At 59.3% G+C, this 55,609-nt stretch carries 59 protein-coding genes, 2 tRNA genes and 2 pseudogenes (2 of these 63 running past the window's edge); 21 read left to right on the top strand and 42 right to left on the bottom strand.

All coding sequences use genetic code 11. From position 1 onward, the window contains the following. The 4 genes from pheS to infC form a co-directional block, all read right to left on the bottom strand. On the bottom strand, positions 1-594 hold the 5' portion of the coding sequence (gene pheS, locus Q2T52_RS01115) for a phenylalanine--tRNA ligase subunit alpha (RefSeq protein WP_302074840.1). The gene continues 492 nt to the left of window position 1, outside the view; the window shows 594 of its 1,086 coding nt (coding positions 1-594); it begins with the start codon at positions 592-594; the stop codon falls past the left edge of the window. Positions 595-726: 132 nt separating this feature from the next. Beyond that, positions 727-1,131 carry a 50S ribosomal protein L20 gene (rplT, locus tag Q2T52_RS01110; protein WP_302074839.1) on the bottom strand — a complete coding sequence of 135 codons (405 nt, stop codon included), beginning with the start codon at positions 1,129-1,131 and terminating at the stop codon, positions 727-729. Between the two features lie 39 nt (positions 1,132-1,170). Continuing rightward, positions 1,171-1,374, bottom strand: a complete 204-nt coding sequence (rpmI, locus tag Q2T52_RS01105; RefSeq protein WP_139675803.1) for a 50S ribosomal protein L35 — start codon at positions 1,372-1,374, stop codon at positions 1,171-1,173. A gap of 191 nt (positions 1,375-1,565) precedes the next feature. Next, positions 1,566-2,102 (bottom strand): translation initiation factor IF-3, encoded by a 537-nt coding sequence (infC, locus tag Q2T52_RS01100; protein WP_302075991.1) that lies wholly within the window; start codon positions 2,100-2,102, stop codon positions 1,566-1,568. A gap of 180 nt (positions 2,103-2,282) precedes the next feature. Here infC and Q2T52_RS01095 point away from each other — a divergent pair, with 180 nt between their 5' ends. Beyond that, positions 2,283-3,083, top strand: coding sequence for an alpha/beta hydrolase (locus Q2T52_RS01095; protein WP_302074838.1), 801 nt, complete (start codon positions 2,283-2,285; stop codon positions 3,081-3,083). 242 nt (positions 3,084-3,325) lie between these two features. Further along, entirely contained in the window at positions 3,326-3,841 is a 516-nt protein-coding gene (locus tag Q2T52_RS01090; RefSeq protein ID WP_436799496.1) for a transglutaminase-like cysteine peptidase, read from the top strand. A gap of 177 nt (positions 3,842-4,018) precedes the next feature. On the opposite strand, the gene mbfA is transcribed toward Q2T52_RS01090, so the two are convergent. Further along, positions 4,019-5,002 (bottom strand): iron exporter MbfA, encoded by a 984-nt coding sequence (gene mbfA, locus Q2T52_RS01085; protein ID WP_302074836.1) that lies wholly within the window; start codon positions 5,000-5,002, stop codon positions 4,019-4,021. A 214-nt stretch (positions 5,003-5,216) separates the two neighbouring features. Here mbfA and Q2T52_RS01080 point away from each other — a divergent pair, with 214 nt between their 5' ends. Then, positions 5,217-6,323 (top strand): TRAP transporter substrate-binding protein, encoded by a 1,107-nt coding sequence (locus tag Q2T52_RS01080; protein ID WP_302074835.1) that lies wholly within the window; start codon positions 5,217-5,219, stop codon positions 6,321-6,323. 152 nt (positions 6,324-6,475) lie between these two features. Continuing rightward, a complete protein-coding gene (locus Q2T52_RS01075) occupies positions 6,476-6,829 on the top strand; it encodes a hypothetical protein (RefSeq protein ID WP_302074834.1) in 354 nt (117 codons plus the stop codon). A gap of 6 nt (positions 6,830-6,835) precedes the next feature. Here the strand turns inward: Q2T52_RS01075 and Q2T52_RS01070 are convergent, their stop codons facing one another. After that, entirely contained in the window at positions 6,836-7,147 is a 312-nt protein-coding gene (locus Q2T52_RS01070) for a hypothetical protein (protein WP_302074833.1), read from the bottom strand. Positions 7,148-7,284: 137 nt separating this feature from the next. Then, positions 7,285-7,458: a hypothetical protein gene (locus tag Q2T52_RS01065; protein ID WP_302074832.1), complete on the bottom strand. Its 174-nt coding sequence runs from the start codon at positions 7,456-7,458 to the stop codon at positions 7,285-7,287. Positions 7,459-7,631: 173 nt separating this feature from the next. Between Q2T52_RS01065 and Q2T52_RS01060 the strand changes: the two genes are divergently transcribed. Continuing rightward, a complete protein-coding gene (locus Q2T52_RS01060) occupies positions 7,632-8,696 on the top strand; it encodes an alpha/beta hydrolase family protein (protein WP_302074831.1) in 1,065 nt (354 codons plus the stop codon). 2 nt (positions 8,697-8,698) lie between these two features. On the opposite strand, the gene Q2T52_RS01055 is transcribed toward Q2T52_RS01060, so the two are convergent. Next, entirely contained in the window at positions 8,699-9,226 is a 528-nt protein-coding gene (locus tag Q2T52_RS01055) for a GNAT family N-acetyltransferase (protein ID WP_302074830.1), read from the bottom strand. Positions 9,227-9,237: 11 nt separating this feature from the next. Continuing rightward, positions 9,238-9,813: a helix-turn-helix domain-containing protein gene (locus Q2T52_RS01050; RefSeq protein WP_302074829.1), complete on the bottom strand. Its 576-nt coding sequence runs from the start codon at positions 9,811-9,813 to the stop codon at positions 9,238-9,240. A 191-nt stretch (positions 9,814-10,004) separates the two neighbouring features. On the opposite strand from Q2T52_RS01050, the gene lepA reads away from it, so the two are divergent. Further along, positions 10,005-11,825, top strand: coding sequence for a translation elongation factor 4 (gene lepA, locus Q2T52_RS01045; protein ID WP_302074828.1), 1,821 nt, complete (start codon positions 10,005-10,007; stop codon positions 11,823-11,825). A gap of 76 nt (positions 11,826-11,901) precedes the next feature. After that, positions 11,902-12,132 (top strand): annotated as a pseudogene (locus Q2T52_RS01040) (type II toxin-antitoxin system CcdA family antitoxin). Positions 12,133-12,242: 110 nt separating this feature from the next. On the opposite strand, the gene Q2T52_RS01035 reads toward Q2T52_RS01040, so the two are convergent. The 3 genes from Q2T52_RS01035 to Q2T52_RS01025 all read right to left on the bottom strand — a co-directional run bounded on the left by Q2T52_RS01035 (position 12,243) and on the right by Q2T52_RS01025 (position 13,827). Beyond that, the gene (locus Q2T52_RS01035; protein WP_302074827.1) at positions 12,243-12,953 is read right to left on the bottom strand and encodes a PRC-barrel domain-containing protein; all 711 of its coding nucleotides are present in this window, start codon (positions 12,951-12,953) and stop codon (positions 12,243-12,245) included. Between the two features lie 84 nt (positions 12,954-13,037). Beyond that, positions 13,038-13,226 carry a YegP family protein gene (locus Q2T52_RS01030; RefSeq protein ID WP_302074826.1) on the bottom strand — a complete coding sequence of 63 codons (189 nt, stop codon included), beginning with the start codon at positions 13,224-13,226 and terminating at the stop codon, positions 13,038-13,040. Positions 13,227-13,320: 94 nt separating this feature from the next. Then, positions 13,321-13,827, bottom strand: a complete 507-nt coding sequence (locus tag Q2T52_RS01025; protein WP_302074825.1) for a hypothetical protein — start codon at positions 13,825-13,827, stop codon at positions 13,321-13,323. A gap of 220 nt (positions 13,828-14,047) precedes the next feature. Here Q2T52_RS01025 and Q2T52_RS01020 point away from each other — a divergent pair. From Q2T52_RS01020 to Q2T52_RS01005, 4 genes and pseudogenes are all read left to right on the top strand, one after another. Continuing rightward, a pseudogene (locus Q2T52_RS01020) lies at positions 14,048-14,524 on the top strand (NAD(P)-dependent oxidoreductase); the annotation flags it as partial. Between the two features lie 6 nt (positions 14,525-14,530). Continuing rightward, positions 14,531-14,941, top strand: coding sequence for an NAD-binding protein (locus Q2T52_RS01015; protein WP_302075990.1), 411 nt, complete (start codon positions 14,531-14,533; stop codon positions 14,939-14,941). Then, positions 14,938-15,249 carry an Rdx family protein gene (locus Q2T52_RS01010; protein WP_302074824.1) on the top strand — a complete coding sequence of 104 codons (312 nt, stop codon included), beginning with the start codon at positions 14,938-14,940 and terminating at the stop codon, positions 15,247-15,249. The genes Q2T52_RS01015 and Q2T52_RS01010 overlap by 4 nt, the downstream gene beginning before the upstream one ends. A 104-nt stretch (positions 15,250-15,353) precedes the next feature. Beyond that, positions 15,354-15,440: transfer RNA gene (locus tag Q2T52_RS01005), tRNA-Leu, on the top strand. A 189-nt stretch (positions 15,441-15,629) separates the two neighbouring features. On the opposite strand, the gene fdhA is transcribed toward Q2T52_RS01005, so the two are convergent. The 5 genes from fdhA to Q2T52_RS00980 all read right to left on the bottom strand — a co-directional run bounded on the left by fdhA (position 15,630) and on the right by Q2T52_RS00980 (position 20,243). Continuing rightward, positions 15,630-16,820 (bottom strand): formaldehyde dehydrogenase, glutathione-independent, encoded by a 1,191-nt coding sequence (fdhA, locus tag Q2T52_RS01000; RefSeq protein ID WP_302074823.1) that lies wholly within the window; start codon positions 16,818-16,820, stop codon positions 15,630-15,632. Between the two features lie 320 nt (positions 16,821-17,140). Then, positions 17,141-17,491 (bottom strand): hypothetical protein, encoded by a 351-nt coding sequence (locus Q2T52_RS00995; RefSeq protein WP_302074822.1) that lies wholly within the window; start codon positions 17,489-17,491, stop codon positions 17,141-17,143. A 92-nt stretch (positions 17,492-17,583) separates the two neighbouring features. Beyond that, positions 17,584-18,432: a C40 family peptidase gene (locus Q2T52_RS00990; RefSeq protein WP_302074821.1), complete on the bottom strand. Its 849-nt coding sequence runs from the start codon at positions 18,430-18,432 to the stop codon at positions 17,584-17,586. Position 18,433: 1 nt separating this feature from the next. Next, the gene (locus tag Q2T52_RS00985; protein ID WP_302074820.1) at positions 18,434-18,790 is read right to left on the bottom strand and encodes a MarR family winged helix-turn-helix transcriptional regulator; all 357 of its coding nucleotides are present in this window, start codon (positions 18,788-18,790) and stop codon (positions 18,434-18,436) included. A 64-nt stretch (positions 18,791-18,854) separates the two neighbouring features. Continuing rightward, positions 18,855-20,243, bottom strand: a complete 1,389-nt coding sequence (locus Q2T52_RS00980; RefSeq protein WP_302074819.1) for a leucyl aminopeptidase family protein — start codon at positions 20,241-20,243, stop codon at positions 18,855-18,857. Between the two features lie 134 nt (positions 20,244-20,377). Between Q2T52_RS00980 and Q2T52_RS00975 the strand changes: the two genes are divergently transcribed. Then, positions 20,378-21,220, top strand: a complete 843-nt coding sequence (locus Q2T52_RS00975; RefSeq protein WP_436799469.1) for a tetratricopeptide repeat protein — start codon at positions 20,378-20,380, stop codon at positions 21,218-21,220. 43 nt (positions 21,221-21,263) lie between these two features. On the opposite strand, the gene Q2T52_RS00970 is transcribed toward Q2T52_RS00975, so the two are convergent. The 9 genes from Q2T52_RS00970 to Q2T52_RS00930 all read right to left on the bottom strand — a co-directional run bounded on the left by Q2T52_RS00970 (position 21,264) and on the right by Q2T52_RS00930 (position 30,109). After that, complete coding sequence (locus Q2T52_RS00970; protein WP_302074818.1) at positions 21,264-22,244, bottom strand: type II secretion system F family protein; 981 nt, start codon at positions 22,242-22,244, stop codon at positions 21,264-21,266. Positions 22,245-22,252: 8 nt separating this feature from the next. Next, the gene (locus Q2T52_RS00965) at positions 22,253-23,227 is read right to left on the bottom strand and encodes a type II secretion system F family protein (protein ID WP_302075988.1); all 975 of its coding nucleotides are present in this window, start codon (positions 23,225-23,227) and stop codon (positions 22,253-22,255) included. 47 nt (positions 23,228-23,274) lie between these two features. Further along, on the bottom strand, positions 23,275-24,771 hold the full coding sequence (locus tag Q2T52_RS00960; protein ID WP_302074817.1) for a TadA family conjugal transfer-associated ATPase: 1,497 nt from the start codon (positions 24,769-24,771) through the stop codon (positions 23,275-23,277). Positions 24,772-24,802: 31 nt separating this feature from the next. Continuing rightward, on the bottom strand, positions 24,803-26,092 hold the full coding sequence (locus Q2T52_RS00955; RefSeq protein WP_302074816.1) for a CpaE/TadZ family protein: 1,290 nt from the start codon (positions 26,090-26,092) through the stop codon (positions 24,803-24,805). A 15-nt stretch (positions 26,093-26,107) separates the two neighbouring features. After that, positions 26,108-26,758: a CpaD family pilus assembly protein gene (locus tag Q2T52_RS00950; RefSeq protein WP_302074815.1), complete on the bottom strand. Its 651-nt coding sequence runs from the start codon at positions 26,756-26,758 to the stop codon at positions 26,108-26,110. 11 nt (positions 26,759-26,769) lie between these two features. Continuing rightward, positions 26,770-28,359, bottom strand: coding sequence for a type II and III secretion system protein family protein (locus tag Q2T52_RS00945; protein WP_302074814.1), 1,590 nt, complete (start codon positions 28,357-28,359; stop codon positions 26,770-26,772). Positions 28,360-28,362: 3 nt separating this feature from the next. After that, entirely contained in the window at positions 28,363-29,193 is an 831-nt protein-coding gene (gene cpaB / locus Q2T52_RS00940; RefSeq protein ID WP_302074813.1) for a Flp pilus assembly protein CpaB, read from the bottom strand. A 155-nt stretch (positions 29,194-29,348) separates the two neighbouring features. Continuing rightward, a complete protein-coding gene (locus Q2T52_RS00935; RefSeq protein ID WP_302074812.1) occupies positions 29,349-29,855 on the bottom strand; it encodes an A24 family peptidase in 507 nt (168 codons plus the stop codon). Positions 29,856-29,932: 77 nt separating this feature from the next. Next, positions 29,933-30,109: a Flp family type IVb pilin gene (locus Q2T52_RS00930; protein ID WP_302074811.1), complete on the bottom strand. Its 177-nt coding sequence runs from the start codon at positions 30,107-30,109 to the stop codon at positions 29,933-29,935. 392 nt (positions 30,110-30,501) lie between these two features. On the opposite strand from Q2T52_RS00930, the gene Q2T52_RS00925 reads away from it, so the two are divergent. From Q2T52_RS00925 to Q2T52_RS00895, 7 genes are all read left to right on the top strand, one after another. Further along, positions 30,502-30,924 (top strand): pilus assembly protein N-terminal domain-containing protein, encoded by a 423-nt coding sequence (locus Q2T52_RS00925; protein ID WP_302074810.1) that lies wholly within the window; start codon positions 30,502-30,504, stop codon positions 30,922-30,924. 112 nt (positions 30,925-31,036) lie between these two features. After that, entirely contained in the window at positions 31,037-31,669 is a 633-nt protein-coding gene (locus Q2T52_RS00920) for a TadE/TadG family type IV pilus assembly protein (protein WP_302074809.1), read from the top strand. Further along, positions 31,666-32,271, top strand: coding sequence for a TadE/TadG family type IV pilus assembly protein (locus tag Q2T52_RS00915; protein ID WP_302074808.1), 606 nt, complete (start codon positions 31,666-31,668; stop codon positions 32,269-32,271). Before Q2T52_RS00920 ends, Q2T52_RS00915 begins: the two co-directional genes overlap by 4 nt. 85 nt (positions 32,272-32,356) lie before the next feature. Beyond that, positions 32,357-33,577, top strand: coding sequence for a phosphopentomutase (locus tag Q2T52_RS00910; RefSeq protein WP_302074807.1), 1,221 nt, complete (start codon positions 32,357-32,359; stop codon positions 33,575-33,577). Continuing rightward, a complete protein-coding gene (locus tag Q2T52_RS00905; RefSeq protein WP_302074806.1) occupies positions 33,574-34,572 on the top strand; it encodes an adenosine deaminase in 999 nt (332 codons plus the stop codon). Before Q2T52_RS00910 ends, Q2T52_RS00905 begins: the two co-directional genes overlap by 4 nt. Before the next feature lie 99 nt (positions 34,573-34,671). Beyond that, positions 34,672-35,301, top strand: coding sequence for a uracil phosphoribosyltransferase (upp, locus tag Q2T52_RS00900; RefSeq protein ID WP_302074805.1), 630 nt, complete (start codon positions 34,672-34,674; stop codon positions 35,299-35,301). A 110-nt stretch (positions 35,302-35,411) separates the two neighbouring features. After that, the gene (locus Q2T52_RS00895) at positions 35,412-35,939 is read left to right on the top strand and encodes a TIGR02281 family clan AA aspartic protease (RefSeq protein WP_302074804.1); all 528 of its coding nucleotides are present in this window, start codon (positions 35,412-35,414) and stop codon (positions 35,937-35,939) included. A gap of 270 nt (positions 35,940-36,209) precedes the next feature. Here Q2T52_RS00895 and deoA read toward each other — a convergent pair whose 3' ends face one another. The 10 genes from deoA to Q2T52_RS00845 all read right to left on the bottom strand — a co-directional run bounded on the left by deoA (position 36,210) and on the right by Q2T52_RS00845 (position 45,547). Continuing rightward, on the bottom strand, positions 36,210-37,520 hold the full coding sequence (gene deoA, locus Q2T52_RS00890; protein ID WP_302074803.1) for a thymidine phosphorylase: 1,311 nt from the start codon (positions 37,518-37,520) through the stop codon (positions 36,210-36,212). Between the two features lie 6 nt (positions 37,521-37,526). Then, a complete protein-coding gene (gene deoC / locus Q2T52_RS00885; RefSeq protein ID WP_302074802.1) occupies positions 37,527-38,297 on the bottom strand; it encodes a deoxyribose-phosphate aldolase in 771 nt (256 codons plus the stop codon). Positions 38,298-38,418: 121 nt separating this feature from the next. Next, a complete protein-coding gene (locus Q2T52_RS00880; RefSeq protein ID WP_302074801.1) occupies positions 38,419-39,222 on the bottom strand; it encodes a purine-nucleoside phosphorylase in 804 nt (267 codons plus the stop codon). Next, positions 39,219-39,611, bottom strand: coding sequence for a cytidine deaminase (locus Q2T52_RS00875; RefSeq protein WP_302074800.1), 393 nt, complete (start codon positions 39,609-39,611; stop codon positions 39,219-39,221). Before Q2T52_RS00875 ends, Q2T52_RS00880 begins: the two co-directional genes overlap by 4 nt. Positions 39,612-39,614: 3 nt before the next feature. Beyond that, on the bottom strand, positions 39,615-40,586 hold the full coding sequence (locus tag Q2T52_RS00870; RefSeq protein ID WP_302074799.1) for an ABC transporter permease: 972 nt from the start codon (positions 40,584-40,586) through the stop codon (positions 39,615-39,617). A gap of 13 nt (positions 40,587-40,599) precedes the next feature. After that, positions 40,600-41,703 carry an ABC transporter permease gene (locus Q2T52_RS00865; RefSeq protein WP_302074798.1) on the bottom strand — a complete coding sequence of 368 codons (1,104 nt, stop codon included), beginning with the start codon at positions 41,701-41,703 and terminating at the stop codon, positions 40,600-40,602. Between the two features lie 13 nt (positions 41,704-41,716). Then, complete coding sequence (locus tag Q2T52_RS00860; RefSeq protein WP_302074797.1) at positions 41,717-43,228, bottom strand: ABC transporter ATP-binding protein; 1,512 nt, start codon at positions 43,226-43,228, stop codon at positions 41,717-41,719. Positions 43,229-43,309: 81 nt separating this feature from the next. After that, complete coding sequence (locus Q2T52_RS00855) at positions 43,310-44,302, bottom strand: BMP family lipoprotein (RefSeq protein ID WP_302074796.1); 993 nt, start codon at positions 44,300-44,302, stop codon at positions 43,310-43,312. A 242-nt stretch (positions 44,303-44,544) separates the two neighbouring features. Further along, entirely contained in the window at positions 44,545-45,198 is a 654-nt protein-coding gene (gene msrA / locus Q2T52_RS00850) for a peptide-methionine (S)-S-oxide reductase MsrA (RefSeq protein WP_302074795.1), read from the bottom strand. Positions 45,199-45,232: 34 nt separating this feature from the next. Continuing rightward, positions 45,233-45,547: a hypothetical protein gene (locus Q2T52_RS00845; protein ID WP_302074794.1), complete on the bottom strand. Its 315-nt coding sequence runs from the start codon at positions 45,545-45,547 to the stop codon at positions 45,233-45,235. Between the two features lie 210 nt (positions 45,548-45,757). Here Q2T52_RS00845 and Q2T52_RS00840 point away from each other — a divergent pair. Beyond that, a tRNA-Ser gene (locus Q2T52_RS00840) sits at positions 45,758-45,847 on the top strand. Between the two features lie 81 nt (positions 45,848-45,928). Here Q2T52_RS00840 and Q2T52_RS00835 read toward each other — a convergent pair. After that, positions 45,929-47,089, bottom strand: a complete 1,161-nt coding sequence (locus Q2T52_RS00835) for an iron-containing alcohol dehydrogenase (protein ID WP_302074793.1) — start codon at positions 47,087-47,089, stop codon at positions 45,929-45,931. Between the two features lie 69 nt (positions 47,090-47,158). Next, positions 47,159-48,631, bottom strand: coding sequence for an NAD-dependent succinate-semialdehyde dehydrogenase (locus tag Q2T52_RS00830; protein ID WP_302074792.1), 1,473 nt, complete (start codon positions 48,629-48,631; stop codon positions 47,159-47,161). Positions 48,632-49,311: 680 nt separating this feature from the next. On the opposite strand from Q2T52_RS00830, the gene Q2T52_RS00825 reads away from it, so the two are divergent. Further along, positions 49,312-52,839: a beta strand repeat-containing protein gene (locus tag Q2T52_RS00825; RefSeq protein WP_302074791.1), complete on the top strand. Its 3,528-nt coding sequence runs from the start codon at positions 49,312-49,314 to the stop codon at positions 52,837-52,839. 29 nt (positions 52,840-52,868) lie between these two features. Here Q2T52_RS00825 and Q2T52_RS00820 read toward each other — a convergent pair whose 3' ends face one another. From Q2T52_RS00820 to Q2T52_RS00805, 4 genes are all read right to left on the bottom strand, one after another. Continuing rightward, positions 52,869-53,588, bottom strand: a complete 720-nt coding sequence (locus Q2T52_RS00820) for a phosphatase PAP2 family protein (protein WP_302074790.1) — start codon at positions 53,586-53,588, stop codon at positions 52,869-52,871. A gap of 121 nt (positions 53,589-53,709) precedes the next feature. Then, a complete protein-coding gene (locus tag Q2T52_RS00815) occupies positions 53,710-54,717 on the bottom strand; it encodes a DUF3618 domain-containing protein (protein WP_302074789.1) in 1,008 nt (335 codons plus the stop codon). Further along, a complete protein-coding gene (locus Q2T52_RS00810) occupies positions 54,717-55,133 on the bottom strand; it encodes a phage holin family protein (RefSeq protein ID WP_302074788.1) in 417 nt (138 codons plus the stop codon). Before Q2T52_RS00810 ends, Q2T52_RS00815 begins: the two co-directional genes overlap by 1 nt. Continuing rightward, on the bottom strand, positions 55,114-55,609 hold the 3' portion of the coding sequence (locus tag Q2T52_RS00805; protein WP_302074787.1) for a nutrient deprivation-induced protein. It continues 149 nt past the right edge of the window; 496 of the gene's 645 nt are visible here — the last part of the coding sequence; its start codon lies off the right edge, out of view; its stop codon occupies positions 55,114-55,116. The genes Q2T52_RS00810 and Q2T52_RS00805 overlap by 20 nt, the downstream gene beginning before the upstream one ends.

The following is a 55,609-nucleotide window of genomic DNA, read 5'->3' as shown; positions in this document are numbered from 1 at the left end:
GCCGGGAATGATGATGCGGATCGGCGGCTTCTGGGCTTCCATGGTTCGTACCTGCACCGGCGAGGTATGCGTGCGCAGAACCTTGCGCTCGCCCTTTTCATCCGGCTGGAAGAAGAAGGTGTCGTGCATTTCGCGGGCCGGATGGCCCTCGGGGAAGTTCAGAGCGGTGAAGTTGTAGTAATCGGTCTCGATATCCGGACCTTCGGCAATCGAAAAACCCATGTCTGCGAAGATCGCGGTGATTTCATCAACGATCTGGCTGATCGGATGGATGCGGCCCCGCTCGGCAGGCGAGGAGCGGACGGGCAGCGTCACGTCCAACGTTTCAGCGGCAAGGCGGGCATTGATGGCCGCATCGCGCAGCACCGTCTTGCGGGTGGTGAGCGCCTCGGTCACATCATTCTTCAGCGCGTTGATGGCAGCACCGCGGGTCTGGCGCTCTTCCGGGCTCATCGCGCCCAGCGTCTTCAGGAGTTCCGAGACGGAGCCCTTCTTGCCCATGGCGGCCACACGAACCGCCTCCAGTGCGGCCTCATCGCCAGCCGCTTCGATATCGGCGAGAAGTGCGCCCTTCAAACTGTCGAGATCGGACATCGTTGTCTTTCCTGCCCCTGATGTATTTTCGAGCTATGCAGCCCGCCCGTGACGCTGCCATGAAAAAACCCGCGCCGGCCCTGCCAGCGCGGGTTTCCCAACAATAATTCAATAAGCTTGGGAAGCGCTGGCTTAGTTAACCGCGCTTTCAAACTCGTTGGCCGTACCGGCTTCCTTGAGGTATTCGAGAGCCTTCTTGGAGGCTTCGACCAGCGCGCCGAAGGCAGCCGGCTCATGGATCGCCATGTCGGACAGGATCTTGCGGTCAACTTCGATGCCAGCCTTGTTCAGGCCGTCGATGAAGCGGCCGTAGGTCAGGCCGAATTCGCGCACAGCAGCGTTGATACGCTGAATCCACAAAGCGCGGAAGTTGCGCTTCTTGACGCGGCGGTCGCGCGTCGCCATCTGGCGCGAACGATCAACCGCAGCCTTAGCTGCGCGGATGGTATTCTTGCGGCGGCCGTAGAAGCCCTTGGCTGCCTTGAGGGTCTTGGTGTGCTTGGCGCGGGAAGTTACGCCCCGTTTTACGCGTGCCATGTCATGATCTCCTTAACTGTTCCAGAAAGCGAATAGGTCTTAGAGACCGTTCGGCAGGTAGTTCTTGATGACCTTCTTGCCGTCGGGTTCGGCGAGGATCATCGTGCCGCGTGCATCGCGGATGAACTTGTTGGAACGCTTGATCATGCCGTGGCGCTTGCCAGCAGCTGCTGCAACGACCTTGCCGGTCGCCGTGATCTTGAACCGCTTCTTGGCGGAGGACTTCGTCTTCATCTTGGGCATTTTGCTACTCCATAGACTTTGTATCGAAGCGGGCTGACGAAAACCTGCTTCAAGCATTAAGAACGGCCTCGGCATGCCCTGCCGGACCGTTCGGACGCGCGCTTATACATATGGGTGATAAAAAGCGCAATGGGGGAAACACATTTGCCCGCATCATCGGCCACAGTGCCAACCTGCGGGCTGTACCGGCCTCACTTGGGGGCCAGTACCATCATCATCTGGCGGCCTTCCAGCTTCGGCTCGGCCTCCACCTTGGCAATCGCTGCCGTATCTTCCTTCACCTGGATGAGCAGCTTCATGCCCAGCTCCTGGTGCGCCATTTCGCGGCCGCGGAAACGCAGCGTCACGCGAACCTTGTCGCCATCTTCAAAGAAGCGATTGATCGCCTTCATCTTCACCTCATAGTCATGGGTGTCGATGTTCGGGCGCATCTTGATTTCTTTGATTTCGACAATCTTCTGCTTGCGGCGCGCTTCGGCAGCCTTCTTCTGGTTGGCGAATTTCAACTTTCCAAGATCAAGGATCTTGCAGACCGGCGGATCATTGTTAGGCGAAATCTCGACCAGATCGAGTCCCGCCTCTTCCGCCATCTTCAGCGCCTGATCTGTCGGCACGATGCCGAGGTTTTCTCCCTCTGCGTTGATCAGCTGAACGCGAGGGATGCGGATTTCCCGGTTTGAGCGCGGCCCGTCCTTGACTGGAGCGTCGGCTTTGAAAGGTCTGCGAATGGTCGTATTCTCCTCGAACTATTTCGAATTGCGCATGCGATCACACTAAAGTCCGCGCGCAGCGGGCAATGTCGACAATGACGCGGCGAAGTCAATAGCATAATCTCTTTGGAAAATCACCAGCTGTCGGGCGCTCACGAATCTGTTTTATAGCGATTTCGAGACGACTGGAGACGTTTTATGACAATGCCCGCAACAGAAGCCGCCTATTCGACCCTGACGGTCGGCACCGGAACGGATGCGAGAGAGATCGCCGTCCTGTATCGCGCAGCCCAGTCCGGCACGTCCGGTCCCATGCTGGTCTGGCTCGGCGGCTATCGTTCGGACATGGCGGGCACCAAGGCGATCGATCTGGATGGCTATGCGGCGACACGAGGACTTGCCTGCCTGCGGCTCGACTATTCCGGCCACGGGCGCTCCGGCGGGGCATTTGCCGACGGCACAATTTCGCGATGGCTGGAGGAGTCGCTCGCTGTCATCGCGGCCCACCCGGCGCAAGAGGTCATCCTCATCGGCTCTTCGATGGGTGGGTGGATCAGCCTGCGCGCCGTACAGGAGTTGAAGAAAACAGGCGCACCCAAGGTGCGCGGCCTGGTGCTGATCGCCCCCGCCCCGGATTTCACGATCGACCTCATCGAGCCGGCCCTGACGGAGACGGAAAAGCAATCACTGACGGAGAGAGGCTACTTCGAGGAGCCATCCGCCTACAGTCCGGAACCCAACATCTTCACGAAGGCTTTGCTGGATGATGGTCGCAAGAACCAGGTCTTGACCGGCATCATCGAGACCGGCTGCCCGGTTCACATCCTGCAAGGCATGCGCGATGACGACGTCCCCTATCGCCACGCCTTGAAGCTGACGGAATTCCTGCCCGCGGATGATGTGGTGCTGACGCTGATCCGGGACGGCGACCACCGCCTGTCGCGCCCACAGGACCTGGAGCGGATGCGCGCAGCGCTGGATGAGATGACCAAAGGCTGAAGGCGCGAAGGGTTTATGACGCGTATCTAAAATGTGTCAGTTTTAACCATAAACGCCATCAGTCGCCGTTAATACTCTGTTCATAATTGACACCCCACCCCAGACGATCTTAACGTTTCGTTAGGATTTTAAGGGACGGGTCCATGATGAATGCCCTGAAGGCGCGGCGTGTAGCCGTACTGCTCGCTGTTGTGCTTGGCTCTGCCTCGGCTGCCATTCCGGCGCCACGGCCGACGGCGAACATGGTGACAGGCAATGTGACCTCCCAGCCAATCGGGCATTACGAGTTCTGCCAGCGCCATGCGGATGAATGCAATATTCGCTTCGGTTCGACCACCCCGGCGAAGGTGACCTCCTACGGATGGGATATGATCCATCAGGTCAATTCCTCTGTGAACCATCGCATCACGCCCAAGACCGACATGGAAGTCTACGGCCAGGAAGAATATTGGGAATATCCCGTGGATGCTGGCGACTGCGAGGATTACGCGCTGCAGAAGCGTAAAGAACTCGCCCAAAAGGGCTTTTCGCTGTCCGATCTTCTCATCACGGTCGTACGCAAGCCGGATGGCGAAGGTCATGCGGTATTGACGGTGCGGACCACCGATGGCGACTTCGTGCTCGACAACCTGACCGACGACGTGAAGATCTGGTTCGACACGCCCTACACTTTCCTCAAGCGTCAGGCTTCATTCAATACGGGCCGCTGGGTCACCATCGAGGATGGTCGCGAAGTTCTCGTCGGCGCTCTACGCTGAGCCCGCACAAAAGTCACATACACAAAGGCCGGCAATGCCGGCCTTTGTTGTCTTAGGGCAATGCTCCCCAACTACATCGTTGTCGCACCGTATACCGGCCCTTCGCGTTAGGCTCAGGGCGTTCGTCGCTGCAATCGATTCACTGGATCGATTGCTCGGCCTTCGGCCAAGCGCTCCTCACCCATTCCCAATCAGGATACCGGCCGCCAGCACCAGCGAACCACCAAAGACGACCTGGAAAACGGCGCGCAGGAATGGCGTTTCCATATACTTGTTCTGGATAAAAGCGATCGCCCAGAGTTCAAAGAACACGACGAGCGCTGCGACGATGGTCGCCGTCCAGAAATGTGGAATGAGATAGGGCAGCGCATGGCCAAGACCGCCGATCGCCGTCATGATGCCGCAGGCAAGGCCGCGCTTTAGGGGTGAGCCGCGCCCGGAGATCTTGCCATCATCATGCGAGGCTTCGGTAAAGCCCATGGAAATGCCGGCACCGACTGACGCCGAAAGTCCGACCAGGAAGGTCGACCACGTGTTCTGCGTGGCGAAGGCGGCGGCAAAGATCGGCGCCAACGTAGAGACCGAGCCATCCATCAGTCCCGCCAGCCCCGGCTGAACATAGGTCAGGATGAACTGCCGCCGTTCGGTTGCCTCTTCTTCTGTCTTCACGGCGTCAGGCGTGTACTTTTCGCCCAGCATATGAGCGATGTCGCTATGCCCTTGCTCAGCCAGCGCCAGATCACCCAGCAATTGGCGGGTGGAAGCATCCGTTACCCGCTTTGCCGCTTCCGTGTAGAAGCGATAGGCCTGATCCTCCATCTGTTCCGCCTGGGCACGGATTGTTTCCAGCGACAGGTTCGAAATCAGCCAATCCGGCTTGCGCTGATAAAAACCCCGCACATGTTCCCGCCGGATCAAGGGGATGTCATCACCAAATCGCTGCTGAAACTGCGCAATCAGCATGTTGCGGTGGGTTTGCTCCACCTCGGCCATTTCGCGAAACACCTTGGCCGATTCCGGCGCGTGCTCGGAAAGCGTCTTGGCATAGGCCTGATAGATGCGCGCATCCTCCTCCTCGGAGGATATCGCGAGCGCAAGAATTTCAGCTTCGCTGAGCGAATCGAAGGGACGACGACCACTGGTCCTGAAGAGCTCGAACATAACCACCAACCTTTTTAGAATTATTCTAATCTAGTCAGCCGTCCGCGAAAAGCAAGTAAAAGCTGCATGACACTTTCCCGAGGCCGTCGGATTCGACAAATTTGCATTTGCTCATGCAAGGGCCGCAATCAATGGAAATGCATCCTTGCGAGGCCCGTAACAAAATGATTTACGGATGAAGGAAAGGCGTAAGCCTTTGTGAGGAGGGGATATCATGAACCGCAGAGACTTCTTCCGCCAGACCGGCACGGTCGGTCTTGGCGCAGCCGCCACGGCCACGCTTGCAGCACCGGCGATCGCTCAGGAAAATCCGCAGATCAATTGGCGGATGACATCGTCATTCCCGAAGAGCCTGGACATCATCTACAACGCTGCCACCGAAATCGCCCAGAGCGTCTCTGAAGCGACCGGCGGTAAGTTCCAGATCCAGGTTTTTGCCGCAGGCGAAGTTGTGCCGCCACTGCAGGCTGCTGATGCGGTGTCCGCCGGAACCGTGGAGATGGCCCATACCTGCTCCTATTATTATGTGGGCAAGGACCCAACCTTTGCGCTTGGTACCGCCATTCCGTTCGGGCTCAATGCGCGCCTCACCAATTCCTGGTTCTCGGTCGGCGGCGGCAATGAACTCATGAACGAGTTCCTGGCCGGCTATAATCTCTACGCGCTTCCGGCCGGCAATACGGGTGCGCAGATGGGCGGTTGGTTCCGTAAGGAAATCAAGACCATCGACGACCTCAAAGGCTTGAAGATGCGCATTGCCGGTCTTGCCGGCCAGGTCATGACCAAGGTTGGCGTGACACCCCAGCAGATTGCCGGTGGCGACGTTTATGCGGCGCTGGAAAAAGGCACGATCGACGCGACCGAATTCGTCGGCCCCTATGACGACTACAAGCTCGGCTTCTATAAGGTCGCGAAATACTACTACTACCCGGCCTGGTGGGAAGGCGGCCCGACCGTTCATGCCTTCTTCAACCTGGAGAAGTTCAAGAGCCTGCCGAAGACCTATCAGCGGATTCTGACGGATGCCTGTGCCCATGCCAATGCCAACATGCTGGCCAAGTATGATGCGCAGAATGCCAAGGCTCTGCGCCAGTTGGTGGCGGAAGGAACGGTTCTGCGGCCATTCAGCCAGGATATCCTCGACGTCTGCTACAAGGCAGCGCAGGAGACGTATGCAGAAATCAACGCCAAGAACCCGGCGTTCAAGAAAATCTATGACAGCCAGCAGGCCTTCAAGAAAGACGGTTATCTGTGGCTGCAGATTGCCGACTACAGCTTCGACACGTTCATGATGATCCAGCAGCGCAACGGCACGCTCTGATCCGTATAATCAAGCTATTGCCGGGGAACCGATTTCTCCGGCAATGGTTTCATGCGGGAAACTAATCTCACGTCTGATCCAATCCTGTCATACTGGCGTAATTCGTCTTTTGGCAGTCCGATTGACCGATCGGCAATCGAATGGGAAAGGGCGTGTATAGCGTGAGATTTCTTCTGGTCGGCCCGGCCTCCTTTATCGATGACGAAACAGCGGCTGCCTGGGCCCAGGCCGAGATCACACTGGAGGGGCCTGTTACGCCGGACCGGCTGACCGAGACACTGTCCGGGGACCATTGGGATGGCGCGATCGTGGACGTGCGTTACGACGCAGATACGCTTCTTAATGTGATCGAACTCTTCGACAAGGCCGCCATCCCGGCTCTCTTCGCGAGCCCGGCGAGCTTTGCTGCTCAACAGACTGGCGGCTATATTCTTTCGTCCGACCCTGCTGATATCGAGTCCATTGTCGGCCATCTGGCTGAGGACGGAAAACCGACACTCCATTAACATTTGTTATAGCGGCCTTGCCTGAGGCGCGTAGTGTTTGCCAATAACCTTCGACTGACGCGCGTTCCCCGTTGGATAGCGGAACTGGAGGTCAATCGTTTTGCTCCTGGCGTTTTCTTTGAGCTGGACTTTTGGAAGCAGCCCCTCTCGGGTATCCCACTCTAGCGAAAGATCGTCATGATGGAGCGAGTGCAACAGCGTTTTTTCCCTGATATTCTGGTTCCACGCGACCTTGAGGTTCTTGATCGATCGTTCCGCATCGTCGTCGAATTCTGCCGAAATGCAGGAGCTGAATTGTGCGAGGATCAGATCGCCCATGCGGTATTGCGGCTCTATCGGCTAGGCATTACAGAGCCGGACAAGCTCTCTGCAGTGGTGATTGCGCGATGCCTGAAGCGCGAAACGCAAAACCCCGCCGATTGCGGCGGGGTTCTCGAAAACAGTTAAGGGCAGCTCTAGTTTCTGCCGTCATTCGGGCGCGCCTTGGCGCCCACTTTGTTGACGGTTGTCGCCGTTTTTCCATCCGGCTGCTGGCCATAATAGGTGCCACCCAGATGGCCGCCGGCGCTGGTATTCGCGACTTGCGCTTCCGCACGCCCCTGCGCAGCCTTCACATCACTTTTGCTCATGAGAGCCTCCGTTGTTGTGGGTTACGTGAGCTCTAACGAGCCCGTGGCCTACCGGTTCCACTATTTCTGTACGTCCCGGATCGCGTTCAGGGACGACCTCGATCATGTTTCAGGTCGCGATGAACGCCTGAAAATCGCCAATTGGCCTCGTCTCCAACCGGCGAGGTTCTCCCATGAAAAGACTTCTTCTTCTCACTGCACTTCTCACCACAACGCTCCTGCCCTGGACGGCATCTGCCGAAACATCGATCGGGGCTACCACGATTTCGGTCCCCTCGCTCCAGCGTGGCAAGCCGCTGTCCGTCGATGTGTGGTACCCGTCTGATGCCAAGGGATCGGAAGCGCTGATCGGCGACAACCGCATCTTTACCGGTGCCATCGCCAAGCCCGACGCTAAGATCAATGCGGGCCGCTACCCGCTGATCCTGCTGTCGCATGGTTCCGGTTCACGAGCCCAGGGGCTGGCCTGGATTGCCGCACGCCTCGCGGAAAAGGGTTTCATCGTTGCAGGCCCTGATCATCCCGGCACGACGAGCGGCGATTCCACGCCGATTGCCACGCCCCGCATCTGGGAGCGCACGCAGGATCTTTCCAACATCATCACCTGGATGACAGGAGATGTGAGATGGGCGGCATCCGTGGATGCGTCGAAGATCGGCGTGCTCGGCTTTTCGCTCGGCGGCAGCACGGCGCTGGAACTGATCGGCGGGCGCGCCGATCTCAACGCCTATGCCGATTACTGCGACCGCTACACCATGATGATGGATTGCCAGTGGTTTGCCGGCGGCTTCGGCTTCGTCGATGGCAAACGGGTCGCCTCGCCGGTGGTCAAGCTGCGGGAATTCGACAAGGCGCATTTCGAGCAATCCAATCTCGACCCGCGCATCACCTCCGCCGTCATCGTCGATCCCGGTCTTGCGACTGCCTTCAATGGCGACAGTCTCAGCCACATCAAGGTGCCGGCGACGATCATCAATCTCGGCAGCCCTGGCGGTGTTCCGGTGGCGGTCTATTCCTACAAGCTGTCCGCCGAAATTCCTGGTGCGCAGTACCACCAGATAGCAGGTGCCAACCACTTCAGCTTCCTGCCGGTCTGCAAGCCGGGCGCGCAGGACTTCCTGTCGGAGGCGGGCGATGTCGACCCCATCTGCGATGGAAGGGGTCTGCGTGACCGCGCGGAGGTTCACAAGGATGCGGAGACACTCATCATCAGCGCCTTTGAGAAAACGTTGAAGTAATCTCAAGCCACCCGCTTGTAGAACAAGGTCGTGCCGCAAAAGCCGCCTTGAGGCCAGAGTGCATAATCGGGAATGACGCCAACGCGTTCCCAGCCGAAGCGGGGGTAAATGGCCTCCGCTTCGCTGCCGGTTGCCGTATCCAGCACAAGCAGCGAGCGACCGCGGCTGGCGGCTTCTGCCTCGACCGCTTCCATCAGCTTCCTTGAAAGGCCGAGGCCGCGGGCGGAGCGATGAACGAGCAGCTTCATCAGGTCGCCCCGGTGCGGCTGGTTCGGCTTGGAAGCAAGCCCCACCTGCACAGTGCCGACGACCCTGTCATTCACCCGCGCTAGTGCCAGAATGATATCGCCGGATGCGACGCTTGCTGCGATGCCCTGCCAGTAGGAAACAGCATCCTCGGCACCAAAGGGCTGCATGAAGCCGACGGAGGCGCCGCCGTTGACGCAATCGGCAAGCACTTCGCAAAGGTCGGGAATGGCGGCGATCGCTTCGTCCGGGGTGGCGATCGTGATGGTAGCGCTCTGTGTCATGACAGTCTCGTTCATTGTCCGCGATCCAGGATGACCGCGTAACGGGCCGGTTGATCGGAAGGATTGTGAAATTCGAAGGCATCGCCAATATGCATGAAGAGGCAATCGCCCGGCTCCAGCCGGTAGGTCTCCTCCGGCAGGATCATGTCAAGCAGCCCCTCAAACAGCCAGATATGCTGGGTCATGGAGCGGCTTTCCTCACGCGGCGGAAAGCTGACGCGCGCGCCGGCCGGAAACTCCACTTCCACGATATCTACCCGCGTCGGCATGCCCGGCGGCGAGATCGCCCGGCGCAGATAGCCTGTGGTCGGGTCGCGCCAGAGCCGTTGCTCGCCTTTCCGGATCATGGGGGAGCCGGAGGGCTGGTCCGGCTCGAAGAAAGTCGAAAGCGAAAGGCCGAGCGATTCGCAAAGCCGCGCCAGCAGCGAGGCCGTGGGGCTCGCCTCCCCGCGCTCGATGCGCGATATCATGGCTCTGCTCACGCCGGAGCGCTGGGCAAGCTGGTCGAGCGTAAAACTCTGCCTCGCCCGCAAGGCCTTCAGGCGGTCGCCGATTGCGATTTCAAATTGCTGGTCTGTCGTTTCCATGATGAAAGCATCTCATTCTTATATAATAGAATCAAGTGCTCTTATCGTAGATTTTCGATGCCTTTTAAGGAGTAACCGAAGCCACTCGTTCGACCGGCGCCCCGAAAGCCCCTGTTATCAAGGCAGAAACGGGTTCCCGTGCCTGCTTTTCCGCTTTGCGGCATTCCTGTGCACTGCTATATGCGCCGACCATGAGCACCGATCGCACGCCCCTTGACCATATCCGCAACTTTTCCATCGTCGCCCATATCGACCATGGCAAATCGACGCTGGCCGACCGCCTGATCCAATCGACGGGCGGCCTTGCCGAACGCGAGATGTCGGAACAGGTTCTCGACTCGATGGATATCGAGCGTGAGCGCGGCATCACCATCAAGGCGCAGACGGTTCGCCTGCACTACAAGGCCAACAATGGCGAAACCTATGTGCTGAACCTCATAGACACGCCCGGCCACGTCGACTTTGCCTACGAAGTCTCGCGCTCGCTTTCGGCCTGCGAAGGCTCCCTGCTGGTGGTGGACGCATCCCAGGGCGTGGAAGCGCAGACGCTCGCCAACGTCTATCAGGCGATCGACGCTAATCATGAACTGGTGACGGTTCTCAACAAGATCGATCTGCCTGCAGCCGAACCGGATCGCATCAAGGATCAGATCGAGGAAGTCATCGGCATCGATGCTTCCGAAGCCGTGCTGATCTCGGCCAAGACCGGCCTCGGCATTCCTGATGTCTTGGAAGCGATCGTCAACAAGCTGCCCGCGCCGAAGAGCGAGGGTGGCGAAAAGGCCCCGCTGAAGGCGCTGCTGGTGGACAGCTGGTATGACACCTATCTCGGCGTCATGGTTCTCGTGCGCGTGATCGATGGTGTGCTGACCAAGGGTCAGCAGATCCGCATGATGGGCACGGGCGCGAAATACGGCGTTGAACGCGTCGGGGTGCTGACCCCGAAAATGGTCAATGTCGATAGCCTCGGACCCGGCGAAATCGGTTTCATCACCGCCTCCATCAAGGAAGTGGCCGACACTCGCGTCGGCGACACCATCACCGACGACCGCCGCCCGACGGAAAAGGCCCTGCCCGGTTTCAAGCCCGCGCAGCCTGTCGTGTTCTGCGGTCTCTTCCCGGTCGATGCGGCAGACTTCGAAGATCTGCGTGCTGCCATGGGCAAGCTTCGGCTGAATGACGCCTCCTTCTCCTTCGAAATGGAAAGCTCGGCAGCGCTTGGCTTCGGTTTCCGTTGTGGCTTCCTCGGCCTGCTGCACCTTGAAATCATTCAGGAACGCCTGGAGCGCGAGTTCAATCTCGACCTCGTCGCCACCGCCCCGTCCGTCGTCTATCAGATGTCGCTGACCGACGGCACGGAGAAGGAGCTGCACAACCCGGCCGACATGCCCGACGTGGTGAAGATCGACGAGATCCGCGAACCGTGGATCAAGGCCACGATCCTGACGCCCGACGAATATCTCGGTTCCGTGCTCAAACTCTGCCAGGATCGCCGCGGCATCCAGACGGAACTAACCTATGTCGGCACCCGCGCCATGGTGACCTACGAACTGCCGCTCAACGAAGTGGTGTTCGACTTCTATGATCGCCTGAAGTCGATCTCCAAGGGTTATGCCTCCTTCGACTACACGATCACCGATTATCGCGCAGGCGACCTCGTGAAGATGTCGATCCTCGTCAATGGCGATCCTGTCGATGCGCTTTCCATGCTGGTGCACCGTTCCGCCGCAGACCGGCGCGGCCGCGGCATGTGCGAAAAGCTGAAGGAACTCATTCCGCCGCACATGTTCCAGATCCCGATCCAGGCAGCGATCGGCGGCAAGGTGATTGCCCGCGAAACGGTTCGCGCGCTGCGCAAGGATGTGACCGCCAAGTGCTACGGCGGCGACGCCACCCGCAAGCGCAAGCTGCTGGACAAGCAGAAGGAAGGCAAGAAGCGCATGCGCCAGTTCGGCAAGGTCGAAATTCCGCAGGAAGCCTTTATCGCTGCGCTGAAGATGAACGACGAGTGAGGCTTTTCACAGCCTCCTTCGCCATAATCCCGCCTGAGGCCCAAGGGTAGCCCGCCCGCAGGAAGGGATATCAGTCATGGTTCAGACAGAATCCGCGAAGAATAAGGTTTCCGTCGATAGCGAGCTTCTGGCGGAAGCGTAGGACTTGAAGCTGGACGTCACGCGTGCGGCCGAGGATGGTATTGCCCGCGCCCTCAAGGCGGAGAGGGAACGGCTCTGGCGGATCGAAAACGCTGAGGCGATTGCTGCGGCAAACGACTACGTCGAAAAGCATGGGTTACCGCTTGCCAAATATCGGCTTTTCTGATGGCGCGCATCCGAGGCTTCTGACCGTGGACCGCACTTGCGAATAAGAGCCTCGCAGCTTTCACCGCGAGGCTCTCGCACCCGGCGTTGTTGGATCGCATCCTGCCATCCTCACCGTGCGGGCGTCATGCCCTGGAACGCCGGCGCATCCTCAAGCTGTTCGCGCGTGACATTAAGAACGATCCGTTCCGGCAAGCCGTCCTCGCCCATGTGCGTGGCATTGTTGTGGCCATCGCCACTGGAGGCTGTGTCACCGCTGGCAGCATCAGGCATTCGTGCAGCATCGGCCGGATTACCGCCTGCTGCAGGCGGACGCGTATTCTGTCCGGCGGTGGTGGACGCTGTGGTCTCATTCGAGGGGCTGTTTTGTTCGGCCTTCTTGTCCGCTTCTTCCTGGCTCATGCCAGGAGCAAAGCGAAGGGCGGAGAAATCTATCGCCACGTCCTTCTCATTGATGCCGAGGAAGCCACCAACGCCGATGATGATGGCGTTGATGCTGCCATCTTGACTGACGAGTACATCGCTGATGCTCCCGATGTTGTCGCCACCCTCCGTGTAGACATTTCTGCCTTCGAGGTCGGTCACCCGCCATGCGCCGTGCTCCGGTATCGTCACGAAGGGACCGGCCATGGTGCTGCCATTATGCGAACCGCCCGTCTGCACCGGGTGCCGTGGCGAATCGGGAAGCCCTCCGCGGGCGTTGTTCTGGTTTGTGTTCTGGCTCCCTTGCGCCGTTCCGGCGGGAACACCGCCTTTCTGGGCCAGCGCCCCGGTGGGCAAAGCAAGCGACAAGGCCAAGGCTACGAGCACTCTGGTTTTCATGGGAAGGTCCTTCCATTTCAGGCAGTCCTTTTCCCAACCCGTACGACAGAGGCAAGTTCCCATCCCCGGCTGACGTGGCAGAGATTAGGCCGTCGCGATGGTTTGATCGATTGTTGCGGCACCACTTGCCGTGCGCTTGATGGCTTCCACCGCCGCCACGGCAGACTCCTTCTGGGTATAACCTTCGGAGATGAACATGATCTCCCCGTTTGGCGCCCGGTAACGGAAGCGGAACTCGCCCCGCCGGTCCTCATATATTTCAAAGCGATACATGGCACCATCAGCTGCTTGAGACACAAAACCTGCATATAGGTCGCGCGACGGCGGCAAATAGAGCCGACCCGTGTAATTGGCTGGGTTTGTCTCTTTATTCGATGGGCTTCCACAGGCTCTTGGCAAAGCCGCGCGCATCGAGCTCCCAGGTCTTGCCCTTGATCACGGCAGCGCCCGCCTTGCACTGGTATTCGTAGCGAGCATCATGGCCGGTGGCGAACATCGGCACATCCTTGCCATCGAATTGCGGATTAATCCTGCAAAATTCCGAGGCGCCCTTGTTGGTCTCGCTGGTGGAGATCTTGTCGCAGGGCAGGTTGGCCCCCACCACACAGGCAAGAATTTTGCCCTCCATGCATCGGTAGCTTACCATGTTAATCAGATCGGCCTCCTGGAGAGGCTTAGAGATCTGGCTCTGTAGGTAACGCATCAGATCGGCCTTCAGCTTGGGGTCCGGGGCCTTCGGATTGTAGTGGCGAACCGTATCGTCATTGCCGGCGAGGCGACATGCTTCGTAAGCGCTGGCCGGTGTAGCATGGGACGGGCCGGAGAACGCTGACAAAGCGGCAATGACAAGCAAGAGCAGGCGGGCAATCTGCATGAAATATCTCCCCTCAAGGCAGTGTCTCGAACCGGCATGTCACATCGCGGCTCTGGCACCACAGCAGTAAATTGGCCAATTCGCGCTCTCAAGAGAGAAGCACATCGAGGCTTCGAATATTTTTGCATGCAATTTATGCGAGAGTCCTATGCCGCGAATACTGGCTTTCCCAGCTCGTAACCCGCGCCCATGATAGAGACCCAGACATTCGAATCGCGGAGAGCATATGACCAAGGAATCGATTGGCATCCTCGGCTTGGGACGCATGGGCAAGGCCATGGCCGAGCGCCTGTCCGCTGAAGGATTTGCCGTCACCGGCTGGACCAGGCGGGGCATCGACGCGAAGGAAGCCGAAAACCTCAAGATCCGCCCCGCGGCCAATCTGGCGGAATTTGTCGCTGCCTCCGATATCATCATTCTTTCGCTGATGGATGACGCTTCCGTTGCCGAGATGCTGACGGCGCTCTGCACTGAAGAGCTCGGCGGACGTTTGATCGTTGAAACCAGCACCGTCAGCCCGGAGACGTTACGGGCGCATATGCCTGACATCATCGCCAAGGGTGCATCAGCCATCGACGCGCCGATTTCCGGCGGGCCGCCACAGGTTCGATCAGGGGCAATCGGCATGTATATCGGCGGCAGCGAAGCGGACGTCCGGCGCTTCAGGCCGGTTGCGGAGGTTTTATCCGCCCGCATCGTCCATGTGGGGCCGCTCGGTCATGGCGCCGCGGCCAAGCTCGTCAACAACATGATGCTGATGGGTTTCTGGCAGACGCTGAAGGAGGCGTTGACACTGGGACGCGCTGCAGGCTTGAGCGCAGAAACCATGCTCGACTTGCTGGAGGGAAGCCCAGCCGCCAGCCCGGCGTTCAAATCCCGCCTGCCGGTCATTCGCGGTGAAAGTGACGACGTGGGCTTTGCGCTGTCAGGCGTGGTGAAGGATGCGCGCGTGATCACGGGTCTGGCCGAGCAACTGGGCGTCTCGCTTCCCGCCATAACGGCAAGTCTTGCCAGCTTTGTGGAGGCCGATGCGCTTGGGTTTGGCGATGCGGACCTCGCCACTATGGTGCGCCTTGCCGCAGAAGGCCAATCGAAAGAGGGAGACGACGCATGACCGGCAAGCCGCGCATCACCATTCACTACTGCACCCAATGCAATTGGCTGCTACGCTCCGCCTGGATGGCGCAGGAGCTGCTGCAGACCTTTGGCGACACGCTAGGCGAGGTAGCGCTCATTCCCGGCACCGGTGGCATCTTCGAGATCCGAATCGATGGCGAACTCATCTGGGAGCGGGTGCGTGACGGCGGTTTTCCAGGCCCCAAGGAGCTGAAACAGAAGGTGCGCGACATCGCAGATCCTGAACGAAATCTGGGACATATCGACCGCGCGAAATCGAAACCCCCTGAGAACCAAGGCGAGTGAATCCACAGCCTTACAGGACACAATAAAGAAAAATCGCCCCTGACACAGAAAGTTCAAAAAGGGCGTTGACAGGCGAAGTGGGTACCAGTACATGGCTCCTCGTCGCCCAGATGGCGGAATTGGTAGACGCGCCAGCTTCAGGTGCTGGTACCCGAAAGGGTGTGGAGGTTCGAGTCCTCTTCTGGGCACCAAATTCCAGCTTCATTGGATCTTAAATGATCTTGAAGCATCGCAAAAAGCCCGGCTTGCCGGGCTTTTTTGTTGCCTAAAATCAAGCACTAACTTGCTTCCAAAGCCATTCTCAGCACGGCCTCTTCTTCATGAAAAACGCCTGCGACTATGCTTGCCGCAGGCGCCCGCGCTATTGGTCGTTTCTGTTATCAAGCAGCCTTGAGCAGGTCGCCGTGGGGATCAAGAACGAACTTCGTTGCCGCTCCCTGATCGAAGCTCTCGTAGCCCTGCACCGCATCCTCAAGCGAGATGATTTTCGCATTGACGATGTCTGCGATCGGCAGACGATCATGCAGGATCGCCTGCATCAGCTGACGATTATATTTCAGCACAGGTGTCTGTCCCGTGTGGAAGGATTGCGCTTTTGCCCAGCCCAAACCAAAGCGCATAGACAGGCTGCCCTGCTTGGCAGCATCGTCAACGGCGCCGGGATCTTCCGTTACATAAAGGCCCGGAATACCGATCGAACCCGCCGCACGGGTAATTTCCATCATCTGGTTCAGCACGATCGCTGGCTGTTCGCCGCCGGAATGACCGCGAGCCTCGAAGCCAACGGCGTCGATGGCGCTATCCACCTCATTGGTGCCGATGATCTGGGCGATCATATCGCCCAACCGATCGCTCTGAGATAGATCGACAGCCTCGAATCCCATCTTGGAAACGTGGTTGAGACGCTCCTTGTTGAAATCACCCACCATCACGACGGCAGCACCCAGAATGCGTGCCGAAGCCGCTGCGGCAAGCCCAACGGGGCCGGCACCCGCGACATAAACAGTCGAGCCTACCCCGACGCCTGCCTTGACGGCGCCGTGAAAGCCTGTGGGCAAAATATCGGAAAGCATGGTCAGATCGCGGATTTTCGACATTGCGCGATCGCGATCCGGGAACTTCAACAGATTGAAATCCGCATAGGGAACAGTGACGTACTTCGCCTGTCCACCAATCCAGCCGCCCATATCCACATAGCCATAAGCACCGCCCGCGCGGGACGGGTTCACCGTCAGGCAGACGCCCGTATCCTGCGATTTGCAGCACCTGCAGCGCCCACAGGCCACGTTGAAGGGTACGGAAACAATATCGCCGACCTGTAGCATCTCCACATCGATGCCCTTCTCGATCACCTCGCCGGTGATTTCATGTCCGAGAACGAGGCCTGGCATGGCCGTTGTGCGGCCTCGCACCATGTGCTGATCAGAGCCACAGATATTGGTGGAGATCACCTTGAGAATGACGCCATGTTCGATGCGCCGTCCATCCGGCGCCTCAAGCTTGGGATCATCAATATCGCGCACCTCGACCTTGCCAGGCCGCATGTAGACGACGCCTCTATTCCTGCTCATTGTCATCTCCTCCGTGGTTGAACATTGGTGTTCGGTCACGCCTGCGCGATCATGGCTCGTGATGCACGGCAACGCGGCGGCTCCCCGCTATGACAGCGGGGCAGCTGAGGCGGCTCGTTCAAGCCGGTGCATTCCGTTCACATGATCGAACTCGGCCGCCTCCCAGCGGCATTTTTCCTCGTCCTCCAACGAGGTGAATTCAGTGCCGCCAGCAAAACACTTGGAAGCTGATAAAGCGCTTGGGATTACGACAGCCTATTTGTTCTCTACGACGGATGCGCGCGCAATTGGGGCGTGTGAAGCCTCGCGCGAACTCACCGCTACTTCGGCAGAGCCGAGGGGTTCAAGCCCGGCACCCAAGGCTTGTTGGGCAATTCCGTGCCTGTGAACGTCACGCCGTTCTGCTCGCAACGATAGACGCGAACCGGAAAACCACTGTCAAACACATCACTGCCGCGCCAGCGCTGATATTCGATATCGGTCGTACATTTGGGTTCGTTGGCCTGTTCCTTGGCCAGACGCTCCGCCTCCGGCACCACTCCCGGCAGATCCTTGTAGGCAGGCGCCGGGTTCAGCCAGTCCGGCGAGGATCTCTTGTCTGCCGCGATGGCAGAGGTGGCAAGGCCGAAGCCCATTGCAACAGCCAGCAGCAAAGACATCCCGCGCTTCATGACAATCCTCCACGGTCGATACCAGTGATATAAGCATTCCCGCTGGCGACTGCCAGCAGGATCCCGGATCACGCGATCGGCATCATCAGAGATCAGGGGCGGCGATAGCCCGTCGGGTACTGGTAGAGCCAGCCGATGCGCTCGATGGCGGCGTCCAAGTTTTCGCGGGCGACGGTCATCGTATGACCATTCGCGTGGAGAAGCGTCTCGGCATCCTCCATCAGCCCCACATGCCCCTTCCAGAACACCAGATCGCCGCGTCGTAGCTCCTCACGGGCAATTTCCTGGCCGAAGCTCGCCTGCATGTCGGAATCGCGCAGGATCTTTCGTCCGGTCATCATCATGGAAAGCTGTACGAGGCCCGAGCAATCGATACCGAAGCCGGAGCGGCCACCCCAGAGATAGGGCGTTTCCAGAAAGCGGGTGGCGACCGCCACATAGTCGTCCGAGGCCGCTTCCTCGATCGGCACACAATGGGCGGCAATCACTGCACCACCGCTTTCCAGCAGGAAATAGCGCGTGCCGCGTGTTTCAGCCTCTCCCGTCACCCGCACCCGGCTTCCCATGGAAAGCGCTTGCAGCGGAACCTTGCGAAGCTCCGCCTCTGGATAGACGAAGGTGCGCGGCACCGCGATACGGTGCGTCGCCTCAAAAGGCTGCCCGAGACTCGTCTCCGGCAGATAGCCGACATAGCCGTCTTCATCAGACTGAACCCACGCCCAGCCGTCGCGACGCTCGAAGACGCGTACGTTCTCACCGAAGAGCAATTGCGTATCGATACCGCGTGCCAAATCCGGGGCAGGACGCAGATCGGCCACCGGGGCCGATACGACTGCCGGTTCACCTGTGCTGAAGATCGATGCCTCTACCTGCCCCCGCAAACGCTCATCCGCGAGATCGGGTCGGAAGGCGTGAAGGCGTCTGTCGAGTGGCTGGGTCATGTCATCCTCGCTCAATCGCGCGGCGACCTTCCTCGCGGATCAGGTCACCGAATTTCTCCAGGTAAAGGGCGCCCTCAAGCGTGCGCTTGACGACGACATTGCGCTTGTCGCGCTGATCGCGTTCGCGGTCCACCAATTTCAGCGCTCCCATCGTATCGAGCGCGCGCGTGATGACCGGCTTGGTCACGCCAAGGGCGGCTGCGAGCCCGCGCACGGTATGTGGCGGGGGCACGAGATAGATGTGCAGCAGGATCGCCACCTGCCGGAAGCTGAGGTCATGCCCGCCGCGCCGCACTTCTTCCAGGGCCACCCGGTGCCAAAGGCTCAGCGCCTCCGTCGGCGTCATCTCAACCGGCATGCAAACTCCATACATCCTGCCTGCCGGCTATTCTTGGCACATCCGAAACGAGAGGCAAGCCTCGTTAAACGAGGCTGCGGATATGGCGGAAGAGAGCGCGGATTGCCTGCGCTTCTCCGCCGACAGGCGCATGCGGTTTCTCGCTCGGAACCCAGGCATAGATATCGAAGTGCACCCAGCTCGCTGCATCGCTGACGAAGCGTTTCAGGAAGAGGGCAGCTGTGATGGAGCCAGCCATGCCGCCACCCGGCGCATTGGTGATGTCAGCCGCGCGAGAGCGGATATCCTTCTCATAGCCCTTGAAGAGCGGCATGCGCCACAGCGGATCATCTTCCGCAGCGCTGGCGCTCAGAAGGGCTGACGAAAGGGCCTCGTCATCGGTAAAGAAGGGCGGCAGATCCGGCCCCAGCGCCACGCGAGCAGCACCCGTCAATGTCGCCATGTCGACCAGCAGGTCTGGCTTTTCCTCGTCTGCATAGGCCAACGCATCGGCAAGGATGAGGCGACCTTCTGCATCGGTATTGTCGATCTGCACGGTGATGCCCTTGCGGCTGCGATAGATATCGCCAGGACGGAAAGCATTGGCGGAAATCGAGTTCTCCACCGCCGGCACCAGCACACGCAGATCGAGATCCAGGCCCGCGTCCATGATCATCAGTGCCAATGCCAGCACATTGGCCGCGCCACCCATATCCTTTTTCATCAGCAGCATGGAGGCCGGCGGCTTGATGTCGAGACCGCCGGTGTCAAAGCAGACGCCCTTGCCGACCAGCGTGATCTTCCGGGCGCCCTTGCGGCCCCAGCGCATTTCCAGAAGCCGCGGCGCCTCAGCGCTGGCGCGACCGACCGTGTGGATCAGTGGGAAATTCTTCTCCAGCAGTTCCTCACCAAGAACGACGGACACCTCCGCCTTGTAATGACCAGCAAGAGCCCGGAAAACCTGCTCCAGAACCTCAGGGCCCATGTCATTGGTCGGCGTGTTGACGAGGTCGCGCGCCAGATAGACAGCGCCAATCTGACGATCCAGGGCTGAGCGGTCAAAGCCGTCCGGCAGGCAAAGGAAGGCTTCCGGCGTCTTTGCCGTCTTGTACCGATCGAAACTGTAGGCACCGAGACCCCAGCCGAAGGCCAGGCGCTCCACAGGAACGGACGCTTTCTCGAAACGCCAAGCGCCTGCAGGCAGGGAGCGTGCGAGCTTGCCCGTGATGAAGGGCGAATCAGCTGGCTCTGCGCCCAGGCCGAACAATGCGCCCGCAAGCTTACCATCGACGCCGGGCAGCAAGGTCATGGTGCCGGCTTCTGCCTTGAAGCCTGCCGCCTTGGCCCAGGCCTTGACTGATTCGGGCAGGCTTTCACCCTCCAGTTCGGCAGGCGTGACGGCATGGATGGGCAGTGCATCGGCAGAAAAAGCCCGGAAAAGCGAGGGTCTTTCGAGGTACTGGTACGGGGTCATGGGTGGCTTTCGAAAGCTGAATTTAACGATCTGTTAGGGTTAACAGATTATTGCTTGAGACGGGATAGCGCCACCCCATCCGCACGCTTTGCGCCGGATGTCGGAGCGCGCAACACAAGCTCAAGAGACCGATCATGGCAGTATCCGCACCGAAGACCGCCCGCTTGCGCATGCTCCTTGGTTCCGCGTGTACCCTCATCCTGGCTCTTTCGCTGTCGTCTTGTGCAACCAGCAGCAAGACGGACAAGATGTCCACCGGCTCCATTCCTGCGGCATCGCTGTCCAAACCCGTCGAATCGATGAATGCGACCGAACTGGCAGCCGCTGAACGCAGCATAGCGCTTGCCTATGACCGCTCCCCGAAGGATCGCAACATTGGTTTGAACTATGCCAATATCCTGCGGATGAACGGCAAGAACGCCCAAGCACTCGCCGTGATGCAGCAGGTGGCTATCGCCTATCCAAGCGACCGCGAAGTGCTGGCTGCCTATGGCAAGGCGCAAGCCGCGGCGGGGCAGCTGGAGCAGGCGCTTGCCACCATTGGCCGGGCGCAGACGCCGGATCGCCCGGACTGGCGCCTCTATTCTGCAGAAGGTGCGGTGCTGGACCAGATGGGACGTTCCCAGGAGGCGCGTGATCGCTACCGCATGGCGCTCGATGCGCAACCGAACGAACCCAGCGTTCTCTCCAATCTCGGCATGTCCTATGTGCTGTCGGGCAATCTGCGTGACGCGGAAACCTATCTGAAATCCGCCGTTGCTCAGCCAGGTGCCGATAGTCGCGTGCGTCAGAACCTGGCGCTTGTCGTTGGGCTGCAGGGGCGCTTCGCAGAAGCCGAACAAATCGCACGCCGCGAACTCGATCCCGCCCAGGCGGAAGCCAACGTGACCTATCTGCGCACCATGCTTTCTCAGCAGAATTCCTGGAAGCAGCTCGCCGCTGCCGACGCGCACTCCAAAAAGCCTTCGACCAATTGAACCATTAATGAAATTCCAGCGCTGACGACTGTCCCGAATTTTTTCAGAAACGATCGGAAACGCGGATTCCTGCTGGGCCGAGGATAACGGCGATCAGCACCGGCAGGAAGAACAGGATCATCGGAACGGTGAGCTTGGGCGGCAAAGCGGCTGCCTTCTTTTCGGCTTCGTTCATGCGCTCGTCACGGCCTTCTTGGGCGAGCACGCGCAGAGCCTGTGCAATCGGCGTACCGTAACGCTCGGCCTGAATAAGAGCAGTGGTCACGGCCTTCACACCGTCCAACTGTGTGCGGATCGCAAGGTTTTCCAGCGCGACACGACGGTCTGGCAGGAAGGACAGTTCCGCCGTGGTCAGCACCATTTCCTCGGCCAATTCTGCCGACTGGCTGGCAATTTCATCCGCCACGCGACGCATAGCGGCTTCCAGCGAAATGCCCGACTCCACGCAGATCAGCATCAGGTCCAGCGCATCCGGCCAGGCGCGCTTGATCGAGGCCTGACGCTTGTTGACGAGGTTCGTGACATAAATATTGGGCGTGTAGAAGCCGACATAGCCCGCGACAATGGTTGCCAGCAGCCGCACGGGAAATGGTTTGGATGACAGGTTATCGAGTACGAAAATCCAGAAGCCGACGGCGGAGAGGAAGCCGAACGGCAGCAGGAAGCGGCAGACCAGGAAGATGTTCAGCGCATTTTGTGAACGAAGGCCCGCAGATTTCAGACGGTTGACGGTGTTATCGTCCACCAGCGCCTTGCGCAGATTGAAGCGTTCCACAATCTGTCGCGCGGACTTGTTGTTCTGGGTGCGAAGGGATGCGCGCGAGCTTTCGGCGTTCATGCGTGCCCGTTCACGGGCGCGCATCTGTTCACGCTCGGAAGAAACGGCTTTCATGCGCTTTTGCAGGCTGGTGCCTTCCAGATAAGGCAGGACAAGCGTGTAAAGCGTGGCAAACACAGCGAACGCCACGAGAAGAGCAATCAGAGTGACGGGATCAGTCAGTTTCGCGGCCAGGGCTTCAGACATGATCCACCTCAGATATCAAAATTGATCATTTGGCGCATGACGAAGATCCCTATCGACATCCAGATGGCTGAGAACAGCAGAATGAAGTGTCCCCGCGAATCCACGAACAGAACTTCGATATAGGCAGGCGACGTCAGATACACGAGCAGCGATACCACGAAGGGCAAAGAGCCGATGATGACGGCGGATGCCTTGGCTTCCATGGAGAGCGCCTTCACCTTTGCCTTCATCTTGCGCCGATCGCGCAGAACCTTGGAAAGATTGCTGAGCGCTTCGGACAGATTGCCGCCTGCCTGGCTCTGGATCGCGATCACGATGGCGAAGAAGTTCACCTCCGGCAGCGGCATCGTATTGACCATGCGCGCGCAGGCATCGGGAATGCTCAAGCCCACCTGCTGAGATTCGATCACACGGCGGAATTCTGTTTTCACGGGCTCAGGCCCATCTGACGCGATGAGTCGCATGGCGTCGTTGAGCGGCAGGCCGGAGCGGATCGATCGCACCATCACGTCGAGCGCGTTTGGAAACTCCTCGAGAAACTTGTTCTGGCGCCGTGAGATGAGAAAGCCGACGGTCCAGCGCGGCAAGCCAAGACCGGTCACGAAGACAATACCAAGGACGCCAAACAGCGGCACATCGGCCAAGAGGGCGAGAAGCGCGATGAACAGGGCGAAACCGCCGCTGTAGAGGTAAAACCGTCTCAGGTCGATCGACAGGCCGGATTGTTCAAGCCGCGCCTTCATCGTGCGGTTCTTGACGCGCTTTGACTTCTCCTTGTCTTCCAGCTCTTTCAGCGAATCCTGCAGCGACTTGCGCCGCTTGGAAAGTTCCTGAACGCGATCCTGGGCGGCCTTGACCCGGTCACGCTCGTTGTCGCTTGTTCGAACGCGCTTCACGCGGCTCTGGGTCTTCTTCTCGACCTCGATTCGTGAATACATCAGGCCATAGGCAAGCGTCGCCGCAGCGATGGCAACCAGAAGCATAACAGCCAATAAGGTGACATTCACGCTCGAGCCCCCCCCGCCAGCGGTCAGCTGGACTTGATTTCCATCTGGTCAAGCGCAGCCGCGAGGCGCCGATCCTCGTTATAGTAGCGGGCGCGATCCCAGAAATGCGGCTTGACGATGCCGGTGGACACATGTCGACCGATCAGACGGCCAGCGGCATCCTCGCCTTCAATCTCGTAGCGCACCAGATCCTGGGTGATGATCACATCGCCTTCCATTCCGATCACTTCGGTGATGTGGGTGATGCGGCGCGAACCGTCACGCAGGCGCGCTGCCTGAACGATCACGTCCACAGAGCCGGAGATGATTTCGCGCACAGTCTTGGCGGGCAGCGAATAGCCGCCCATGGCGATCATGGATTCCATACGGCTCAGGCATTCTCGCGGGCTGTTGGCGTGGATGGTGCCCATGGAGCCATCGTGACCGGTGTTCATGGCCTGCAGCAGGTCGAAGACCTCAGGTCCGCGCACTTCGCCGACGATGATACGTTCCGGGCGCATACGAAGGCAGTTCTTCACGAGATCGCGCATGGTGATCTCGCCTTCGCCTTCGATGTTCGGCGGGCGCGTTTCCAGGCGGACGACATGCGGCTGCTGCAATTGCAATTCGGCGGTATCTTCACAGGTGATGACGCGCTCATCGATATCGATATAGCGTGTCAAGCAATTGAGGAGCGTCGTCTTACCGGAACCGGTACCACCTGAAATGACCACGTTGCAGCGAACGCGGCCAATAATCTGCAGAACCTGCGCGCCTTCCGGCGTGATGGCACCGAACCGGACCAGCTGGTCGAGGTTCAGCTTGTCCTTCTTGAACTTACGAATGGTGAGCGCCGGGCCATCGATCGCCAGCGGCGGCGCAATCACGTTCACGCGGGAACCATCGGGCAGGCGCGCATCGCATATCGGGCTCGATTCATCGACGCGGCGTCCGACCTGGCTGACGATACGCTGGCAGATGGACAGAAGCTGAGAATTGTCTCGAAAGCGAATATCGGATTCAATGGTCTTGCCGCCGACTTCGATAAAGGTCTGGCCGGCGCCGTTGACCATGATATCGGCGATGTCGTCGCGAGCCAGTAGCGGCTCCAGCGGACCATAGCCCAGAACATCGTTGCAGATATCCTCGAGCAGTTCCTCCTGCTCGGAGATAGACATCGCAAAATTCTTGATCGTGATGATATCGTTGACGATATCACGAATTTCTTCGCGCGCGCTTTCCGTATCGAGCTTGGCGAGCTGCGAAAGATCGATCGTATCGATCAGGGCAGAGAAGACCTGACTTTTGGTGTCGTAATAGCCCTCGTCGCGGGTGGTACGCCGGCGTTGAGCAGGTGCAGGCTGGGGCGCAAGCGGCGGCGGTGTCACGGCCTGGCGCTGCGTCATCATCTCGCCGGTATCGGAAAGAACCTCGGGGCTGACACGCACCGGCACAGGGCTGACGGGCGGCGGCACGGCAACCGGCGATGCCGGCGATCCCGCTCCCTTGCCAAATCCATCGTTTCCGCGTTTTCCGAACATCATTCAATCCAGTTAGATGACTTGTCTCAATTCACTTGCGCTTCAAAAGGCCCAGCATCTTCAGGAGACCTTGACCGCGAGTCTTCTTCAAAGTGGCCCGCCCCGTCACGGTGTGGGCCAATTGCGAAAAGGTTTCCGCGATCGGCCCCTTGGCGTCGATTTCAGAAATCATCCGCCCGCTATTGGCAGCATTGCCGAAGATCGCACCATCGAAGGGAATGATGGCAATCGGCTCCAGCTCTAGCGGCTCGGCGAAATCGGCAGGTGTGATTTCCGGTCGCTTCGGCATTCCCACCTGATTGAGCACCAGATGCGGCGGGCGATCATTGGGACGCAGCTTCTTCAGCGCATCCAGCAGGTTCTTGGCATTGCGCAGATTGGCGAGATCCGGCACGGCGGTAATCACCACTTCATCGGCTTCGGCCAACACGGAACGCGTCCACTCCGACCAGGCATGCGGTACGTCGAGTACTGCGACCGGAGCACTGCGCTGAAGGATCTCGATCACCGGCTGGAAGGCCCGACCCTCGAAATCATAGGTACGGTCAAGCATGGACGGCGCTGCCAAAAGCGACAGATGTTCGGAGCATTTGGTCAGCAGGCGGTCGAGAAAAACCTCGTCTAGACGCTCAGGTGCGAAGACCGCTTCAGCAATGCCCTGTGCCGGGTCCTGATCGAAGTCGATATTGGCCGTCCCATACGCAAGATCGAGATCCGCCAGGATAGTCTCCGTAGAGAAGAGCGAAGAAATGCCGAAAGCACAATTGTGCGCAACGGTGGACGAACCAACGCCGCCCTTTGCACCGATGAAGGCAATCGAACGACCCAGCGGCTCGGCTTCCGGATCCACGAAGATACTGGCAATGGAGGACAAGAGATCCGCCATTTTGACGGGAGCAACGAGATATTCGGAAATGCCGTTGCGGATCAGCTCGCGATAAAGTGCAATATCGTTGTGTCGGCCAATAATGATCACACGGGTGGAGGCATCGCAGACTTCCGCCAGCGGAGCGAGATCCTGCAGGAGCGTCGCCGGCACAGAATCCGTTTCGAGGATGATGAGGTTCGGCGTCGGCGTTGAAGCGAACATGTTGGCCGCTGCGGCTGTACTGCCGCTTGTGACCTTGAGATTCACCTTCGCCATCCGGCGGTCCTGTCCAAGCCGCTCGATAACGCGCAACATTCCGTCGCTTTCACAGAAAGCATGGATGGAGATGCGCGGCAGCGGTCGCAGGGTTTCGAAGTCTGTGGATCGGCTCTGGCCGGAATCGGCTGCCTCATTCTCAAGAGGCTTTCGTATTTCGTATTCGATCGCGTTCATTTTCGTGCCCTCCCCTTACTTCGAAGACGGATCGGTACCGGCACGATAGGCGCCGATCACGTTCGCGCGGCGCGTGGCATCGATCGGCGTCATGCCGCGCGGAGCCATCAGGTCAGTCGGGTTGGCAACCTGAGCTGCCAGATTGTTCTGGCTGGCGCAGCCGAAATTGTACCAGTTGCGATTTTCCATCGTATCGTTGGACAAATCTTCCGGCCAGTTGCCGCAGGATGCGGTGACGGCGCGGGTCGAAGCAAAAGACAGCCGGATCGGTGCTGCATCCCCCGAAGGAGCCGCACCGTAAGCAGTCATGATGATGCGGTCGGAACGGATGCCGGACCCGGATAGAACGGTGCGGATATCGCGCGCCAGATGGGACGCGGCTGCAGCGTTGGGAGACCCTTGCGGAAGCTGGATCTGCACATAGCCCGAAGAGGATTGCACGAATTTCTGCGCAAAGCCCTTCACGGTATCGCGCATGCCCGTGCTGAGGCGGTAGTCGCTGGGCGCTACTGGAATATCGAGGGCGCTCTGCGCTTCCGTCAGAACGATCGGATGACGTGCGCGGTAATCTTCAGGAATGGACCCGGTGGTCAGCTGCGAATTGCCGCAGCCGGCGAGAAGGCCGGACAGGATCAGGAGAGTAACCGAGGGCAGTGTACGTGTCATGGTCAGGGCTCTCACTTGTAGATGAAGCCGACGGCGCCGTGATACTGGCCCGTATTGGCCTGCTCCTTGCGTCCGTAAAGCTTGTTGACCCGGTTCAGGAAATACATTGAACCATCATCGGTCGGATTGAAGTTGTCATCGGGCCGCGCAAGCTCGTTGCGCGCAACGGGCCGCACCAGATAGGGAGTCGCGATGATGACAAGCTCCGTTTCGTTTCGGATGAAATCCTTGCTGCGGAAGAGAGTGCCGAAGATTGGAACCTTGGAAATGCCCGGCAGTCCGGACATGCCCTGGCGGACATTGTCCTGCACGAGGCCGGCGATCACGATAGAGCCGCCGGAGGGCAGCTCGACGGATGTGGAGGCTTCGCGCTTACGGATCGACATATAGGTGGAACCGGGAACCGACAGCGAACTGCCGTTGCCAGTTGCGACAGAGCCTTCGTAGGTCGGTTCGGATACGTTTGTCTCGATCTTGAGACTGATGCGTCCGGCCGAAAGGACAACGGGGCGGAAATTCAGCTGGATGCCGTAATCGACCGTATCGATGGCTCGCGTCACCGTGGTCTTGTTATTGCTGTCCACATCCACATTCTGCTGGGCTGCCATGCGGAACTGGCCGCCAACGTAGAACTTGGCCTGCTCGCCGGAAATCGCAGTCAGGCTCGGCTCTGCCAGCGTGCGCATGACCCCCGCCTGTTCCATCGCATTGACATATGTTGCAAGCGCAGTGGTTCCGATCTTGCCTGCCGCACCGCCAATGCCACCAAGGTTGACGGCATTGCCCAGATTGGCCGGGTTGGCAAAGGAAATGCCCCCGCGTGCCGAACTGCCGTTGACATTGACCGACCCGTTAAAGCCAAGCTGCTTCAGCACCTGACGGCTGACTTCCGCCACGGTAACCTTCAGCGTCACCTGATCTTCACCCTCGATCGTCAAGAGGTTGACGATCTGCGATGTCTGACGGTCTTCGGCGTAGATGGCCACGGCGCCGTCGCCATTGCTCTGGCTGGTCGCTGTCGTGTTGCGGGTGGTTGCCTCACCGCCCTTGAGGAAGGCACGGGCCAGTCGTTCCGCCTGGGCTGCATCCTGTGGCGTCCTGACCGAACCGGTGAGCACGATGTTGTCGGAGACGATTTCGACCTTGATGTCGGATTCGGGCAGGAAACGGCGCAGGTTCTGCTCAAGCCCTGCAATATCGCGCTCCACTTCCAGATCGAGGCTCACGATCTCTTCGCCTCCGGCACCAAAAATGAAGATATTCGTCTGGCCGACGGACTTGCCGAACAGGTAGATGCGCCGCGACGTGCGCGTGACGGCATCTGCCATGGAAGGATCCGCCACCAGAATATCATGGGCATCGACAGGCAGATCCACGACCAGTGCCTTGTTGAGGCCAAGCTTCACACGCTTATGGGCGCCGCGTCCGACGTCGGCGATTCTCAGAACGCTCTGATCTGCGGCATGAGCCGCAGAAACCTCGAGCTGGAGTGGCAAAATGTTCGGCAGCATGCCCGTAACGGCAAGGCTGAAGCTGAGCGCGAAAGCCGCAGACGACCGGAACTTATTTTTCAAATGTGCCACGCAATTGCTCCCGCGCATCGCTTACCTCTGCACCATGCTGCTGCCGGCATTGCTGCCAGAGGACGACGCCTTCACGATGGATCCGGACTTGATGACCTGCACGTCGGACTTGCCGTCAGCGCTCTTCAGCAGATAGTCCGCGGATGGACTGTCGGGGTCCTGAGCATCGGCCACCGAACGCAGCGCCAGCGTCAGGCGATCGGCCATCTGCTGGGCAACCGTCATGATCTTTGCCTGGTCGGGCGTCAATTCGAGGGTGGCCGTGGTGCCAAGGACGGTTTTGGTGCCGTCATCCTTTTCCTCGATACGCTGGTCGATCGCGAGAACCCGGATATTGTTCAGAACGTAGTCGCTCGCATAGCGTCCGTCCTCGTTCTTGCGCACCATGATGACATCGACGCGGTCGTTCGGCAGCACGAAGCCGCCGGCCCCGGTCGTCGCCGAAATTTCTGTCGCAATCGCCCGCTTTCCGGACGGCAGAAGGGAGGACATTATTCTGTTGGAGGAGTCTGCGACCTTCTCGGCCCGGAGTGGTTCGCCCACGAATATCGGCAGGCGAACAACCTGACCTGTGAGTTCGCCGATGGCATTGGGTCGGGTGCGGTCGGTAATGAAGCCTTCGACGATCGACCCTTCGGGCCAAGCCATCCAGCGCAGGGACTTGTCGTTCAGCCGGCTGCCAACAGGCAGATTTTCGGCAGACACCAGAACATTGACGGTCGGCTCCTTGCGGATAACCTCTTTGGTCTGCTGAACGACTTCACGCGTGCCGCTCAGTTGCATGGCCAACAGACCAGCCAAGCCTGCTGCTCCAATGGCAACGGCTAGAATAATGATGCGCGCGGGTCTCATGGCCAATCCTTAACGGGATTTTGATTTTCCCGCAGAATGGCCCCCAATGGTGTAATTATAGTTAATGGAAGACTTCGGCGTCTGGTTAATCGGAGCTTAACTGCGCAAAACTCAAAAGAGCATAGCGGCTCTGCTCAAACTTGTGACGTGTGATTTTACGAACCCATGACGGCATGGAAGAGCGGAGTAGCCTCGATGGTCAGAAGGCCACCAAGCGCAATGGCAACGCCGTAAGGAATCTTCTTTGCATCGACGAGAGAATGCGGCAGCGGAATTCCAATCGCCAGGACATTGCTGGCCTTCCACCTGATGATCAGCACCAGCACCGTCACGAACCCGCCCATGAGGGCGACAGACGCGAGGAAGGAGATCAGGCTGGGATCAAACCCATACCAAAGCGCTGCAGCTGTCAGCAGTTTGGCATCACCGCCACCCATGACATTTGCTGCAAAAAGCGCAAAGCATCCGAGGAAAACCACACCGGCTGCAGCGAATGCCCATCCGATCTGCGCCCATGGCAGAGACACAGACAAACTTGCCAGCACATAAAGGAGGACAAGCCCAACCGAAATCCGGTTGGGGATCTTCATGGTCAGAACATCACTTACCGCAGCGAGAACGAGGCCCGCCGGAAACGTAGTGAGGATGATCTGGTTCAGCATATGGTCCCGCGCAATAGCTGCTTTGACAAAACCATAAAAGCCGCCAGCAGGCGGCTCTATATCGAGGCGAGCACCAATTACTTTGCGGTGGTGTTCAGGTACGTCGCCAGGTTCGTGAACTGGTTGTTCAGCTTATTGCCGAGCGCGGAAGCGCCAGCGATCAGGGCAACGGAAATGAGTGCAGCGATCAGACCGTACTCGATTGCAGTTGCGCCCGATTCTTCCTTTACAAAGCGAGCGAAAATCTTGGACATCTTACGTCTCCTACTCCGGTTTCTTGTCAGCACTTCCGACAACTGTTGTCCGCTGTTCGGTGCGCTCAATCTATGAGGAGGGGCATTTCCATTGCCTTAAAAAAGGCAGTTAACAAAAGCTTAATGCTTAATTGCGGATTGCACGGTGAAGACGAACTCAACAAGAATGATAAAACTCTATCGATGTGCCGAAAGCATCAACCGGGACGCACTTCTCCTTGCAAATCAGCCTTTTCCACACGTCTCTAAAACACGTATTCCAGTTGCCTGAATTCAACCTGGGATAAACATCCTGTGCCAATTCGGGATTGTTGCCTCAATGCGGAACTTTAAACCTTCATTCACCAATCCCGCGCATGCTCAGCTTTAGGACATTCGCAAGGGCCTCTCATATGTTTCGCCAGTTTCTGGCCATTCTTTTCGCGACCATCGCCTCCGCCTGTGCCATTGATGCAGCACAAGCCGCGGAAGCGGATGGCAATCTGTTGCGCGTCTATATGAACCAGGCCCGGATCCTTCGCCTTGATCGGCCGGTGAGCAAAGTCATCGTCGGTAATTCCAGCGTCGCCGACGCAACCGTTGCGGACCCGACCACCATCGTCCTGACCGGGCGCGCCTTCGGAACGACCAATCTCGTTCTTCTGGATGCGAAGGGCAACGCCATTGCAGACGAGCGCATCCTCGTCTCTATCGACGAGGGCAATACGGTCCGCGTCTTCCGTCAGACGGAAAGGACTGTCTTGTCCTGCACGCCAAATTGCGAGCAACATGCCGATCTAAAGGGTACAGCCGGCGCAAGCACACCGGGGCAATAAGACAATGACCGCAATTGCCCCAGGATGATGCAAACTGTCTTGAACACGGCAACGAAATCTCAACACAATCCGCCTAGCGTCGCCATCTCAAGAGATTGCCCGGGCGAACACAATGTCGCATCTGAACGAAATCGCGCTGACAGCGACCGAGCCACGTGACAAACCCCGCGGATGGAACAGATTGCTTCGCTCCAGAGATGGAGCGGCAGCCATTGAATTTGCGATTCTTGCCATTCCCTATTTCATGATCGTGTTTGCGATCATCGAGACATTCGTCGCCTTCACGGCCGAGCAGCTGGTTTCCAGTGCGGTCGATACGTTTGCGCGTAAGCTGCGGACGGGCCAGATCACCTACAATATGGGCCGCTCCACCGACATGACGGAAGTTCAGTTTCGAACCGCGTTCTGCGCGGAGGTATCGATCCTGATCTCCTGTTCCGCCACGGAGATCAGCACACCGAAATTACTGTACATCGATGCGAGAAGCTTCAAAACCTTTGCGGACATACCGACGACCATTCCGCGCGTCTCGACCAGTGCCTATGCGGATATCGACCCGACTTCCTTCAAATATGCTCCTGGCGGGGCAAAGTCGATTAACATGCTAAGGGCCTATTACCGTTGGCAGATCATCACCGACCTGATCCGCCCTTACATCACCAATATTCGCCCAAGCAATGGTTCACTCCCCACCGACTTCCTCATCGTCGGCACGGCTGCGTTTCAAAACGAGGATTATCCATGATGGATAAGCCGCACCACGCTGCCGGCCGTCTGAGCGGCATCCTCATTCCGCTCCGGCGCTTTTGGCGGGATAGAAGCGGCATTGGCGGGGTAGAGTTCGCCATCATTGCACCAATCCTGATTGCTCTCTACATCAGTTGCTTCGAGTTGACGCTCGGCATCAGCGTTGCCAAACGCGCCACGAAAGCGGCCGGATCGGTGGCGGATCTGGTGACGCAGCAGCCCAGCGTCAACAAGGCCTACCTCGCCACCATGGTGGATGTTTCCAAGGCGATCTTCGTCCCCTACAACACCGACGCCAGCAACATCAGTCTACGGGTTACCGGTGTCACCATTGATGCCAACGCGAACCCAACGGTTGCGTGGTCCTGGGACAAGACAGGTGCGCGACCTTATGGCGTGGGCACGCCCGTCAGTGGCGTGCCGGCAGACATGAAAGTGGCAAACAGCTTTCTGATTCGCACAGAGCTTTCCGTGCCACATGAGCTGCTGCTGCTGCTGCCGGGCGGCGTGCTCTCCTCTCAAACAAAGAGCATCACCATCAGCCGCAGCTACTTCTTTCGCCAGCGCGTGGGCGACAAGATCGACTGCTCGGACTGCTGAAATTTTGCCAAGCGAGCGCGGCGACTGTATGAACGGCGATCAACATGCCTGCCGGGAGGTCCGGTAGCGCTTTTGCAGGTGATGGATGGCACGCGCCTTTCTCTTCGTTCTCGACTCCTTCGGCATCGGCGGCGCACGTGATGCGGAGGCCTATCAGGATCTCGGCTCCAATACGCTTGGCCATATCGCGGAATTTTGCGCGGCCGGCGCAGCTGACCGTGAAGGCCTGCGCGATGGCCCGCTGAAGCTGCCTAACATGTCCTCCCTTGGGCTGATGCATATCGCCAGGCTGGCAAGCGGCGATTGGCCGGTGGGCATGCCTGTGCCGGAACGGGTGTTCGGCATGCATGGCGCCGCCAATGAAGTTTCACGCGGCAAGGACACGCCGTCCGGCCATTGGGAGATTGCCGGAACGCCTGTCATGTTTGATTGGGGCTACTTTTCTCAGGAAGGCGACGCCTTTCCCCCGGAACTCATCGAAGCAATCTGCCAGGAAGCGGGCCTGCCGGGCATTCTCGGCAATTGCCATGCATCCGGCACTGACATCATTGCGCGCCTGGGCGAGGAGCACATCCGCACCGGCAAGCCCATCTGCTACACCTCAACCGACTCGGTCTTCCAGATCGCGGCGCATGAAACGCATTTTGGACTGCAGAGGCTCATCGACTTCTGCCTCATCGTGCGCAAGCATCTTGATCCGCTCAATATCGGGCGCGTCATCGCACGGCCCTTCATCGGCGAGAGTTCCGCGGCCTTCGAGCGCACCGGCAACCGGCGGGACTTCTCCGTGCTGCCGCCGGAACCCACCCTGCTGGATCGCCTGAAGGAAGCAGGACGCACCGTGCATGCCGTGGGCAAGATCGGTGACATCTTTGCCCATCAAGGCGTATCCCGCGTCATCAAGGCCAATGGAAATGACGCACTGATGAATGCGACCCTTGCCACCATGGACGACGCGCAGGATGGCGATCTGGTCTTCACCAATTTCGTCGATTTCGACATGCTTTACGGGCATCGCCGTGACGTGCCGGGTTATGCCGCAGCACTCGAAGCTTTCGACAAGCGCCTGCCCGAGGTGATCCGCAAGATGAAACCGGGCGACCTCTTGATCCTGACGGCCGACCATGGCTGCGACCCGACCTGGCGCGGTACGGACCATACGCGGGAGCGCGTTCCGATCATGGCCTATGGGCCGGGTCTTCCCAACCGCTTGATCGGGCTTCGCGACAGTTACGCTGATATCGGGGAAACGGTTGCCGGGCATCTTGGCATCGCACCCGGACGCCATGGACGGAGTTTCCTGTGACCGCACATTTGCTGAAAGCCGAAATTCACTGCCATATCGAAGGCGCCGCACCGCCCGAACTTTCGCTCCGTCAGGCAGAAAAGTATGGGGTTGATGCCAGCAGTTTCATCCGCGATGGCGGCTATGTCTGGAAGGACTTTGCCGAATTCATTCAGGCCTATGACAAAGTCGCGGCCCTCTTTCGTACGCAGGAAGACTACGCGCTGCTGACCGAAAGCTACCTGACGGAGCTTGCGGCGATCAACACCATCTACAGCGAGATCATCGTTTCCCCCGATCACGGCGGCCGGATCGGCCTCGGCGCCGATGCCTATCTTGCCGGCATCACCGACGGCATCCTTGCGGCCAAGGAAAAGACGGGCATTGAGACCCGCATCATCGTGACAGGCGAACGCCATTTCGGACCCGAGCGCGTGATTGCCGCCGCCGAATATGCCGCCCGCAGCCACAATCCGCTGGTAACAGGTTTCAACATGGCGGGCGAAGAACGCATGGGCCGCGTTGCAGATTACGCCCGCGCCTTCGACATTGCCCGCGATGCGGGCCTTGGCCTGACGATCCATGCCGGTGAGGTCTGTGGCGCCTTTAGCGTCGCCGACGCTCTCGATCTAGTCCGTCCCTCCCGCATAGGTCATGGGGTTCGCGCCATCGAGGACGAAGCGCTGGTGGCGCGGCTGGCGGAAACCGGCGTGGTGCTGGAAGTCTGTCCGGGCTCCAATATTGCGCTTTCCGTCTATCCGGATTTTGAAAGCCATCCGCTGCGCCGTCTCAAGGAGGCGGGCGTGCGCGTCTGCATCAGTTCGGACGATCCGCCCTTTTTCCACACATCGCTTCAGCGCGAGTACGAGATAGCAGGCGGGGTGTTCGGCTTTTCAGATACCGAGATCAACGCCATGACACGCACGGCGCTCGAAGCCGCCTTCGTGGACGAAGAGACCCGGGCAAGACTGGTTGCGCGCTTGAATGCGCATGCATATGGGGATGCTTCAGCGTAAGAGCCGGCAAACTTGCCCTGACCGCTTGCGGTTGCGTGGCTTTCCGTGAAAGAAAGATTGCAACAGAAGAGACAAGAAGAAGGACGAAGGCAGCTTCCCATGGACGGCGTAACAGTTATCAATCATCCGCTTGTGCAGCACAAGCTCACCATCATGCGGCGCAAGGAAACCTCCACCTCGAGTTTCCGTCGCCTGCTGCGGGAAATCTCCACGCTCCTCTGCTATGAGGTCACACGAGATCTCGAACTGACCATGGAGACGATCGAGACGCCGCTCGAAGAAATGCAGGCGCCGATCCTGGAAGGCAAGAAGCTGGTCTTCGCTTCCATTCTGCGCGCCGGTAACGGCCTGCTGGAAGGCATGCTTGAACTGGTTCCCGCTGCCCGCGTTGCGCATGTCGGCGTTTATCGCGATCATGAAACGCTTCAGGCTGTCGAATATTACTTCAAGGCACCGGAAAACATGGCCGAGCGTCTGGTGATCGTTGTCGATCCGATGCTGGCGACGGGCAATTCCTCGATTGCCGCCGTCGACAAGCTGAAGGAGCGCGGCGCGGTCAATATCCGCTTCCTCTGCCTGCTGGCGGCGCCTGAGGGCATCAAGAACTTCCGCGAGGCGCATCCGGACGTGCCGGTCTTTACGGCTTCGATCGATAGACACCTTAATGAGAAGGGCTACATCGTGCCCGGTCTGGGCGATGCTGGCGACCGCATGTACGGCACCAAATAATTTACGACGCGTTAACCGCGTTTGGATGAGACGCCCGTGGCCCCTGCCGCGGGCGTTTTTTGTTGGACATTGGCGGTTATGCTGGCGGCGGTTGAAACCGGATATCGCTGATGCTTGTGCGCAACCTTCTGATCTTTGGCCTGTCGGCCGCAGCCATGTCGCAGATCCCGGCCGTGATGGGTTGGACCGAGCAGAAACGCGCGCCGGCTGAACAAGCCTCCCTCGCCCAACCAAGCCCCGCCAACCCGACAAAACCGTCTGTCGCGAGCGGGACAAGCGTGATTGCCGCCGACCGGACAGGCCATTTTCGCGCGACGTTTCGCATCAACGGAAAGCCCGTGGACGGGCTGGTGGATACCGGCGCCAGCATGATTGCACTGAACGAAAGCACGGCCCGCCGCCTGGGCTTTGGCGGGAACGCCCTCGACTTTCGTTATGATGTGGATACGGCCAACGGCCGCACCAAGGCGGCCAAGGTGACGCTGGACCGCGTCGAACTGGACGATGTGCGCGTGCGTGACGTGCAGGCTCTTGTACTGAAGGACGAGGCCCTGTCGTCAAGCCTGATCGGCATGAGCTTCCTGAAGAAGCTTGCCAGCTACAGCGTGCAGGACGGCACGCTGCGCCTGAAGCAATGATACCAAGTGTCGATGATCGGAACCTATTGCGTGGACCGGAAACCTTCATCCGACGCGAAGCAGACCGGAGAGCGATGCTCCGGCATCGGTCGAGGATTACGACAAAGTCGGTGAAGGATATCCGGCCCATCCAAAGGACCGGGCGCATTTGTCGTCCGGACGTCGTCGAAAATCCGCGCCGGACCGATGGGTCCGACTGTGGTTTTCTCCTAGCCGGACACCAAAATCGCTCCGGCGCAATCGGTTCCCATCATCGACACTTGGTATAACTCAGCCGATGCGCTTCAGGATGACAGGGCGCGTGGCAGGTGCCGTACCGGTGACCGCATAGAGTGCCGCCACCTTTGCCGCGACCTGATTGGCAGAGGCATCATCCGCCGCATGTACGAAGGCAATCGGCTGGCCCTTCTCTACCCGCGTTCCCAGCGGCAGGAAGCCGCTCAGGCCGACGCGGTGATCAATCGTATCGGTCGCAAGGCGACGCCCGCCACCGAGTTCCACCACGGCAAGACCGAGTTCCCGCGTGTCCACTGCAGCCAGATAACCGGCACCCTTTGCGACAACAGGTACGACGACGGGCGCCTTTGGCAGATAGGCATCGGAGCGCTCGATGAAATCTGCGGGTCCGCCCAACAGCGTCACCATCTGGGCAAAATGCTCCAATGCGCGACCGGATGAGAGAGCTTCCCGCGCCCGCGCTTCCCCATCAGCCAGGTTGGCGGCCACGCCGCCCTGCACCAGCATTTCCGCGGCAAAGGCCAGCACCACCGCCTCCAGGCGAGTGCCCGTCTTTTCGCCATTTAGGAATTCAAGGCAGTTGATGATCTCCAGTGCGTTGCCTGCGGCATCCGCCAGCGGCTCGTTCATATCCGTCAGAAGCCCTGCGGTCTTGACGCCAGCGCCGTTCGCAACCTCCACCAGCGATCGGGCCAGCGTCTCCGCCGCCTCCGGCGTGGCCATGAAGGCGCCATTGCCGACCTTCACGTCCAGCACCAGCGTATCGAGCCCGGCTGCCAGCTTCTTGGAAAGGATGGAGGCCGTGATCAGGGGGATGGATTCAACCGTCGCCGTCACATCCCGGATGGCGTAAAGACGCTTGTCGGCAGGGGCGAGATCCCCCGTCTGACCGATGATGGCAGCGCCCGCCTCCTGCACGGTGCGGCGGAAAAGCGCCTCGCTTGGCATGATGGTATAGCCGGGGATCGATTCCAGCTTGTCCAGCGTACCGCCGGTATGGCCAAGGCCGCGACCGGAAATCATCGGCACGGCCAGACCGCAGGCCGCAACGATCGGCGCCAGCATCAGCGACACATTGTCCCCAACTCCGCCGGTGGAATGCTTGTCGGAGATGGGTTTGCCGACATCCCTCCAGGACAGCACGTCCCCGCTGTCGCGCATGGCAAGCGTGAGCGCGATGGTCTCCTCGCGGCTCATGCCCTGGAAGAACACGGCCATGGCAAAGGCTGCCACCTGGCCCTCCGAAATGCGGTTTTCCGTCAGTCCGTCAATGAAGGCGCGGATCTCCTCATTGGCCAGAACCTGACCGTCGCGCTTGCGGCGAATGATTTCCTGCGGGATCATGGCAGATCAATAGGCGCTGGAAACGCGGGCGGATGCACCGCCATTCAGGACGGACAGGATGTCATCCAGCAGACCTGAAGCGCCGAAACGGAAGGTGGACGGCATCAGCCAATTGGCCCCCATGATGGTTTCAGCCAGTCGAAGGTAAAGGTCGGCATCGGCAACCGACGAGATACCGCCAGCCGGCTTGAAGCCCACATTCTTGCGGCTATCCCGGATCACCTGCAGCATGATGTCTGCGGCTTCCAGCGTCGCGTTGACCTGCACCTTGCCCGTCGAGGTCTTGATGAAGTCAGCACCAGCAGCGATCGCCAGTTCCGAAGCGCGGCGGATCTTGCCGCTGTCCTTCAACTCACCCGTTTCCAGAATGACCTTGAGGGTGGTTGGCCCGCAGGCCGCACGCACGGCGCTGACCATGGTGGTCACTGCGTCTTCATCACCGGCCAGAAAGGCGCGATAGGGAATGACGAGATCGATCTCATCGGCGCCATCGGCTATGGCTTGGCTGGTTTCTGCCACCACCGTTTCGACGGGCAGTTCGCCGGAGGGGAAGTTGACGACGGTCGCGATCTTGACCTTGCTGTCCGCGCCCAGAATGCCACGAGCCTGCGCCACGAAACGCGGCCAGATGCAGATGGCTGCCGTCGAACCGGCCGGCGTCTGCGCCCGCTCGCACAGCTTCTCGATCGCTGCGGCATCGCAATCGTCGCGAAGGTTGGTCAGGTCAAGCAAGGACAGCGCGAAGCTTGCCACTTCACGCGGGCTGAGCAATTCCATGGAGGCAACTCCCGGCTTCTTCGGAGCGTTCATATTTACCCTTCAATCGATTAGAGGCAAGCCCAGCCGGTCACCCGGGGACGCACGAGAGGTGGCGTGTCATAGCTAACCTTCTGGCAGGTCAGAGAAAATTTTCGTGATGAAACATGTCGCGGAGGATAGCGGCAAGACGACGCCCGCCTTTGGGCGCCATGTCCTTGGTTTCTTCATGGGACAATTCCGCACCCGTCATGCCGGCCCCGTAATTCGTGATGACGGAGGCTGCCGCCACCTTCAACCCGAAATAGCGCGCCAGAATGACCTCCGGCACCGTCGACATGCCCACCGCATCGGCGCCCAGCGTGCGTGCCATGCGGATCTCCGCCGGGGTTTCGAAACTTGGGCCGGAGAACCACATGTAGACACCGGAAAACAGCGGGGCCGCCGTGCGGATTGCGGCGTTGCGCAGCGCAAGCGAAAGCTCATCATCATAGGCATTGGTCATGCCGACGAAGCGGCGATCGCCGCTCTCGCCGATCAGGGGGTTCATGCCGGAATAATTGATGTGGTCGGCAATCTGCATCACCGAACCCGGCGGCATATCCTCCCTTAGCGATCCCGCCGAATTGGTCAGGATCAGCGAATGGACGCCGATACCCTGCAATACCTCAATGGGAAACCGCATGGCCGAAGCATCGCCGTGCTCGTAGTAATGCGCACGTCCCGACAACATGATGACCGCATGACGACCCAGGCGGCCGGCGACCAGTTCGCCCGCATGGCCCGTTACGCCGCTGACCGGGAAGCCCGGCAGATCGGCGTAGGAGATTCGGATCGGATCTTCGACTTCATCCACCAGCGAACCGAGGCCGGACCCCAGCACAATGGCGTGTCGGGGCACCAGCCCCTGCAGCTTCTCGACCAGGAGATCAATGACTTCCCTCACCCGAGCACCTCGGTCTGGAAGGAGAAAGGCAGAAGCTCTTCCATGGTCATGGTCTTCTGCACACCCACTTCATCGCAGAGATAAACGCGGGTATCAGGACCGGCGAACTCGGAAATTTTCTGGCGACAGCCACCACAGGGCGGGCAGAGCGCCAGCTTTTCAGCAATTACGGCAATTTCCACGATGCGGCGTGCGCCGCCCATGATCATGTTGCCGATCGCAGTCGGTTCCGCGCACCAGCCTTGGGGAAAGGAGAGGTTCTCGATATTGGCGCCGACGTAGATCTTGCCGTCCTCGGCCCGGATTGCAGCACCGACCGGGAACTTGGAATAGGGCGCATAGGCCTTTGACATCGCGTCGCGGGCAGCTTCGAACAGATCATGCGACATCGCTTAGCGCTCCTTCGTGTAGGGGACGCCACCCGCCTTGGGCGGATGGGCAATGCCGATGAAGCCAGCCAGCAGCACGCAGGTCAAGATATAGGGCAGCGCCTGGAATATCTGCACCGGCACTTCGCCGATACCAGGCACGGCCTTGCCCTGCATGAAGTTGGCGAAGGCATCCAGGAAGCCGAACAGCAGGCAGGCGAACATGACCGGCACCGGCTTCCACTTGGCGAAAATCAACGCCGCAAGCGCGATGTAACCCTTGCCCGCCGACATATCCTTGATGAAGGCCGCCGACTGGGCGATCGAAAGGTAAGCGCCGGAGAAGCCGCAGAGGAAACCCGCGACGATGACCGCGCGATAACGCAGCCAGGTCACCGAAATACCTGCCGTATCGACAGCACCCGGGTTTTCACCGACAGCGCGCAGACGAAGACCGAAGCGCGTGCGGTAGAGCACCCACCAGGAGAGCGGCACCGCCAGGAAGGCGAGATAAGTCAGGATGTTGTTGCCGGAGATGACATTGGCATAGATCGGGCCGATCACGGGCACGTCGCGCATTGCGTCGGCACCCGGAAGGATGATCGGCGAAAAGCGCCCGCTGGCCGGCAATTGCGGTGTGCGACCACCCTGCCCGAACCAGGCTTGACCCAGAACGATGGTGAGACCTGCTGCAATGAAGTTGAGCGCCACACCCGAAACGATCTGGTTGCCGCGATTGGTGATCGAGGCAAAACCATGGATCAGCGAGAACAGGATCGAGACACCTATGCCACCCAGAAGGCCAAGCCAGGCATTGCCGGTGACATAAGCCACGCAGGCAGAGGCGAAGGCCGCCGCCAGCATCTTGCCTTCCAGCCCGATGTCGAAGACGCCAGCGCGTTCGGTGAAGAGGCCGGCGAGCGCCGTGAACAGAAGCGGGATCGACAGGCGGATGGTCGAACCCAGAATGCTGACGATGATATCAAACAGATCCAAGGCCAGACCTCCCTCAGGCGCGCTTGAAGCGCTGATAGATATGAACCATGGTCGGCCGGAACATATATTCCAGCGCACCGGCGAACAGGATGACCAGACCCTGGATCACGACGATCATCTCACGCGTGATATTCGGCATCTCGAAGGAGAGGTCCGCGCCGCCCTGGTAGAGAATGCCGAACAGCAGGGCCGCAAAGATGATGCCGAGCGGATGGCTTCGGCCCATCAGCGATACGGCGATACCGACGAAGCCGGCGCCGCCGACGAATTCCACCTGCAGGCGAGCGGACGAACCCATGACCGGGTTCAGCGCCATCATGCCAGCGAGACCACCCGAAATCAGCATGGCGATGATAACGGTGCGCGCATAAGGAATACCCGCATATACGGCCGCCGACGGGCTGATGCCGAGGGTTCGCATTTCATAACCGAGCTTCGAGCGCCAGATCAGCACCCAGACAAGGAAGCACATGACAAGCGCGATCAGGAAGGAGACGTTGAAGGGCGCCGGACCGAGCTTCAGCCCGAACAGCGCCATCAGCCAATCCAGCTTCGGCAGCTGCCCGCCGGGCAGAAAGGTGCGGGTTTCCGGCGCCATCTTGCCCGGCACGATCAGCACATGCACCAAAAGATACACCATCAGTGCTGCGCCGATGAAGTTGAACATGATGGTGGTGATGACGATATGGCTGCCGCGCTTGGCCTGCAGCCAGGCGGGAATGAACGCCCAGGCAGCCCCGAAGACCGCAGCACCGATCACCGCGAATGGCATGGTTACATACCAGGGCACATACTGGTCAAGGCTAAGCGCAACGAGTGCCGCACCCAGGCCACCCACATAGGCCTGGCCTTCGGAGCCAATGTTGAACAGGCCGGCATGAAAGGCGACCGCCACGGACAGGCCGGTAAAGATGAAGCTCGTGGTGTAGAACAGCGTGAAGCCGATCGCGTCACCACGTCCCAGGGAGCCCTCGATCAGGAGCTTCAAAGCTTCGATCGGGTTCTCGCCGATCCACCAGACCACAAGGCCGGAAATCAGGAAGGCAACGATGAGGTTCAGAAGCGGCATCAGCCCATAGGTAATCCAGTTGGGCAATGGCACGGAAGCGGTACTCATGGGCGGTTCGTCCTCATGCGGCGATCCCGGCCATCATCAGGCCGAGCGTCTGTTCACTCGCGTCAGCACCCTTTTCGCCCACCACCTTGCCGGCGAACATCACCAGAATGCGGTCGGAAAGAGAGCGGATTTCATCCAGTTCAACGGATACGAGGAGGATCGCCTTGCCGGCATCGCGCATTTCCACGATGCGGCGGTGAATGAATTCAATGGCGCCGATATCGACGCCGCGGGTGGGCTGACCGATGATCAGCGCCTTGGGGTCACGCTCGATTTCGCGCGCCACAACGATCTTCTGCTGGTTGCCACCGGAAAAGTTGGCCGTCTTCAAACGCGGGTTCGGCGGACGGATATCGTACTTCTCGATCTTTTCCGCGGCATCGGCACGGATGGCATTGAGGTCCAGCAGCGCGCCGCTGCCATAGCGCTTGTCACGGTGATAGCCGAGAACCGCATTTTCATATTCCTCGAACTTCAGGACGAGGCCCATGTGGTGGCGATCTTCGGGAATATGCGCCAGACCCAGTTCCCTCAGACGCGCCGGATCGGCGTCCGCGATCGGCTTGCCGTCCAGCTGGATTTCACCGGACGCGGGCTTGCGGATGCCGGCAATCGCTTCCAGCAATTCCGACTGACCATTGCCGGCAACGCCTGCGATGCCGACGATCTCGCCCTCGCGTACATCGAACGAGACATCGTCCACCATGACAACGCCGCGACTGTCCTTGACGGTAAGGTTGCGGACGGACAGCAAAACCTTGCCCACCTTGGGCTCACCTTTTTCCACGCGCAGCAGCACGCGCCGGCCCACCATCAGTTCGGCGAGTTCCTCGACGGTCGTCTCTGCCGTTTTGCGGGTCGCGACCATTTCGCCGCGGCGCATCACGGAAACATCATCGGTGATGGCCATGATCTCGCGCAGCTTGTGAGTGATGAGAATGACTGTCTTGCCCTGGTCGCGCAGAACCTTCAACACCTTGAACAGGTGGTCGGCTTCGGCAGGCGTCAGAACACCCGTCGGCTCGTCCAGAATGAGGATATCCGCGCCGCGATAAAGGGCTTTCAGAATTTCGACGCGCTGCTGAGTGCCGACAGGCAGGTCTTCGATGATGGCATCCGGATCGACTTCCAGGCCATATTCATCTTCCAGACGCTTCAGCTCGGCGCGCGCACCCGAACGGCCCTTGGCGAGCAACTGGCCGCCTTCCGCGCCCAGCATGATGTTTTCCAGCACGCTGAAATTTTCTACCAGCATGAAGTGCTGATGCACCATGCCGATGCCGTGGCCGATCGCAGCCTGACTGTCCTTGATGGCAACCGATTGGCCGTCGACGCGGATTTCGCCGCGGTCGGCCTGATAGAAGCCATAGAGAATGGACATGAGCGTGGATTTGCCGGCGCCGTTTTCACCGATAATGCCGTGAATAGTGCCCTTGGCGACGCTCAGATTGATGTTCTTGTTCGCGTGAACGGCACCAAAGCTCTTGTCGATGCCAATCAGTTCGATTGCGGGATGCTGGCTCAACGCCTTGCCTTTCCTTATCCGAAGACCGGACATGAAGAGGGCGTATAACGCGAATGCGTCATACGCCCTCTCGTCTCTTCATTACATCGGGCAGGCGTTGTCCGACATGTAGTCGTGAACCTTGACCGTGCCGGAGATGATGTCAGCCTTGGCCTTTTCGACGGCAGCCTTCATTTCCGGGGTGATCAGCTTGGCGTTGTTGTCGTCCAGAGCATAGCCGACGCCATCTTCCTTGACGCCATTTTCCTGGATACCGCCGGTGAACTTGCCGTCCTTGGCATCCTTGTAGGCGTTGTAGACAGCCAGATCGACGCGCTTGACCATGGAGGTCAGCACGGAACCCGGATGCAGGTGGTTCTGGTTGGAGTCGACGCCGATCGACAGCTTCTTGTTGTCGGCTGCCGTCTGCAGAACGCCGAGACCGGTTGCGCCGGCTGCCGCGTAGATAACGTCAGCGCCCTGGTCGATCTGGTTCTTCGTCAACTCACCGCCACGCACGGGATCGTTCCAGGCAGCACCGGTCGTACCGGTCATGTTCTGGAAGAACTGGATCTTGGGATTGGCAGCCTTGGCACCCTGGGCGTAACCGCAGGCGAACTTGCGGATCAACGGGATGTCCATGCCGCCGACAAAGCCAACCTTACCGGTCTTGGAAGCCATGCCAGCCAACATGCCGACGAGGTAAGAACCTTCGTTTTCCTTGAAGACGACCGAGCGAACGTTCGGCAGCTTCACGACGGAGTCAACGATGACGAACTTGGTGTCCGGGAATTCGGCAGCAACCTTTTCCATGGCAGACGTCCAGGCGAAGGACACGGCAACAACCGGATTGAAGCCCTTGGACGCAAAGTTGCGGATTGCCTGCTCGCCCTGCGTATCGCCCGTGGGTTCGAAGTCGCGGAAGTCGATGCCGGTTTCCTTCTTGAACTTCTCGGCACCCTGGAAAGCCGCTTCGTTGAAGGATTTGTCGAACTTGCCGCCGGTGCCGTAGACCAGTGCCGGCTTGATATCAGCAGCCAGCGCCGTGGTCGAAAACGCCGCCATGGCAAGAAGGGTGAGTAGGGATTTCTTCATCGTGCAGCCCTGTTTTTGCTCTTCAGTTGTGGGTCCCCCCGCACGCCCCAAGCTTAAGGGCATGTCTGCGGTCGCCAGTCGTTTTTCATTATGCCTGGCCGGCCCTTATCCTTGCACGGCTTTATACGAAATTCACCAGAAATTTTTCAATTGGTTAAAAACGTTAAGACTGCTGAAAACTTAAACAAAAACAGCCGTAGACCTGATCAAATCTACGGCTGTTCGCATTTTTATAGATCAGTTCAACCACTGATCGGGCAACTGACGCCGGTACCACGCAATCCGCAATAACCGCCGGGATTCTTGGCCAGGTACTGCTGGTGATAATCTTCCGCGTAGAAGAATTCCGCAGCCGGTCCAATCTCAGTCGTGATCTTACTGCTTTTGCCCGCCTTGTTGAGGGCATCTTGGAAGGCATCCCGCGCACGCTTAGCCTCGGCCAGTTGCTCCGGCGTCGTCGTATAGATCGCAGAGCGATAGGTGGTGCCGATATCATTGCCCTGACGCATGCCTTGCGTCGGATCATGCTCCTCGAAGAAGGTCTTCAGAAGGCTTGCGTAGGTGACGACTGACGGGTCGAAGACGACTTTCACGATCTCGGCATGGCCAGTCATGCCTGTCGTGGTCTCGTGATAGGTAGGATTGGGCGTCAGGCCACCCTGGTAACCCACGGCCGTCACCCAGACGCCAGGGATTTTCCAGAACAGGCGTTCCGCACCCCAGAAGCAGCCCATGCCGAAATAAGCCACATGCAGATGGTCAGGGTAAGGACCGTGCAGCGGCTGACCGTTCACGAAATGATGCTCTGCTGTCGGAATGGCTTCGGAGCGCCCCGGCAGGGCTGTCTCCTGCGAAGGCATGACCGTCTTCTTGTTGAACATGTCGATCAAAAACATTCTCGCCTCCTTTGGTTCTATATCTGCTCGCGAATTACGCCAGCAGGCCTTCCGGCTTGGGACGTCGGTATCCGATCATCCAGAACAACAAGGCCAATGCCAGAAGAACGACAAAGGCCGGCTGGGCAATGATGATGGCTACGCCGCTACGCCAGGCTTCGGGGTGGATATAGTGTTCCACCCAGGCTCGTACCAGAGGCAGCGTCGATGGCGAGACCTCCTGCCAGTCCGCGGCAAAGCTTGTGAGCACAAGGCTGCGCATGGATACAGACAAAATGGAATCGATCGTTCCTGCAGCGACCGCCGCCATCAGGAAAAGCAGGCTCAGAAAGCGGAAAAGAAAGGCCATGAACGACATCCGCAGCACGAGGAATAGCCTTTCAAATAGGTAATTGCCTCCGCGTTAATTAGCAACCTCCGCCTGCACTTCTCGCGTGCTTCAAACCGCCTCCCACAAGAGAAGTCGCAAAACCTTCAATTTCCTATTGATCCTTTGAAATTCATCGGTATATATCCGCGCCAACCGCTGCTTCGACGCTTTTGCGAAGCAGACCGCCAAGGACAGGTGGCCGAGTGGTTTAAGGCGCACGCCTGGAACGCGTGTGTGCGTGAAAGCGTACCGTGGGTTCGAATCCCACCTTGTCCGCCATTCTTTTCCATAGAATCCCAACTAGTTACCTTCCGTCTCTGTAGCATGTTGTTGCTTGAGCAATGGAGACGAGCAACGGGCTTAGTACGCCTCGCGATAAAGAGCCAGCGCGTCCTCTTCCTTCACCTCAACAGGATTGTTCACAAGCAGTCTCGTCTGCTTCATGGCCTCCGAAGCGAGCATGGAGAGGCTGCCTTCCGGCACGCCGACATCTCTCAGGCGACGCGGCGCGCCGCTCTCGTCCATCAGCTTTTGCATTGTGTCGACGAATGCCGCCGAACGATGGACAGCACCTCCTCTTCCCGGAACGCCGAGGAGATCGGCCAGTTCCGCGTAAAGCGGCGCCGCAGCCTGGGCGTTGAATCGCAGAACCGGCCCCAGCATTAAAGCATTCGAGAGGCCATGGGGAATGTGGAAGTGCCCGCCCAGCGGATAGGCCAAAGCATGCACCGCCGCCACAGGTGCGTTGGCGAAGGCTTGCCCTGCCAGCATGGCACCCAGCAACATGGCTTCCCTTGCATTCCTGTCCGCGCCATTTCGGCAGGCGGCAATGAGATTGCCGCCCAACAACCGCAGCGCCTCGCGCGCCAAAGCGTCGGAGATCGGGTTCTTCCTGACCCTGCTGGTATAGGCCTCGATGGCATGCACCATGGCATCAATGCCCGTGGCGGCGGTATGGATGGGCGGCAAACCAACGGTCAGCGATGCATCCAACAAAACGAAATCGGCATAAAGCTGTGGCGCGACAACGCCCATCTTCGTCGTTTCGCCCGTGGTGATGATCGAGATATTGGTCACCTCGGACCCCGTGCCGGCAGTTGTCGGAACGAGAACCAGCGGCAGGCGCGAGCCGATCACCTTGCCGATGCCATACATCTCAGCCAGCGATTGGTCCGAATTCATCATCACCGCAACCAGCTTGGCAATATCCAGCGATGAACCGCCGCCAAGCCCCAGCACAAGCCGTGCACCTGCCCGATTGGCCTCCGCAACACAGTCATACAATATCGCTTCGGGCGGATCGGCAACGACCCGATCGAACACATGGACCGAAAAACCCGCCTTTTCCAACCCGGCCAAAACCGGCGCAATGACGCCTGCCTTGACGAGACCTGCATCGGTGACCAGCAGTATCCGGCGTTCATTGAAGCGGGCTGCGAGGCTTTCACCCAGCTTAGCGGCGCCACCCCAGCTGACCTCGATCGCCGGAACCGTGCGGAATTCGAATAGATTGATGGTCATACGCGCCTCCCTCGCCCCGTGCCTTTGACGGCATGATAATGACCTTTCGGACACTCCAACGGCAGATCCTCAGAGGCCCCCCATGCAGATGTATTTCATCTCCAGATATTCCTCGAGACCATGGCGCGAACCCTCACGCCCAATACCCGATTGCTTGACACCGCCGAAGGGAGCCGCCTCCGATGACATACGGCCGGTGTTCATGCCCACCATGCCAAATTCCAGCGCCTCTGCAACACTCCAGGCCCGCTTCAGGTTGGAGGTAAAGAAATAGGCGGCGAGGCCATAGATGGTCTCGTTGGCCTGACGAATGATCTCGTCGCCATCCGTAAAGCGGATGATCGGCGCCAGCGGGCCGAACGTCTCCTCCTGAGCGATGCGCATCTCCGCCGTGACGCCCGTCAGCACCGTTGGCTCGAAGAAGGTGCCCGTGCCGATGCGCTTTCCGCCGGCAAGCACCTCCCCGCCCTTCTCCACCGCATCCGCCAGATGCGCTTCGATCTTCGACAGGGCCTGTCCGTCGATCAACGGACCGACGGACACGCCGAGCTCGAAACCGTCACCGACCTTGAGATCGGCGAGCTTGCGCACGAATTTTTCCACGAAGAGATCGTGCACGCCGTCCTGTACATAGATGCGGTTGGCGGAGACGCAGGTCTGCCCCGCATTGCGGAACTTGGCCTGAATGGCGCCGCTGACGGCCTCATCGATATCCGCATCGTCAAACACGATGAAGGGCGCATTGCCACCCAGTTCAAGACTGACTTTCTTTACTTGGTCGGCACACTGGCGCATCAGCAGACGGCCGACTTCGGTGGAGCCGGTAAAGCTGATCTTTCGCACCTTCGGGTTGGCGCATAGCTCGCGTCCCACCTCATCGCCCCGTGCGGCAAAGATGATGTTGACGACGCCTTGCGGAAAACCGGCTTCTGCGGCAAGCGCAAACATGGCAGCGGCCACCAGCGGCGTCTGCTCGGCGGGTTTCAGCACCACGGCACAGCCGGCGGCAAGAGCGGGAGAAATCTTGCGCGCGACCATGGAGGCCGGAAAGTTCCATGGCGTGATGGCACCAACCACACCGATGGGCTGCTTGATAACGAACATCCGCCGATCATTCGAGGGTGCGGAAAAGGTCTCGCCGTAAATCCGGTTGGCCTCTTCCGCGTACCATTGCAGATAGGCGGCGGCGTGAGAAACTTCCGACTTCGCCTCCGCCAGCGGCTTGCCCATCTCAGCGGTCAGTATAGCCGCAAGGTCATCGGTATGGGTAACGATGAGCTGATGCCAACGCCAGAGATACTCGCTTCGCTCTCGGGCCGTAAGCCCTGCCCACCTGCCTTGCGCCTCGTAGGCGGTGCGGATGGCCTCTGCCGCCTCCGCCTGTCCCATGGCCGGAAGCGTCGCAATAACTTCGCCGCTGGCCGGATTGAACACGTCAAACGTGGCCGCACCTTCAAACTTCGGCAAACCCGGAGGGCGGTCGATGGAACGGAAGACATCCGGGTTTTTCAGGCGCTGCAACAAAGTGGGGGCAAGTGACATGCGGAATCCTCGTTTGCCGGAGGATGCGCAGACAAAGCATTCCGGCGCAGTCATGCCGAGCGAAGGTGTGACCCGGGCAGCTCGAACACATTGCTCTAAGCATGGCATCGATGAAGCTGCAATGTCGAAATCGCCGCAGAAAGAACTGCCTCTATCCTGCCGTATCCGAAAATATCAGGAGGACAGGGGAATCGATAAAGCCACAGGGCACTGCACCGGATGATAGAAAACTTCAGCAAAGATGCCGATTGGTCCATTTCGGAGCATCCTTGAGTTTCTACTTTAGAAGTTCCCTCTAATTTTCATGGGCGGGAGCACCAATTCTTCATCCTTGCCTCGCAGTGGCCCGTCTTTTCAAAGAATCGATCGCATTTTCACGATTTCCATAAGCGCCGCGCAAGCCAATACGCGCATAACATGCCGCCGGATACAGTAAGGTTCGACTGCAATTGTCCATAAGTGGGCATTTAGGCTTCGTAAGGCCACCGCTGTTATGATGAAGCGGAGACAGTCATGGAACCGGTATGACTGGCCTATGCTTGCACAGGTCCGATGGGGACATGTCACGAGCATTCGGGACGCATTTTTTAGACAGAATTGGTTGCGGGTTCGGGTGATACGCAACGTTTCGGGGCGCGCAACGCGCCTTGGCAGGCGAACAAGATCGAGGGTTTGGTTTCATGACTGTGGTTTCAAATTTGAGCGTGGCACAGATCCGCGGTCTTTCGGCAAAGTCTGTTGGAGCATGGACAACCGACGACGTTGCCTCCCTTTCAACGGCCCAAATCGGGGCTTTGACTGCGAACCAGATCCGCGCCCTCGATACAGAGGATGTCGCGATCTTGTCCTCGGGGCAGATGCAGGCGATCACGGCTGCCTCTATGGTTGGACTGCGCGCCGAACAGCTTGCTGTACTCAGCACCGCAAATGTCGCAGTCCTCGCCACCTCGCAACTCGGCATGCTTTCCGCCCGCCAATTGGCGGCACTGAACAGCGACCAGGTCGAGGCGCTGAACAGCACGCAGCTTTCCTCGCTGACGGCGGCCCAGATCGGTTCCTTTTCTTCCGATGAATTCGCCACGTTGACCACAGGCGAAGTCGCCAGCCTCACAACAAGCCAGATCGGTTCGATCAAGACAGCGCTGATTGCAGCACTCAGCACGGATCAGGCCGCAGCTCTGACGACGGCGCAGGTCGCCGTCCTCAATGCATCGCAAATCCGCGCGCTTTCCACCGACAAGATTGCAGCCCTCTCCTCTGGCCAGATCGCAGCCCTGAAGGCGTCTTCGCTGACGGGTCTGACGACGGCGCAAGTCTCAACGCTCTCCACCCAGCAGATCAGCGCCTTTACCTCTGCGCAGGTCGTGGGCCTCAGCGTCGCGCAGTTCGGCGCGCTGTCTTCGGATGCCTTGTCATCCCTGTCAACAAGCTTCATTTCTGCCATCGGCAACAACTCGCTGCTCGCGCTTTCGAGCAGCAAGATTGCGGCGCTGACGACTGACCAGATCCATGCGCTGAAGAGCAGCCAAGTTGCGATTCTGAAGACGATTCAAATCGCCGCATTGTCCACCGATCAGGTTGCGGCCATGACCACTGATCAGATCAGCGTGCTGAGCGCCTTTCAGGCGAAGAGCCTGACGACGGCCGAGGTGGCAGCTCTTTCGACCAACCAGATCGCTGCATTGTCCGCTAAGGCGATCACAGGCATGACGACGCAGCAGTTGGCAGTCTTGTCGTCCGATCAGGCTGAAGCGCTCACCTCGGCGGTGGTGGGTGCCATGACCTCCGCACAACTGGCGGCTATGTCCTCCGACGATATCGCCACCTTCTCGACAGCTGATATCGCCGCAATAAGAGCTTCTGCGCTTGGCGGTCTGACCAGCTCTGCGATGACAGCTCTCAGCTCCGATCAGCTGATAGCATTGACGACCTCGCAGATCGCATCTTTGCGCACCAACCAGCTTCTCGCGCTGAACACGGATCAGGTCGCAGTACTCAACACCGCCCAGATCAACAGCCTGACGGCTCTGCAGGTGAAGGGTCTTACCACCACGGCCTTCGCGGCGCTTTCCGATGACCAGATCGGCGCACTCAACGTTCGCTCTCTCTCCGGCTTGACGACCGACCAGATGGCGGCTCTGTCCACGCTTCAGGTTTCCTCGCTTTCGACAGATCAAGTGGCCGCGCTCAATGCCACGCAGATCAAGTCGCTCAACACGAGCGATTTTGCCGCTCTGTCTGCCGACCAGATTTCCGCTCTGTCAGCGCGTGCCGCTTCCGGCCTGACCACGGCACAATTGGCGGCTCTCACAAGCAGTCAGGCCGATGGATTGACCACAGGGCTGGTTTCAGCCCTTACATCGGCGCAGATCACCTCGCTTACGTCGCAGGTTCTGTCCGCTCTCTCGACTGACAACATTGCCGTCATTAGTGCATCTGCCATTGCCGGCCTCTCGACCAGCAGCGTAGCGGCCCTGACGCAAGATCAAATCGAGGCTTTGAAAACACGCCAGGTCGGCGCCCTGAACTCGACACAGATTGCCTCGCTCAGCACGAAACAGATTTCCGCGTTGACGACGCTTCAGATCAACGCGCTCTCAGCCGCACAACTCGGTGCGCTGAGTACGTCCGAAGTCGCAGCTCTTTCCGTCGAGCAGATCGCTGCAATCAACACACGCGCTGTCTCCGGGTTCAGCACAACCCAGATTGCCACACTGAGTGCCGATCAGGCTGAAGCTCTGACGGTTGCCATGGTCGGGGCGATGAATTCCGCGCAGATTTCAGCCCTCTCATCGGCAGACCTTTCCACCTTCTCGACCGCCGACATCGCAGCCATCACCGTTTCGGCTCTGGCCGGTCTCTCAACTTCGGGCATCGCAGCTCTCAGCCAGGAGCAGGTCGGGGTTCTGAAGGCGAGCCAGATCAGCGCTCTGAATAGCTCTCAATTCGCAGCTCTGACCTCCGATCAGATGAACGCGCTTACGACATCGCAGATCGGAGCAATTACGGCTGCGCAAGCTGGCAACCTGACCACAAACCAGATGGCCGGACTTGGCGAGACGCAGCTCTCCGCACTCACCACACGCGCCCTGTCAGGTCTGACCTCGTTGCAACTGAACGCGCTCTCGAGCCAACAGATCATCCTGCTGACGACAGCCCAGATCAGCGCACTGAGCTCTTCGCAAATCGCCTCGCTCAGCACCGCCAATATTGCCGGTCTTCTGACATCACAGTTTGCAGCCCTCAACACCATAGCGATTGCAGCTCTTTCGACTGATAACGTTGCGGCCTTGACTGCGGAGCAGCTGGCAGCTCTTAACACCAACCAGATCACGGCTCTCAGCACTGCACAGATTACTGCCCTGAGCTCAAAACAGGTTACCAGCCTGGCCACGAACCAGATCGCGGCACTGAGTGCATCCGCAATATCCAGTTTGTCGACTTCAACGCTCGCAGTCCTTTCCGCCGATCAGGTCACAGCTCTCAGCACACGCTCCATCACCGGTCTCACCTCCGGCCAGATTGATGCGCTGACGGCAGACCAGATCCACGCACTGACCAGCACGCAGGTTGCGACGCTGACGGCAAATCAGTTGAGCGGCTTCTCCAGCGATGACATGGTCAACCTCGCTGCCGAGGAAATCGCAGCCATCAGCGCCTCTGCCATCTCAGGTCTTTCAACATCAGCGCTTACAGCCCTCACAGCGGAACAGTCCGGCGCGCTCTCCCCAACCCAGATGGCAAGCTTGACTGTCCCGCAGATCCGCGCCCTGACATCTGATCAGATTGCGAATCTGACGACCGCCCAGATCGGAGCGCTTGGCCCCATTCAGTTTGGTTCTATCGGAACAGACAAGGTCAGCAGCCTTTCGACGGATCAAATTGCCGCACTCAGTACGCGCACTCTGGGAGGTCTGATGACAAACCAGATCCAAGCGCTCAATGCCGATCAGGCCCGTGCGCTCAGCCCGACGCAAGTGCGCAGCCTGAATGCAAGCCAGCTGGCGGCTTTCTCCACGGAAGATATCGCCACCTTCTCGGCAGAGGATGTTGCGGCGATCAGCACATCGGCACTGGCCGGTCTCTCGACCGATGACATCTACGCAATGTCCACAGACCAGTTGCAGGCGTTTACTGGTACACAGCAGGACGCCATGACGTCGGCCCAGATGCAGGCGGTTATCGCGGCCTATCAGTCGCACTCGTAAAACACGATCGATAGATCCCGCTCCGTTGATCAGCGCTCCGTCTCTTCCGAGGCGGGGCGCTGAAGCGTTTTGCGTGCCACGAACCAGCAGAGCATCGCCCAGAGGGCGCCGGCACACCATCCGCCCAACACATCCGTCGGATAGTGAACCCCCAGGAACACCCGGCTGATGCCGACGATGAGGGTGAGGAAGATGGCGGCCCCGATCATGAAAAGCCGCGTGGCGCGTGTCGGCTGCGCACGGGCCAGAAGCGCCCCGATCGTGAGATAGGTGACCGCCGACAGCATGGCATGGCCGCTCGGGAAACTGAGGTCATGCACATCCACCAGATGCGGAACGATATCCGGTCTCGGCCTTGCGATGCCGAGTTTCAGAAGCGCGCTCACCGCGTATCCTCCAGCAACAGAGATGAGCATGAATATCGCGACATCGCGGCGGCGGGCGAGCAGAAGATAGAGACAGGAGAGCAGCGTGATGATGGACAACACCGTTACGCCGCCGAGACTGGTGATGTCATTCAGCGCATGCGCAAGCCAGGCGGGCCCGATCGGCAGAGACAAATCATCGACGTGACGCAGCGAAAGGAGAATATCGTCATCCAGAGCGTGGGTATCGCCTTCCCTGATCTCTCCCACCAGCTTGACGAACAGGAACAGGCCACCGGCCAGGAAAGCAAGCGTGAAGAGCGTGGCCGCCTCCATGCGCGAAACACGATCCAGAACCGGCTGCGCCAGCCTTCGAAACTGCATGATCTTCATTCTCCGGGTTCGCCGCGCATTCTATCAGATCGTATAGATAAGGCAGTTGCCGGAAGAACAAGAGAAAGGCCCGCCAATGACGACGGGCCTTAATGGGTAAGACTTTGGAAGATCAGTGCGGTCTCGTCGGAGCCGTATCTGTGCCGCGCAGGTGCCGCGTTTCTTCAGTGAGCCTGTCACGCGCCGCGTCGTGGACGTCGGCCGCCACCTGCGTCGCGCGACGATAGGCGTCAGAGGCCAGATGCTCCGCCTTATCCATGGCACTGGCGGCCTGATGGCCCACCTGATCCTTCACCCGATCGGCCATCTCGCCCAGCACTTCGTCTTCCTGCTCGGTGCGCGGCAAGGCAGCACCAATGGCCGCACCGACGGCGAAAGCGAGCGCGCCACCAATCAGCGGCTGATCCTTGAACTGGCGCAGAATGGTATCATTCATCCGTTGAGTCTGTTCAAACAGGGAAGATCCCATATCCATGGAGCTTTTACCCGCTGAGCGACCGGCCTCTGAAACGTGACGGCCTGCCTTGGCCGTTGCGTGGGAGACATGGCGCCAGGTATCCGAAAGCCAGCCGGATGCTTCATCGAACAGGGTACCTGCCTCGTCCCTGATATCGTTGATCTGCCGACCGGCGGAATCACGAAAGCCGCGATAGGTCTGACCGGTCTGATCCACGAAATGGCCGGCGCGCCGTCCCGTCGTATCAGTCATAGCCTTAAAGCGCTGGCCCGTGGCATCGGCAAAGTGGCTGAAGCGACCGTTTTGGTCCTGCTCGACCGGGCCGACCCGCCGCACGGGACCCGCCACCGTCGCCAGCGGATAATCGACATCATCCGCCTCATGGCTGTCCGCTGCGGTTCCACTGTTACGGCTGGCCATCAGCCAGGCGAGCGAAATCCCCATCAGGGCCACAGGCACCGGGTTGGTTTTCATCGACCCCGCCAGGTTCGACAGGAATTCCCCACCGCCACTGGACTTGGCATAGGCCAGAGCCTCATCAACCAGCTGGCCCGGCGACATGCGATTCTGAATTTCATCCAGCCGCTCGCCGATGCGGCGACGATCCTGTTCGATCTCGCGCTCGATTTCCTCGGGGCGCGCATTCTCCGTATCGTAAGCCATCAGGTTCTCTCCTTCAGGATCTGGGCGTCACGCCGAAGCGACGTGGTGGTACGGTCGAGAGTGAGGTTGTTGCCGCGCAGCATGGAAAGACCACGCGAGATCATCGCCCAGGCCACGAGCGCAACGATCACCCCGACGACAACAGAGGAAATCGCATCGGCATTATGCTCGGCAAAGCCGCGCGCGACGAGGAAAGCGCTCAGCGAATTCACAACGGCGGCCAGAAGCACGCCGATCGCGCCGATGGCGAAAACAAGGCCTGCGCCAAGGATTTCGACGCCGCCAAGCGCGTGAGACATCTTCTCGGATGCTTCTGCCTTGGCGAGCGCGACCTCCTTGCGGAACAAACCGGAGATATCGCCAAGCAGACCCGTGACGAGTTCGGACAGGGAACGGTTATCGGTTGGGTTGGCCATAGGGCTGCTCCGTAGCTGGACCGGTGGCGGTGCGGGTTTCTGTTGGTTTTGTCTCTGAAGTGACGGGGCGACCGGCGCGCGCCGCCCGTGTCTCACGGGAGCTTGGTGCCGCAGAGCGACTTGCAGAGGCGGTGACGAAGCGGCTAGCGGCCAAGCCTGCCAGGGCCGCAAGGCCGACAAAGGCGAGCGGCTGGCGGCGGCCGAAATCTTCCGCCATCGAGGCGATCTGGCTGAGGTCACGGCCCTTGATGTCATCGGCAAAGCGATTGACGCTCTCACCCATCTGCCGGGCAAGACGGCCCATTTCGCGCTGATCGCCCTCTTCCAGTTCGCGACCGACACGCTCGATGGCGCCGCCGATCGAGCCGACCTGCTCTGCCGCCCAGCCCTTCTGGCGGTCGGCGGTTTCGCGGGCGGCGTCAGTGGCACGGCTGACCTGCTCTTCCGCGAGATTGCGGATCGCCGTCACATCTTCC

Origin of the sequence: Rhizobium oryzicola, assembly GCF_030504645.1 — a bacterium.
Lineage (GTDB): Bacteria > Pseudomonadota > Alphaproteobacteria > Rhizobiales > Rhizobiaceae > Neorhizobium > Neorhizobium oryzicola.
This window is presented reverse-complemented; position numbering and strand designations above follow the sequence as displayed.

Excerpts from the sequence above, each read along its gene's own strand:
- Q2T52_RS00865 (WP_302074798.1), bottom strand. The coding sequence starts at position 41,703 with ATGAGTACCGCTTCCGTGCCATTGCCCAACTGGATTACCTATGGGCTG.
- rplT (WP_302074839.1), bottom strand. The coding sequence starts at position 1,131 with ATGGCACGCGTAAAACGGGGCGTAACTTCCCGCGCCAAGCACACCAAG.
- Q2T52_RS00950 (WP_302074815.1), bottom strand. The coding sequence starts at position 26,758 with ATGACACGTACACTGCCCTCGGTTACTCTCCTGATCCTGTCCGGCCTT.
- Q2T52_RS01070 (WP_302074833.1), bottom strand. The coding sequence starts at position 7,147 with ATGGGCGATCTGATCCTCGCACAATTCAGCTCCTGCATTTCGGCAGAA.
- Q2T52_RS00925 (WP_302074810.1), top strand. The coding sequence starts at position 30,502 with ATGTTTCGCCAGTTTCTGGCCATTCTTTTCGCGACCATCGCCTCCGCC.
- Q2T52_RS00915 (WP_302074808.1), top strand. The coding sequence starts at position 31,666 with ATGATGGATAAGCCGCACCACGCTGCCGGCCGTCTGAGCGGCATCCTC.
- deoA (WP_302074803.1), bottom strand. The coding sequence starts at position 37,520 with ATGATCCCGCAGGAAATCATTCGCCGCAAGCGCGACGGTCAGGTTCTG.
- Q2T52_RS00965 (WP_302075988.1), bottom strand. The coding sequence starts at position 23,227 with ATGCTTCTGGTTGCCATCGCTGCGGCGACGCTTGCCTATGGCCTGATG.
- Q2T52_RS00920 (WP_302074809.1), top strand. The coding sequence starts at position 31,037 with ATGTCGCATCTGAACGAAATCGCGCTGACAGCGACCGAGCCACGTGAC.
- deoC (WP_302074802.1), bottom strand. The coding sequence starts at position 38,297 with ATGGAATTGCTCAGCCCGCGTGAAGTGGCAAGCTTCGCGCTGTCCTTG.
- Q2T52_RS00895 (WP_302074804.1), top strand. The coding sequence starts at position 35,412 with ATGCTTGTGCGCAACCTTCTGATCTTTGGCCTGTCGGCCGCAGCCATG.
- Q2T52_RS00835 (WP_302074793.1), bottom strand. The coding sequence starts at position 47,089 with ATGACCATCAATCTATTCGAATTCCGCACGGTTCCGGCGATCGAGGTC.
- cpaB (WP_302074813.1), bottom strand. The coding sequence starts at position 29,193 with ATGAGACCCGCGCGCATCATTATTCTAGCCGTTGCCATTGGAGCAGCA.
- msrA (WP_302074795.1), bottom strand. The coding sequence starts at position 45,198 with ATGTTTTTGATCGACATGTTCAACAAGAAGACGGTCATGCCTTCGCAG.
- Q2T52_RS00960 (WP_302074817.1), bottom strand. The coding sequence starts at position 24,771 with ATGTTCGGAAAACGCGGAAACGATGGATTTGGCAAGGGAGCGGGATCG.
- Q2T52_RS01050 (WP_302074829.1), bottom strand. The coding sequence starts at position 9,813 with ATGGAAACGACAGACCAGCAATTTGAAATCGCAATCGGCGACCGCCTG.
- Q2T52_RS00815 (WP_302074789.1), bottom strand. The coding sequence starts at position 54,717 with ATGGCTTACGATACGGAGAATGCGCGCCCCGAGGAAATCGAGCGCGAG.
- Q2T52_RS00935 (WP_302074812.1), bottom strand. The coding sequence starts at position 29,855 with ATGCTGAACCAGATCATCCTCACTACGTTTCCGGCGGGCCTCGTTCTC.
- Q2T52_RS00855 (WP_302074796.1), bottom strand. The coding sequence starts at position 44,302 with ATGAAGAAATCCCTACTCACCCTTCTTGCCATGGCGGCGTTTTCGACC.
- mbfA (WP_302074836.1), bottom strand. The coding sequence starts at position 5,002 with ATGTTCGAGCTCTTCAGGACCAGTGGTCGTCGTCCCTTCGATTCGCTC.
- Q2T52_RS00810 (WP_302074788.1), bottom strand. The coding sequence starts at position 55,133 with ATGGCCAACCCAACCGATAACCGTTCCCTGTCCGAACTCGTCACGGGT.
- Q2T52_RS00910 (WP_302074807.1), top strand. The coding sequence starts at position 32,357 with ATGGCACGCGCCTTTCTCTTCGTTCTCGACTCCTTCGGCATCGGCGGC.
- Q2T52_RS00990 (WP_302074821.1), bottom strand. The coding sequence starts at position 18,432 with ATGACCCAGCCACTCGACAGACGCCTTCACGCCTTCCGACCCGATCTC.
- upp (WP_302074805.1), top strand. The coding sequence starts at position 34,672 with ATGGACGGCGTAACAGTTATCAATCATCCGCTTGTGCAGCACAAGCTC.
- Q2T52_RS00985 (WP_302074820.1), bottom strand. The coding sequence starts at position 18,790 with ATGCCGGTTGAGATGACGCCGACGGAGGCGCTGAGCCTTTGGCACCGG.
- Q2T52_RS01065 (WP_302074832.1), bottom strand. The coding sequence starts at position 7,458 with ATGAGCAAAAGTGATGTGAAGGCTGCGCAGGGGCGTGCGGAAGCGCAA.
- Q2T52_RS01095 (WP_302074838.1), top strand. The coding sequence starts at position 2,283 with ATGACAATGCCCGCAACAGAAGCCGCCTATTCGACCCTGACGGTCGGC.
- rpmI (WP_139675803.1), bottom strand. The coding sequence starts at position 1,374 with ATGCCCAAGATGAAGACGAAGTCCTCCGCCAAGAAGCGGTTCAAGATC.
- Q2T52_RS00995 (WP_302074822.1), bottom strand. The coding sequence starts at position 17,491 with ATGAAGCGCGGGATGTCTTTGCTGCTGGCTGTTGCAATGGGCTTCGGC.
- Q2T52_RS01060 (WP_302074831.1), top strand. The coding sequence starts at position 7,632 with ATGAAAAGACTTCTTCTTCTCACTGCACTTCTCACCACAACGCTCCTG.
- Q2T52_RS01055 (WP_302074830.1), bottom strand. The coding sequence starts at position 9,226 with ATGACACAGAGCGCTACCATCACGATCGCCACCCCGGACGAAGCGATC.
- Q2T52_RS00830 (WP_302074792.1), bottom strand. The coding sequence starts at position 48,631 with ATGTCACTTGCCCCCACTTTGTTGCAGCGCCTGAAAAACCCGGATGTC.
- Q2T52_RS00875 (WP_302074800.1), bottom strand. The coding sequence starts at position 39,611 with ATGTCGCATGATCTGTTCGAAGCTGCCCGCGACGCGATGTCAAAGGCC.
- Q2T52_RS01080 (WP_302074835.1), top strand. The coding sequence starts at position 5,217 with ATGAACCGCAGAGACTTCTTCCGCCAGACCGGCACGGTCGGTCTTGGC.
- Q2T52_RS00825 (WP_302074791.1), top strand. The coding sequence starts at position 49,312 with ATGACTGTGGTTTCAAATTTGAGCGTGGCACAGATCCGCGGTCTTTCG.
- Q2T52_RS00930 (WP_302074811.1), bottom strand. The coding sequence starts at position 30,109 with ATGTCCAAGATTTTCGCTCGCTTTGTAAAGGAAGAATCGGGCGCAACT.
- Q2T52_RS01030 (WP_302074826.1), bottom strand. The coding sequence starts at position 13,226 with ATGTATCGCTTTGAAATATATGAGGACCGGCGGGGCGAGTTCCGCTTC.
- Q2T52_RS00975 (WP_436799469.1), top strand. The coding sequence starts at position 20,378 with ATGGCAGTATCCGCACCGAAGACCGCCCGCTTGCGCATGCTCCTTGGT.
- Q2T52_RS00945 (WP_302074814.1), bottom strand. The coding sequence starts at position 28,359 with ATGCGCGGGAGCAATTGCGTGGCACATTTGAAAAATAAGTTCCGGTCG.
- Q2T52_RS01035 (WP_302074827.1), bottom strand. The coding sequence starts at position 12,953 with ATGAAAACCAGAGTGCTCGTAGCCTTGGCCTTGTCGCTTGCTTTGCCC.
- Q2T52_RS00980 (WP_302074819.1), bottom strand. The coding sequence starts at position 20,243 with ATGACCCCGTACCAGTACCTCGAAAGACCCTCGCTTTTCCGGGCTTTT.
- lepA (WP_302074828.1), top strand. The coding sequence starts at position 10,005 with ATGAGCACCGATCGCACGCCCCTTGACCATATCCGCAACTTTTCCATC.
- Q2T52_RS00845 (WP_302074794.1), bottom strand. The coding sequence starts at position 45,547 with ATGGCCTTTCTTTTCCGCTTTCTGAGCCTGCTTTTCCTGATGGCGGCG.
- Q2T52_RS01025 (WP_302074825.1), bottom strand. The coding sequence starts at position 13,827 with ATGCAGATTGCCCGCCTGCTCTTGCTTGTCATTGCCGCTTTGTCAGCG.
- Q2T52_RS01090 (WP_436799496.1), top strand. The coding sequence starts at position 3,326 with ATGGTGACAGGCAATGTGACCTCCCAGCCAATCGGGCATTACGAGTTC.
- Q2T52_RS00820 (WP_302074790.1), bottom strand. The coding sequence starts at position 53,588 with ATGCAGTTTCGAAGGCTGGCGCAGCCGGTTCTGGATCGTGTTTCGCGC.
- Q2T52_RS00955 (WP_302074816.1), bottom strand. The coding sequence starts at position 26,092 with ATGAACGCGATCGAATACGAAATACGAAAGCCTCTTGAGAATGAGGCA.
- fdhA (WP_302074823.1), bottom strand. The coding sequence starts at position 16,820 with ATGAGCAGGAATAGAGGCGTCGTCTACATGCGGCCTGGCAAGGTCGAG.
- Q2T52_RS01010 (WP_302074824.1), top strand. The coding sequence starts at position 14,938 with ATGACCGGCAAGCCGCGCATCACCATTCACTACTGCACCCAATGCAAT.
- Q2T52_RS00970 (WP_302074818.1), bottom strand. The coding sequence starts at position 22,244 with ATGTCTGAAGCCCTGGCCGCGAAACTGACTGATCCCGTCACTCTGATT.